Source organism: Streptomyces sp. NPDC005408 (genome assembly GCF_040606445.1).
Taxonomy (GTDB): Bacteria; Actinomycetota; Actinomycetes; order Streptomycetales; family Streptomycetaceae; genus Streptomyces.
Window position 1 is genome coordinate 1 of record NZ_JBEXEX010000059.1, and the last position, 42,744, is coordinate 42,744.

Consider the following 42,744-nt stretch of genomic DNA (forward strand, 5'->3'; position numbering starts at 1 on the left):
TTCACTCGGGCGCGGCCGCCGCGGGCCCCGCGCCCCCCCCCCCCCCCCCGGCCCTGTCCCCTACTGATCCAGACCGGCGAATTCGGCGGCCTGCCGGAAGACGTCGACGAGCATGGGCAGGGTCAGCCGCCCCGTGAAGGTGTTCTGCTGGCTCGGGTGGTAGCAGCCGAACATGTGCAGCTCTCGTACGGTGCCGCCGCCGGGCAGCGTCACATGGGTGCCGTGCCCGAACACCGGGCGGGGCCGCGGCAGTTGCCACCCCGCTTGGCCCAGCACCGGCAGCACCGCCTGCCAGCCGAAGGCTCCCAGGACGACGAGGGCGCGCAGGGAAGGGCTCAGCAGCTCCAGTTCTCTCGCCAGCCACGGCCGGCAGGTGTCCCGCTCAAGCGGAGTTGGCTTGTTCTGCGGCGGAGCGCAGTGGACGGGTGCCGCGAGCCGCACTCCGTGCAGTTCCAGGCCGTCGCCGCGATGGGTGGAGGTCGGCTGGGAAGCGAGGCCGACGGCATGGAGCGCCTGCATGAGGATGTCGCCGGAGGCGTCCCCGGTGAATATCCGGCCGGTACGGTTGCCGCCGTGCGCCGCGGGCGCGAGTCCGACCACCGCCAGGGCCGCGTCCGGCGGCCCGAAGCCCGGGACGGGCCTGCCCCAGTACTCCCAGTCCTTGAATGCCCGGCGCTTCGTGGCGGCGACCTCCTCCCGCCAGGCCACCAGCCTCGGACACGCACGGCACTGGCTCACGAGAGCATCCAGCTCGGCGAGTCCGCCGCAGTCCGGCGCACGGCGCGCGGGAAAGTCCCCGTCACCGGGAAGAGGCGGCGGACCCGCCGTTTCGTGCTTTTCCATACGGTCACGCTAGTGCGGGTGCGATCGGGCCGCCGCCCGGTTGTGCCTGGCCACCGCGTGGAACGACCGCTTGGGCTCCCAGTGATAGGGCGACGCCGGGTCGGCGTGGACCGATTCCCCGTGGCTCATACACCGTGTCCCCTTGACCGACGATCCCAGTGCTGGCGGTTGCAGCTCCAGGTTCGGCCACGGGGCGGTTCATCAGCCCTGAGTCCATCGGTGAGCGACTTAAGTCGCCTCAGGCCGAAGGACGTGCAGACTCTCGGCGGTCAACCTTCGGACGGGCCGTCGACGGACTTGCCTTCGGGCCCGGCGTCCTGCACCGGCGCCTCCGCGGCGGCCGGGTCCAGGATGCGCATCAGGAAGTTCCTGGTCCGCTCGTGCTGCGGATCGCCCACGACCTGCTCGGCGGGCCCCTGTTCGACGATCACGCCGCCGTCCATGAACACCACCCGGTCGGCGACCTCCCGGGCGAAGCTCATCTCGTGCGTGACGACCATCATCGTCATGCCCTCCGCGGCCAGGAGCCGCATCACCGAGAGCACATCGCCGACCAGTTCGGGGTCGAGCGCGGAGGTCGGCTCGTCGAAGAGCATCACCTCGGGCCCCATCGACAGGGCCCGCGCGATCGCCACGCGCTGCTGCTGTCCGCCGGACAGCTGCGCCGGAAAGGCATCGGCCTTCTCGGAGAGCCCCACCCGCTCCAGGTTCTCCCTGGCCACGGCCGCGGCCTGCGCCTTGTCCCGGCCCAGCACGCGCCGCTGCGGCAGCGTGAGGTTCTCGGTCACGTTCACGTGCGGGAACAGGTTGAACTGCTGGAAGACCATGCCGATACGGCGGCGTACCGCATCGATGTCCACGTCGAGGTCGGTGACTTCCGTGCCGCCGACGAAGACCTGGCCCGATGAGGGCTCCTCCAGCAGGTTCACACAGCGCAGCAGTGTCGACTTGCCCGAGCCCGATGGGCCGATGACACACACCACCTCGCCCCGGGCGATCTCCAGATCGATGCCGCGAAGGACCTCGTTGTCCCCGAACGACTTGTGCAGGCCCCGGATCTCGATCTCCGCGCGGCCTTCGCCCATGCTGTCCACCGTCTCCGTCTTCTGTGACATCTCGTCCTCACCTGGCCTTCTCGGCGCGGGTCTCCAGGCGGCGCACCACGAAGCTCAGCGGCACGGTCACGAGGAGGTAGCAGAGCCCGGCGACCAGGATCGGGGTGGAGTTGGCGGTCTGGCTGGCCAGGTCCCTGCCGAACTTGGTCAGCTCCCGCTCCTCCAGTGTGACGCCGAGGAACAGCACCAGCGAGGAGTCCTTGAACAGCAGGACCAGCTCGTTGGTCAGCGGCGGGATGACGATGCGGAACGCCTGCGGAATGATCACCGACACCATGGCCCGGGCGTGCGAGAACCCGAGCGAGCGTGCCGCTTCCATCTGCCCCTTGGGTACCGCCTGGATGCCAGCCCGGATCGTTTCTGCCATATAGGCGGCGGCGACCAGTCCGAGACCGAGCGCGACCTTGCCGTAGGTACCGCCGGGAATCTGCGTCCCGGGGAACGCCAGCGGCACCGCCACGCCCACGAAGATGAAGATCAGCAGCGCGGGCAGACCGCGGAAGAGCTCGATGTAGACGGTGGCGACCCACCGGTAGGGGGCCACGGACGACAGCCGCATCAGGGCGATGATCAGACCGAGCACCAGGCCGAGACCGAACCCGGAGAGCGTATAGATCACCGTGTTCTTCAACGCGGTGGTGATGATGTCCGGGAAGAGCTCGCTGGCCAGATCCTTCTGCGCGAACTGGTTCTGCAGCCGGTCCCAGTCGGCCAGGAAGCCGATCGCGACTATCGCCGCGACGAACACGGCGTACTGAATGCCCTGCGATACACGGCGCCGCTGGCGCCTGGTCAGCCGAGAGGTCACGACGTGCCCTGCGGCAGCGGGCCGATCCACTGCTCGTACAGCTTCTTGTACGTGCCGTCGGCGCGGGCGTCCGTGATCGCCTTGTTGATGGCGTCGAGGAGCTTCTTGTTGCCCTTCTTCACCGAGATGCCGTACTGCTCGCCGGTGTTGATGTTGTCGCCGAGGACGAATTCGGCGGCGTTCGTCTTGTCCTTGAGCCAGCCCTGGACGACCGGGTAGTCGATGACGACGGCGTCGACCTGGCCGGTGCGCAGCCCGTTGAGCACCGCGTCCGAGCTTTCGAACGCGACCGGGTTGAAGCCCTGGCCCGTGGCGTAGCTCTCGCCGGTGGTCTCCGCCTGGGCACCGAGCTTCTTGTTCTTGGCCTTGATGTCCGCGAGCGACTTCACGCCGCTCTTCTTGGTCGCGAGCAGCGCCTGGGTGGCGTCGAAGTACGGGACGGAGAAGTCCACGTTCTTCTTGCGCTCGGCGGTGATGGTCATGCCCGCGGCGGCCAGGTCGCACTCGCCGGAGTTGAGGAAGGCTCCGGTCTTGAAGTTCTCGAACGGTGTGTCCAGGATCTTCTGCTCGACCTTGAGGTTCTTGGCCACAAGATCGATCAGGGCGACGTCGAAGCCGACGACCTTGCCGTTCTGTTCGAACTGGAACGGCGGGTACGGCAGGTGGGTGCAGGTCGTCAGCTTGCCCTTGGCCACCACGGGGACACCGCCCGCCGCCGTGCCGGCTCCGTCGCCACCGGACGAACAGCCCACGGCGAGGAACATTCCCGCCGCCACGGCTCCGACGGTGGCGCGGGCACGGATGCTGGTGCGGTGACTACGGGGTCCGCTGGCCGTCCAGAACACGGTTGACCTCCATGGGTGTGCGTGGTGGGTGGCCGCCATGACGCGACTGCCCGTCGGAGATCGTAAGGCACCGAGGGCGTGGGGTGAGGGAGCTGTCCACGATGCGTCCCAGCTGGTGGGACGCTCGCGCTAGGCGACCGGAATGATCAGTTCAGGGCGGTCCCACATCACGGCGGGGGGATTCGCGGGCACGGTGCCGATGCGCTGCGCGCCCACGCTGAGGTAGAAGCCCTCGGCGGGCGGGTGCGAGACGATGCGTACGGCGGTGATCCCTGCCTCGCGCGCCTCGCCGATCATGTGCGCGATGAGCAGGCGGCCGATGCCGAGCCCCTGGGCGGCGTCGGCGACGAACATCAGGTCCAGCTCCGCCGGAGCGAGGATCAGGGCATAGAAGCCGAGCAGCCTGTCGTCCTCGCCGAGGGCCACGAAGACCTCGTGGGTCTCGATGTAGTCGGGCCCCACCCGGTATCCGGCGATCAGCGGGGCGTACGGGCCCTCGTAGGCGCGGGAGTTGCGTACGAGCCTGGTCAGCCGCTTCGCGTCGCGGGCGGTGGCTCGTCTGATCCGCAGGGCCTGTCCCCGGGCCCCGCCGCCCGTCCCTGTTATGCGCGAAGTCATGGAGAGAGTATTACCCCCGCGGCAACCCGGCCGGGCTTCCCCTTGCCCAATGAGTGCATGCATGCATATATTGCAGGCATGCAAGCATCACGCCAACGCGAACACCTGGAGGATCCGATGGACACCACCGCCGACGAGCACGCGATCACCGCCGTCATCTCCGCGCTCGTCGAGGCCTGGCGTCAGCACGACGCCGACGCGTACGGCGAGCTGTTCACCGCCGACGCGACCTACACCACGTTCCTCGGCACCCACTACCAGGGCCGCGCCGACATCGTCGAAAGCCATCGCATCCTCTTCTCCACCTTCCTCAAGGGCACTCAGCTCGCCGACGAGATCGTCGGCATCCGCTTCTACGGGCCCGGCACCGCCGTCGTCACCGGCCGCGGTGACACGTACAAGGGCAAGCGGCCGAGGAAGCTCGCCAAGGCACAGACGTACACGCTGGTCCGCGAGGCGGACGGGCAGTGGCGCATCGCCGCCTTCCACAACACCAAGAGCAGGCCGCTGATGGAGGGGATCTCCTTCAAGGTCGCCCCCGGACTGGTCCCCGCCGCCCGCAGGTGACCCCCTCTGGAGGGGGGCAAGTCTGGGTGCTTGTCCTCCGTGAGCGGTAGCGGGAGTTGGCCCTGTGGAGTGACGCCGTGCCCTCGAGCGATTCCTAGGCTCCCTTCATGAGGCCGTCGCCCGACGCGCGGCCAACAGGAGAAGGGGATCCCCGGGATGACCCGAGTCCGTCACGCCGCCATCGCCGCCGCGCTTGTGCTCTCGCTCGCCGGCGCCGGTACGGCGTTAGCCGCTCCGCAGCAGGGAGCCGCCGCACCCGCACCCGCGTCTACCGACGCCAAGGGGATACAGCTCACGCTGCCGCGTCCGTCCGGGCCGTACGCGGTCGGACGCGAAACCCTGCACCTCCTCGACACCTACCGTCGTGACCACTGGGTACCCGAGGCGGGCGCCCGTGAGCTGATGGTGTCGATGTACTACCCGGCGCGGCCCCGGACCGGCACGCCCGCCCCGTACATGAGCACCAAGTCGGCCCGGCTGCTGCTGGAGTACCAGGACCTGGACAAGCTGGTCCCCGCCGAGGTCCTCAGCGGCACCCGCACCCACTCGGCCACCGGCGCGCGGCCCGCGCACGGCCGCTTCCCGCTGGTGGTCCTCTCCCCCGGCTTCACCGCGCCGCGTTCGACGATCAGCGCGCTCGCCGAGGAACTGACCAGCCGCGGCTATGTCGTGGCGACGGTCGACCACGCCTACGAAGCGGTGGGGGTGGCGTTCCCCGGAGGCCGGACCCTGCCCTGCACGGCCTGTGATCTCGCCCAGGGCGACGGCGGGCACGAGAAGATCGCCGACGGACGGGCGAAGGATCTCTCCTTCGTACTGGACAAGCTGACGGAGCGCCATCCGGCCTGGCGGTACGCGCGCATGATCGACCCGAAGCGGATCGGGATGGGCGGTCACTCCATCGGGGGCGCGAGCACCGCCTCGACCATGGCCCTCGATCCGCGGATTCGCGCCGGGGTGAACATGGACGGCGGCTTCGCCACTGCGCCCACCGCGGCGGGCATGGGTGGACGGCCCTTCATGCTGCTCGGCACGGAGGCGGGTCACAGCCCCGGCGGAAGCAGCGACCCCACCTGGGACCGCGCCTGGCGCAATCTCGACGGCTGGAAGCGCTGGGTGACCGTCTCCGGTTCCGGTCATTTCTCGTTCACCGATCTGCCGGTGCTCGGAGCGCAGTTGGGGCTGAGCGATCCGGAGGAGCCGCTGCCCGGACGGCGCGCGGGCGAGATCACCCTCGGCTATGTGGGGGCCTTCTACGACCTGCATCTGCGGGGCATCGCACAACCGCTGCTCGACGGTCCTTCGCCGCAGAACCCGGAAGTGAGGCTGCACAACCCCTCCTAGCTCCGGCGGCCCTGGCGGCACCGTTGCAGCCCGGCTCCACGTGTGGCGTACGTGGCGGGAGTTGCGCTCTGGCGCGGGGCGGCGCGTACGCGATGCAATGTGCGCGCGCTCCCGCGTGACCGTCACTTCCCGGGCTCTGGAGGCACGATGGCGAGACTCGCTGCATTACGTACGGCACGGAGGCTGGGCGTCGCCGCCCTCGCCGCCCTCGCCGCCTCGCTGATGGCGGCGCTGCCCGCCCCGGCAGCGCAGGCGGCGGGCGACCCGGCGCTGAAGATCTCCGGCAATGAGACCCAGCCCGTCTTCTCCCGCGCGGATGCCGTGTCCGAGCAGGTGGACATCGAGACGGAGACGGACAGCGACGGCGACGGGCGGCGCGACACCGTACGGATGCGGATCCTGCGGCCGAAGGAGACCGACTCCGGGCTGAAGGTCGCCACGATCATCGAGGCGAGTCCGTACTGGGCGGGTGGCAATGACGTACCCAACCACGGCGTCGATCTCGACGAGGACGGGCTGCCCGCCGCCGGGGCACGGCTGTTGCACAAGGACCGGCCGGGGCTGACCGGGCCCTCGGTCCCCTGGGGCGGGTACTACGACAACTACTTCCTGCCGCGCGGCTATGCGGTCGCGCAGGTCGACAGCCTCGGTACGGGCGGCTCGACGGGCTGTCCGACCTCCGGCGGGCGCAATGAGACGCTGGGTGCCAAAGCGGCCGTCGACTGGCTGAACGGCCGCGCGAAGGGCTGGGACCCGACGGGGAAGCCGGTGGGTGCGGCCTGGTCGACGGGCAACGCGGCGATGATCGGGATCTCGTACAACGGAACGCTGCCGACTGCCGTGGCCACGACGGGAGTTGAGGGCCTCAAGGCGATCGTGCCCATCTCCGGGATCTCCTCCTGGTACGACTACTACCGGGCGAACGGCGGGGTCGTGGCACCCGGCACGTTTCAGGGCGAGGACACCGACGTGCTCGCCAAGTTCGTGTACAGCCGCGCCGACCGGGAGATCTGCAAGCCGGTGCTGGACCGGCTGACGGCGGAACAGGACCGGGTGACCGGTGACTGGAGCCGGTTCTGGCGTGAGCGGGACTATCTCCAGGACGTGGGGAAGATCAAGGCCGGGGTCTTCGTCGTGCACGGCCTCAACGACTGGAACGTGAAGACCAAGCACGCCGGTCAGTTGTGGGAAGCACTGAAGAAGTACGACGTGCCGCGCAAGATGTGGCTGCACCAGGCGGGCCACACCAATCCCATGCCGCTGCGCATGGAGGAGTGGCTGAGCCAACTTCATCAGTGGTTCGACTACTGGCTGTACGACCTGGACAACGGCGCCCTGGACGCACCACGCGTCGATGTCGAGCAGTCCGACTTCAGCTGGCGTCAGCAGTCGGACTGGCCTGCGCGCGGCACGCGTGATGTCACGCTGCGGCTGAACGCGGGCGGCCTTTCGCCGGTGCCCGGTCTGCCGGTGAAGCAGTCCCTGTCGGACGCCGGACGCACACTCGGGGCCGAACAGCTGGTGACCGACCCCGGGACGCCGAACCCGAACCGCCTTGCGTACACGACCGGTCCGCTGGCCAGGGATGTACGGGTCAACGGTGTACCCGAGGTGTCGGTGCTGGCCTCCCTGGACGGGACGTCGCCGTATGTGACGGCTCTGCTGGTCGACTACGGGACGGACACGCGCGCGACGGCGGGCACGGTGGCGGACACCTCGAAACTGATCTGCTACGGGGAGGGCATCCCCGAGGACACCGGCTGTACGTACCGCACGGTGCACCGCACCGAGACGGCGGACTTCAAGATTGTGTCGCGGGGCTGGCTCGACGCCCGCAACCGCCATCCGATCGCGCGTCAGGACAAGGTCGTGGAGGGCAGGGAGTACCGGCTCGCTTGGGGCATGCAGCCTCAGGACTATGTCTTCAGGAAGGGGCACCGGCTGGGAGTTGTGCTGATCTCGACGGACTACGACTACACGCTGCGCTATCCGGCGGGGACGCGTATGACGGTGCGGGCCGGGGTCAGCAGCGTCACTCTGCCGGTCGGGCGCTAGGGGGAGGGCGGGACGACGGGGCGTCAGGGGTGGATCGGGTACAGCGCCTGGAAGGTGAGGTTGCGAGCCGGGGCCGGTGAGTTCGTCCGCGTACAGTACTCAGCCGGGCAATGCGGGCTCAGGTCGCGCGCCAGTAACCCAGGGCGTTGACGCGGTCCTTGGCCAGGCCCAGTTCCTTGCGCAGGTAGGTGGTCAGCGCCCGGGTCGTCGTGGTGTCGCAGGCGATCCAGACGTAGGCGCCGGCCGCGTCGTCGAGCAGACCGGGCAGCGCGGCCTTCACCTCGTCGACGAGGTGGGCGCCCGCGTCGCGCCGCGGGATCAGGCGTATGTCGTGGTGAGCGGGGTCGAGGCGCAACGGCAGGTCCTTGTCCGAGTCGTGCGTCGTCTCGAACCAGATCGTCGCCGGAACCTGCGGCAGCGCATCGAGCAGGGAGTTGATCGCCGGGAGCGAGGCCGGGTCGCAGATGGCGAAGAGCCGGGGCGGCAGCGGGTCGGGGGCAGTGAAGCCGGTGCCCTGGAGGGTGGCCTCGATCGTGTCGCCGGGCCGAGCCGTGCGCGCCCAGTCGCTGGCGCAGCCTTCGTGGAGCGCGAACTCCAGGCTGAACGTCCCGACGGCGGGGTTCGCGTCCGCCAGGGTGTAGGCACGCTGATGCGGCTTGCCGCCGTTGTCGAACCAGATACGGACCCACATGGTGGGGTGTACGCCCGTCAGCGCGAGCATGCCGCCGTCGGTGAAGTGCACGCGCCGGAAGTGGTCGGTGACATCCTCGGCTCCGGTCACGGTGAACTCGAAGTCCTTGCCGCGCATCATTTTGAGGACGACGCCCTCCCAGCCATGCCCCACCGCGGTCTCCTCCCCTGGGCCCGGGATTGTTTCCCGGACAACCGTCATCTAAGTTAGGACAGCCTAACCTAAAAAGTCGGGGAACAGAGTGAGCACAACGATCTACCGGGACGCCTGGGGAATCCCGCATCTGCGGGCGGACAGCGCGAACGAACTCGCCTTCGCCCAGGGGCGCAACGCCGCGCTGGACCGGGCCTGGCAGATCGAGGTCGAGCGGCACAGGTCACAGGGATCCACGGCCGCCTTCCTGGGCCACGAGGCCGTCGGCTGGGACCGCTTCGCCCGCCGGTCCCGGCTGGACGACACCGCCCGGCGCTGCTTCGGCAGCCTCGACGGCGACACCGCCTCGTGGATCACGCGGTACGTCGACGGGGTCAACGCCGGTCTCGACGAGGGGGCCCGCCGGGCTCCGCAGTTCGCGGCCACAGGACTGACCTCCGGTCGCTGGCAGCCATGGACGCCGCTGGGGATCTGGCTCGCCGCACACATTCTCTTCGCGGGCTTCCCCACGAAGCTGTGGCGCGAGGAGGTCGCCCGCACGCTGGGCGACGAGGCGATTGACCTGTTCGCCACTGACGGGAACGGCACGTCGGGCAGCAACGGCTGGCTCGTCACCGGCGAGCGCACGGTAACTGGGGCGCCGCTCATCGCGGGCGACCCGCACCGGTTCATCGAAGACCCGGGGATCTATCAGCAGATCCATCTGGCCTGCCCGGAGTTCGATGTGGTGGGTCTCGCTGTGCCCGGCATCCCCGGAATCGCGCATTTCGGGCACACCGGGAGCGTGGCCTGGGCAATCACCAATGCCATGGCCGACTACCAGGACCTCTACCGGGAGCAGCTCCGAAGACGCGGCGCGGATGTGGAGGCGCTCGGCCCGGACGGCTGGCGTCCTGCCTCCGTGCACCGGGAGACCATCGACGTCGCGGGCAGTGACCCGGTCGGGATCGAGGTGATCGAGACCGAGCGCGGGCCCGTCGTCATCGGCGGCCCCGACGAGGAACTGGCGATCACCCTGCGCCTTCCCTCCCGGGTGGGCGGGGACCTGGGCTTCGGCGCGCTGCCCGCACTGCTGCGGGCGCGCACGGTCGCCGATGTGGACCGGGCCTTCGACCGGTGGTCGGAGCCCGTCAATGTCGTACAGGCGGCGGACACCGAGGGTGGACTGCTGCACCGTGTCGCGGGCGAGGTGCCCCTGCGGCACCGGGACAACCGGCTGCGTGTCGTGCCCGCCTGGGAGGCGGCGTACGCATGGCGCGGCCGGCACGAACCGCTGCCCCGCGAGGCGGTGGACGGCATCGCGGTGATGGCGAACCAGCGAGGTCTGGCCGCCCCGCTCGGAGTCGAGTTCGCGCCCCCGCACCGGGCCGAGCGCATACGAACCCTGCTCGACGAGTCGGAGAGCTGGTCCGCCAAGAGCATCGCCACGGTCCATATGGACACTCACCTCGCCTCCGCCAAACGCCTGTTGGAGCTGATCGCCACCTTCGACGGACTGAGCGCGGATGCCTCGGTGCTACGGGACCAACTGCTGGGCTGGGACCGCAGGATGGACGCGGACAGCACGGACGCGTCGGCGTACGCCGACGTGCGGTCCGCGGTGGTGCGGCGGATCGCGGAGCATCCGGCGCTGGAAGAACTGGCCGCGCGGGTCGAAGCCGCGCCGTATCCGCAGCTGTTCCGGCCGTGGCTGGCGCTCGTGCCCCGGGTCGCCTTCGCGCTGGAGGGGCTGCTGACGACCGCGGCCCTGCCCGCCCTGGACCGCGCGGAGGTTGTACGGGCGGCACTGGAGGAGGTGGCCGCGACGGTCCGTACCCCCACGCCCTGGGGTGAACGCCACCGGCTCGCACCATGGCAGGCGCTGCCAGGCTCGGAGCCCGGCGCAGAGCCCGAGGAGTGGCCCGGCCTGTCCGGCGACCACGACTGCGTGCTGTCCACGTCCAGCGTGCCGGGCCTCACCGACCACAGCATGCGGGGACCTGCGGCGCGCTATGTGTGGGACCTGGCACGGCGCGACGACAGCCTCTGGGTGGTCCCCTTCGGCGCATCCGGGGTGCCTGGCGACGCCCATCACCGCGACCAACTGCCGCTGTGGCTGCGTGGCGAACTCGCCCCCGTCGTCACCGACTGGAACCGACTCACCGAGGAGAGCCATGACGCCTGAATCCACCGCGCAGTCTCCGGCCCGCACGCGCGAGGCGGTGTTCGAGCAGGTGGTCGACGGCTTCGGGACCGTACGCATCGTCCCGGTGGATCCCGCCGCCGATGCCGATCTGATCCACGGCTGGGTCACCGAGGAACGCGCCCGCTTCTGGGGGATGACCGGCCACAGCCGCGAACAGGTCCTGGAGATATACGAGTATCTGGACTCGCTCACCACCCACCATGCCTTTCTCGCCGAGCGGGACGGCGCGCCGGTCGCGCTCTTCCAGGCGTACGAACCGGAGGCCGACCCGGTCGGCGAGTGCTACGACGTTCAGCCCGGCGACTTCGGCGTCCATCTCCTGATCGGCCCCGCGAAGGGCGGCGCGGAGCGTGGCTTCACCGGCAAGCTGCTCGGTGTGTTCATCACCTATGTGCTGGCAGACCCGGCGCACCTCCGGATCATCGTCGAACCGGACGCCCGCAACACGAAGGCCATCGAGCGCATGGTCCGCGCCGGTTTCGTGCTCGGCCCCGAGATCGACAAGCCCGAGAAGCGCGCCCGGCTGGCCTTTCTCAGCCGCGACGCGATGGCGCGCCGAGGCTGAGTGAACCGTACGAGTGAGTGAACCGTACGAGCAGCGGTCAGCCGATCTCGTCGAGGAAGTCGGCGACCAGCTCGGCGAACTCGTCCGGGCCCACGATCCGGGTGCCCAGCTGCTCGGCCTTCTCCCGCTTGGATCCCGCGTTCTCCCCGGCGACGAGCAGCGACGTGCGCTTGGAGACGCTGGAGGAGGACTTGCCGCCGGCCCGCTCGACGAGTTCGTTCATCTGGTTCCGGGAGAGCTTCTCCAGTGCTCCCGTCATCGCGCCCGTGACCACCACGGTCATCCCGTCCAGCGGGCCCGCGTCCCCGGCGGCCGCCTCGTCCCCGTCCTCCTCCGTCTCGACCGGCGGGGTCGCGCCGGGCTCGGTCATCGTGACGCCCGCCGCGGTGAGGCGGTCGATGAGCGGTCCCAGTTCGGCGAGTTCGGCCACGACCGTGGTGGCCTTCTCCACGCCGATGCCGTCGACCCGCTGCAGGGCCTCGGCATCGGCTGCGCGTATGTGCTCCATCGTCGCGAAGTGGCGTGCGATGCGACGTGACATCGAGCGGCCGGTGCCGCGTACACCGAGGGCGCAGAAGACCCGGGACAGCGGCTTCGCCTTCGCCGCCTCGATGGCCGCCAGCAGGTTGTCGGTGCTGGTCTCGCCCATCCTCTCCAGGGCGAGCAGCTGGTCCCTGGTGAGCGTGAAGAGATCGGCGAAGTCGCTGACCAGGCCCGCCTCGACGAGCTGAACGACCCGCATGCTGCCCAGGCCCTCGATGTCGAGCTGGTCGCGCCCGGCGGCGTACGACACGGAGGCGACGAGACGGCAGTCGCGTCCTCGCACACACCGCCAGCGCTGCTCGGAGGTGTCAATCTCGGAGCCGCACTGCGGGCACGCCTCGGGGAATCCGATCGGCTGCTCCTCCCCCGTACGCAGATGGGCGACCGGCGCCTCGATACGGGGGATGATGTCGCCCGCCTTGTAGACCATCACACGGTCGCCGATGCGCAGGTCGCGGCGTGTGATGTCGGCAGGGTTGTGGAGCGTGGCATAGGTGACGGTCGATCCGTCGATCTCCACCGGCTCCAGGACGGCACGCGGCGCGATGATGCCGGTGCGGCCGACATTCCACTCCACACCGAGCAGGGTGGTGACCTTCTCCACTGCGGGCAGCTTGTACGCGATCGCCCAGCGCGGAGCCCGCGAGCCGGATCCGGCCGCCGATTGGTCGGCGGCGAGGTCCGCCTTGATGACAATGCCGTCGATACCGAACGGCAACTCCGCGCGCAGCGCCCCTATCTCACCGATGCGTGCCTGGATCTCCTCGACGGTGGTCAGGATGCGAGGCGCGACGGCGGTGGTCCCGGCGGTGTGCACGCCGAGTCCCGCGACGTACGTCATGAGCCTGCTGTGCGGCCAGTCCCCCAGCTGCTCTGCCAGAGCCGGGTCGGAGTCGGGCAGCGCCAGCGCGCCGTAGCCGAAGAACGTCATCTCCACGCGGTACTCACGGTCCTTGGCGCGGAGCGTGCCCGCAGCGCCGTTGCGCGGATTGGCGAAGGGGGCACCGCCGTGCTCGGTGCGCACCGTGTTCGCCTGCTCGAACTGCTCGTTGGTCATGAGCACTTCGCCGCGCACCTCCAGCGTGACCGGCTCGGCCAGCCGGTCCGGCAGGCCGATGACGGTGCCGATCGCATGGGAGACGTCCTCGCCCGCGCTGCCGTCACCCCGGGTGATGAGCCGGGCCAGCCGCCCCTGCTCGTAGCGAGCGGCTATCGCCAGGCCGTCCAGCTTCGGCTCGACGCTCCACTGCCCGACCGGCCGGCCGATCCGGCGCTCCAGCGAGGCGGCCCACGACTGCAGCTGCTCGGCGGAGAAGACATTGTCCAGAGACAGCATCGGCACCGTGTGCGGCACATCTCCGACAACTGCTCCTCCGGCGACCTTCCCGGTCGGCGACTCGGCCACCGTCTCGTCGGGATGCTCCTGCTCATACGCGGCGATGCCGCGCACCAGGCGGTCGTACGCATCGTCGTCGAGGGTGCTCTCGCCCGTCGCGTAATACGCGGCGGCGGCCTTCGTCGCGGTCTCGACCGCCTCGGCGTAGGCAGCGGAGTCGGCGAGAGACGCGGCAGCGGCATGAGCGGCAGTTGAAGTCGTCATGGCTCTCATACTGCCGCCCACCACTGACAATGGCCCCGGCCCGCGCTCCGGCACCCGGCACCCAGCACCCAGCACCCAGCACCCAGCACCCAGCAGGATCGGCCGCACAGGGCCTACTCCGAGGGGATCGGCGTCCCCTGGTGGAAGTAGAGCCGCCAGCCTTCGGGCGTCCTGCGCCACAGCGAGCTGCGGCGTGCCCGCCGGCCGCTCTCGTCGGACACGTACGTCACCTGAACGAGCCCGGGAGCCAGCAGCTTCCCGTGCAGGTCGCTGACGGCGACGGCGTTCACCGGCTCGCCGGGGACAGGTGTGGTCGTACTCAGAATCGTCGTACGGTCCCAGCGCCTGCCCGACGACCCGAATTCGAAGAACTCCGGATCCAGCAGCTCGAGCACCTCGTCCGGCGAGGCACGCACCACCGGATCGAGCAGGTGCAATTCCCCCTCGACTGCGGCATCCACCGACTGCTCCGCCTCGTCATACATGGCGCGAACCTTGTCCGGCCCACCGGTGTCCGTCAAGCAGAAACGGGGGGCGGGCGGGCGGTGTCGCCTCGAAGGCGTACACGAATCGGCTCTGTCAGTACGGAAGCCGGGGGGACAGCACTCGTCCGTCGGGCAGCAGCTCACCCAGGTCCTCGAAGCGGATCGCACCGTTGCACAGCCGGCTCCAGCCCTGCTCGGGGTGCGAAACGACGATGCGAGCGGCGCCATGGTCGACGCTCTCGGCGGACGGGCAAGGGGGCAGATGCGAACACATGGCGGACCTCCAACTCCTGGGGCCTGCGGCGGATTTGCCGTAAGCTCTCGCCGCCTGTTATGACCGGTGGCGTGCCCGGAACTCATCGCCGTCAGCGCCGCCGTCGACCCGACCCCGGGCGGCCATTGACATATGACAAGGGCACCACCGGATCGAGTGTTGCCAAATCCCTTACGGGCCATCGCTCCCTGTGCAACAGTCGTAACCGGTCCCTTGTTAAGACTTGGCCGTGGCCGCGCCTGTATCGGAGTACGACATGCCGTCCCATGTGTTCGCGGACCGTCCCGCCCCGCAGCCGCCCGAGCGCGGCACCGTCGACGCGCTGATCACTCGGACGCGCCGGCTGCGTGGCGACGTGGACGCCGTCCGCCGGGACGCCGTGACCGACGAGGACGACCCGCAGGGTCGTTGGCAGCGCGCACTGTGTGACCTGGCCGTTCACCATCTCGACGATCTCGGCGCCCACCTGGGACAGCTCAAGGAAGGCCTGCCGCAGGAGCCGCTCGACGCCTTCGACGACGAGCTCGCCGAGCACGAGGCGGACCACGCGCAGCAGACCGGATCGCTCCTGAGCCGGGTCGGCAGCGCCGAGTGGAATCTCCTCACCGACGAGGTGAGCTGGTCCGAGGAGCTCTTCCAGATCCTCGGACGCTCCCCGCAGAGCGGCCCCATGTCCCTGGACGAACTGCCCTCCATTGTGTTCGCGGAGGACCAGGCGCTGCTCACCGCACTGGTGACGGACTGTCTGGTGGACGGCCGCCCCATCGACGGCGAGTTCCGCATGGTCCGCGCCGACGGCCGGGTCCGCACCGTCCACATGATGGGCGAGCCCGTACTCGACTCCGGCGGGTCCACCGCCTCGATGTGGGCGGTGGTGCGGGACGTCAGCGAGCTGCGCCGCAGCCAGCGCACGGTACGTGAGACCCGTGATTCGCTCCAGCGTCGGCAGCACTTCGCACAGACGGAGCACCGGCTCGCGGTCGAGCTCCAGGAGGCGGTACTGCCGCCCTGGCGGGGCTCGCTGCAGTTCCCGCTGGACGGCGACGGGCCCACGGCACTGGATGTCTCGGCTCACTATCTGCCGTCCGCCAACAGCGCGCTGATCGGCGGCGACTGGTACGACGCGCTCCAACTGCCCAGCGGTGAATCGCTGTTGAGCGTCGGTGACCTCACCGGCCATGGGGTGACCGCGACTTCGGCGATGGCGATGCTGCTCGGCGCCCTGCGCGGAATGGCCGTGGCGGGGATCAGGCCGGGGCCGCTGATGGCACATCTCAATCAGTTGCTGGATTCCTCGGTACAGCCCGCCCTGGGCAGTGCGGTGTGCTGCCGCTACGACCCGGCGAGCCGGACCCTGTCCTGGGCGCAGGCGGGGCACCCCGCCCCGCTGCTGTTCCGCAACGGGACGGGGCGCGCCCTGACGCCGCCCGACGGGGTGCTGCTCGGTGCGACGTCCGGAGCCGATTACGAGCAGGCCGAGGTGCAGCTGCTCCCCGACGACCTGCTCGTCCTGCACACCGACGGCCTGACGCGCAGGAACGCCGCCGAGGAGGGCGACACCGGCCGGCTGCTCGCGCTGGCTCCGCGCTTCGCCGGCGCCCGCGATGCACAGGAGTGCGTACGGACGGTCGTCGAGGAGTTCGGCGAGGTCGGCCGCGAGGACGACGCCTGCGTGATGGTCGCGAGGATCGGCTCGTAGAAGCCCGCCGAGAAGCCCGCCTCGCAGAACCCGCAGTGGCGCCTGCCACCTGCTACTGGTTAGATTTCCGCGCTCCTCGACCTCTTCGAGGGGCTGTTGGGCAGGGCCAGCTGGATCTCCTCGCGCAGATCCTGGATCTTCGGATAGCCCGAGTAGTGTCCTGTGAGCCGGTACATCTCCCGCAGCCTGTCCCACGTCCGGTGCGAGGAGGTCTCCCCCATCGAGACGAGTGCCAGCCTGGCGTAGCGGTCGGCCTGTTCGGGGTCGTCGGCGATGAAGCACGCCGAGGCCAGTGAGATGTAGTCGAAGATCTTCGAGCGCTGACGGCCGCCTTCGCGCAGCTCCAGCGCCTGTTTGGCGTGGTTCTGCGCGGTGGCTGCCGCGGCCGGGTCGTGTTCGGCGAGGGTGCGGTACGCCAGTGCCTGCATGCCGTGCAGATCCGCCTCGTCGAACATCTGCATCCAGCTCGGCGGTGGCACATCACCCTTGTCGGAGACGAACAGGTCCTCGGCCTCGCCGAGGGTGCGCCGCATGGCCTGACCGCGGCCCATGGACGCCTGTGCCCAGGCCTCGATGGTGTGCAGCATCGCCTGGGTGCGCGGCAGGGTCTGTTCACCCGAGCCGGCCTTGGCGAGCTTCATCAGGTCCAGGGCATCGTCGGGACGGCCCAGATGGACCATCTGCCGGGCAGCCCTGGAGAGCGCTTCGCCGGCGCGCGGGCGGTCGCCGCCCTCGCGTGCCGCGTGGGCGGCGATGACGAAGTACTTCTGGGCGGTGGGTTCGAGGCCGACGTCGTGGGACATCCAGCCCGCGAGTACGGCGAGGTTGGCGGCGACGCCCCAAAGGCGCCGCTGGAGATGGTCGGGGTGGCGGTAGGCGAGCATGCCGCCCACTTCGTTGAGCTGCCCCACAACGGCCTTGCGCTGGAGCCCGCCGCCGCGGGCGGCGTCCCAGGCGCGGAACACTTCGACGGAACGCTCCAGTGCCTCGATCTCCTGCGACCCGATGGGGGCGGCCTCATAGCGGTCGAACCCAGCGGGGTCGGCGTGCAGGGGATGGTCGATACGGGGGGCGTCCTTGACGAGTGCGGGGTCGGTGTGCAGCCAGTCGTGCATGGCGCTGCTGAGTGCTGAGCCTGCGGCGAGCGCGGCGCCCGCACCCACCAAGCCGCGTCGGTTGAGCATGAGGTCCATTCCCGTGAATTCGGTGAGGACCGCTGCCGTGCGTTCAGGCGCCCACGGAAGGCCGTCAGGGTTTTTGTCCGTTCCCTGGACGTCCCGCCGTCTACCCGCGCGCCCGATTCGTACGAACCCGAGGTCCTCGATGGTCACGACACGACCGAGTCGCTCGGTGAACAGAGCTGCCAGCACTCGTGGTACGGGATCGCGCGGGGTCTCCCCCATGTCGATCCAACGCCGCACCCGCGAGGTGTCGGTCGCCAGCTGGGGGTGGCCCATGGCCGCCGCCTGCCGGTTCACGAGTCTCGCGAGTTCCCCCTTGGACCAGCCGGCCAGGCCGAACAGGTCGCAGAGGCGGGTGTTGGGTTCTCCGGTCACGTCAAGCCCCCAGGTTCTCGGCTGAGTTGACAGTAACCCCCTGTCATAGGGCTGGCGACTATTCGCCAGGGTTCGCCAGGGTGCGCCAGATGGTGTGCCACCCGTGACGGGGTGTGACGTAGGAACGCGCCACCTCGGCCCGGCAGCCGGAGGCATTCCCCAGGGTGCTGCCCGGCTGCCGGGGCGGGGCCGCGTACGCAACTTGTCGGCACACGAAGGGATCTGTCACCCCATGTACACAGCATCGTCCTCCGTGTCCGCCCCGCACCGGCCGCAGCGGACCGCTGTCCCGGCCGGCACCGGGCCGTATCTCGACCCCACTCACGCCGGTCGTGTTCGTCGGCCGGCGGGGACGGTCGGCCAACCCCTCAGCGGGAGAATCGACTTGTCCGGCCCTCAGGGCGCGCAGCTGCGCATGGCTGTCGCGTCGGTGCACCGGATCTGCCCGGAGTTCAATCCGGTGCAGGTGCTGCGCCGCAGCGGACGTTCCGTACTGATCGTCGGCACCACAGGACGCACGACGGCGGTCGCCAAGTGCTTACTGGATCACTCGCCCGTCTGGGCCGAGCATCTCCGCCACGAAATAGCTGCATATCGCGCCTTCGTCCGGCACCGCCCACCAGTGCGGGTTCCGCGGCTCATCGCCGCGGACCCCGACAACTGCACACTGGTGATCGAGCGGATGCCGGGCCGGGCGGCGGCCCTTGCACGGCACCCGGCCGAGGCTCCGCCCCGTGCCGATGTCCGGGCCGCCCTCGGCGCGATCGCGCGACTCAACTCCTGGCGCCCGCCGGCCGGGATGTTCGACGCCCCGCTCGACTACGCGTCGCGCATCTCGCGCTACCACGAGCTGGGACTGTTCACCGACCGCGACCTCGGGGACCTGCAGAAGCTCCTGCACGGTCTGGCGCATGCGGGCGGGCGGCAGGGCATGGGCCAGTTCTGTCACGGCGACGCTCTGCTCTCCAACATCCTGCTGTCGCCCACGGGCCCGGTGCTGGTCGACTGGGAGCACACCGGCTGGTATCTCCCCGGCTACGACCTGGCGACGCTGTGGTCGGTGCTGGGAGACGCACCGGCGGCACGCCGTCACATCAGTCAGCTGGCGCAGCAGGCGGGACCGGCCGCGCGGGACGCGTTCCTGGTCAATCTGATGCTGGTGCTGACCCGGGAGATCCGTACCTACGAGACGGCCGTGCAGCGGACGATGCGGGAGGCGCCGCCCGCGGGCGGCGGTCAGGCTCCGTCCGGCGGACTGTCGGCCGGTGAGGAGCAGCGGCTGCTGCTGCGGCGGCTGCACGACGACTGCGCACTGGCCCGGCGGGCCGTGCGTGCGGCGGTCGGCACTCGCTGACCGGCCGCCACTGAGGGGGAAGCGCGCTGCGCGCCCAGTGCCGACACACTGGGCGCGCAGCGCACTGTGGTGCTCCGGTCGGTTACGGCGTGTGGAACTCCACCGCGTCCACGTCGAAGGAATTGTTCTGAGGTGACGTGAAGACGAGATAGAGCCTGTGGGTTCCGGCGAGCGCCTCGACCGGGACGGTCGGGGTGGACTGGTAGGTGTCCCAGCCGCCGGTGTTGGGGACGGGTGTGGTGCCCAGCAGCTTGCCGTCGGGTGCGTCGGCACGCAGTTCGATCGCGCCGACTCCGTACGGGGACGACAGCTTGTAGCTGACCGTGCCCACGCCTTCGACGCTCATCGGGTCGAAGGCCACCCAGTCGCCGTTGCTGACGTCGCCGATGCGCTTGCCGTTCTCGGCGCCTTCCTGGGCGACGACGCGGGTGCCGGACTGGGCGTCGTAGTACTCGGCCTGCTTGTGCGCGGGCTGCAGCACGGAGCGCCCGTAGCCGGTGAGGGCCGAGGTGCCTTCGGCGCCCTTGTCGGTGTACTTGGCGTTGAGTACGTAGGTGAGGTCGGCGCCCTCCGGATGGCCGCCCAAGTCGCCGGTGTCGACGGTGCCTTCGCAGCCGGGGATGTCGGTCGTCGGGTGCTCGTGGTCGTCGTGGCCGAGGGCCGGGTTGAGCGTGACCTTGGTGCAGTCGACGGGGCCGTCCTCCGGGTCGGTGACCGAGATCTTGTAGGGGATCTTGTCGCCGAAGGTGATGAGCTTGCCGTTGACGGGGAATTCGATGGTCACCTTGGGTGCGGTGTTTCCGGCCGTGATGGGGATGTTGGCGTAGCCGGACTTCCCGGTGGTGTCGGTGACCTTCAGCTGGGCGGTGAAGTCACCCTTGGCGGTGTACGTATGCGTCGGGTTGGCCTCGGTGGAGTCGTAGGTGCCGTCGCCGTCGAAGTCCCAGGCGTAGCTGAGCAGATCGCCGTCCGGGTCACTGCTGCCGGCGCTGGAGAAGTCGACCTTGAGCGGCGTTGGCCCGTTGGTGGCGGAAGCGGCGGCCTTGGCGACGGGGATGCGCTTCCCCTGTGCGTAGTCGATCCGGTAGAGGCCGGAGTCGTTGTTGCCGCCGCCGAAGGAACTGCCCCATTCGAGGACGTACAGCGATCCGTCGGGCCCGAAGGTCATGTCCATCGGCTTGTTGAATTTCTGCGTCGACAGGAAGTCATTGATCTTCAGCAGCTTCTTGTCCTTGTCGAAGCGCATTTCCTTGACGTAGTTGCGTGACCACTCGTAGAAGAAGCTCGCGCCCTCGAAGTAGGCGGGGAACTTGGTCGCGGAGGGGTTTTTGGCGTCGAAGTGGTAGACCGGGCCGCTCATCGGGGCGGCGCCGCCCGTGCGCATCTCCGGGAATTCCTTGGACGCGCCGTAGCCGTACCAGACGTCGGGCTGCTGGAGCGGCGGGAGGTCCTTCAGTCCTGTGTTGTTGGGTGAGGGGTTGACGGGCTTGGCGCAGTCGAACTTGGGGCCGACGACCTTGGTGTCGGGGTCGTAGGGCGCGTAGGCCTGGTTGTTGCCGTGGCAGAACGGCCAGCCGAAGTTGCCGGGCTTCTTGATGACGTTGTACTCCACCAGGCCCTCGGGCCCGCGGTCGGTGGTCGGCAGTCCCCGGTCCGGTCCGTAGTCGGCGACATGGACGTAGCCGGTCTTCTGGTCGACGGTGAAGCGGAACGGGTTGCGGAAGCCCATCGCGTAGATCTCGGGCCGGGTCTTCATGGTGCCGGGGCGGAAGAGATTGCCCTGCGGGATCGTGTAGCCGCCGCGGTCGGACGGCTTGATGCGCAGGATCTTGCCGCGCAGGTCGTTGGTGTTGCCCGCGGTGCGCGCTGCGTCCAGCATCTGCTTGCCGGGCCGCCAGTCCAGCGGCGCGTAGCCCTGCCAGTTGGGGTCGAGATTGGGCGGGGTGTCGTCGCCGACGCCGAGGTAGAGGGTGCGGCCGGGGCCGAACTCGACGGCGCCGCCGGTGTGTCCGGGCTCGGGGAAGGTGCGGTCGCGGTAGGCGGGTACGTCGATGAGCTTCTTCTCGCTCGCCATGTCGAGGGTGTTGCCAGTGACGGTGAAGCGGGAGAGCCGGTTGATGTCGTCCTTGGCCGCGGCGGGCGCGTAGTACAGATAGATCCAGTGGTTGGTCTTGAAGGCCGGGTCGAGTTCCATGCCGACCAGGCCGTCCTCGCCGCCGGTGTAGACGTCGAGCTTTCCGGCGCTGACGGTGGAGTGCGACGCGGGGTCGTAGATCTTCACTTCGCCGTTGCGCTGGGCGTAGAAGACGCGGCCGTCGGCGGCGACGTCGAGCTCCATCGGGTCGGCGGTGTTGTCGTCGAGGGTGACCTTCTCGTAGCCGCTCCAGACGGTGCCTCCGCAGTCGCCCGGCTCCTTGCCCGCCGCCCACTTCACGCCGCCGATGACATGGTCGCGGAAGGCGGCTTCGCTGTACGAGGGGATGTCGTGGCCCATGGCGGTGGCCCAGACGCGGCCGCCCTCGGTGGTGCGGCACCAGGAGATGGGGTGGTCGGCGCCCATGGCGGAGCCGCCGGGGTTGTATGTCGTCTCGTCGGCGGTGACCAGGACATGGACGTCGCCGCGGGGGTTCTTGTCGAAGTTGTACCACTCCTCGGGGCGCTCCCAGCGTTCGGGAAGTGTCCTGGTGGAGGGGTGGACGCGGTCGGCGACCTTGGCGGTGCCCTGGAGGACTCCGGGTGAGTGCGCGGGCATATGGGCGCCGCCGTTGATCGCGTCGTCCCACCAGGGGAACTGCTCCTCGACGCCCATGTCGAGGGTGTTGTGGATGGCGACGACGCCTCCTCCGCCGCGTACGTACTTCTGCATCGCCTCGCGCTGGGCGTCGGTGTCCCAGACCATGCCGGAGTTCTGCAGCATGACGATGACGTCGAAGTCCTTGAGCTTCGCGTCGTCGAAGACGGTGGGGTCGGCGCTCTGGACGACCTCGAAGTTGTTCTCGGCGGCCTCCTCCGTGAACATCTGGATTCCGGCCGGGATGGAGGCGTGGACATACCCGACGGCGCGGGTGAAGAGCAGGGCGCGGAAGGCGGGGGCCTTCTCGACGGCGGTGGCGGGCAGGGCGGTCATCGCGAGCAGCAGTGCCGCCAGCACGGCGACGACCGCTCTGGGGATGTCACGAGCATGACAGCTCATGAGTCGGTCCTCTCTGGTGAGGGAGTGAGCAGGGAACGCAGGAAGGCGAGGCCGTCCGTCGCGATGGCGTCCTGGGTCGCCGCGAGAGGTCGCCAGACGGAGGCAGCGACAGCGATTGCATCGTTGTGGGCGGTGAACGACTCGATGCAGAGCGGGCCTTGGTAGCCGTGCTCGGTGAGAGCTGCGAGGAAGCCGGGCCAGTCGAGATGGTCGGCGCCGGGGGTGCCGCGGTCGTTCGCGCACACCTGGACATGGACGATGCGGCCCGCGGCCTGCTGTACGGCGCCGGGCAGGGTGCGTTCCTCGATGTTCTGGTGGTACGTGTCGAGGGCGAGGCCGATGGTCCCCGCGTCCAGGCCGTCGAGGGCTTCGAGGCACTGGGTGACGGTGTTGAGCAGACTGGTCTCGTAGCGGTTCAGGGGCTCGACCCCGATGCGTACGCCGGCGGCTCGCGCGTGGTCGACGACGGGGGCGAGGTTCTCTCTCAACTCCTCGTAGGCCGCGGCCCGTTCGCACGCGTCCATCCGCCAGGTGCGGCCGACCGCGGTGTAGACAGGACCGGCGACCACGGGCGCGGAGAGTGTGCTCGCCGTGTCGAGGCAGTGCAGCAGATAGTCCTGGGTGGCTCGGACGGTTGCCGGGTCGGTGCGTACGAGATCGCGGTCCGGTGGCATGACGGCGATCACGGCGGCCGGTGCCAGGCCGGTCGCGTCAAGGAGCTTTCGTACCGCTGCCGGATCCCAGTCCCGGGTCTGTTCCAGGGGGAGTTCGACGCAGTCGAAGCCCCAGGAGGCCAGCCTGGGCAGGGCGTCGGCAAGGGCCTCGTAGGAGACGGGTGAGTGCCAGATCCAGGGGTTCGCGCCGATCGCGCGGGGCATCACTTCTTGCCGCCCCAGGCCTCGGGGAATCCGGGCAGCTTCTCGCAGCCGCACATCGCGTAGTGCAGCGGCGGCATGCCCGGCTTGAGGTACTGCTCCAGGGTGTCCTGGGTGACGGTGGGCTGCGGGAGCTTCCACTCCTTGGGGACCTGCTGCCCGGCCAGGATCCTCAGCGCCGCGATCACGGGCGTGCGCCACTGGAAGGTCGGATAGGTGGGGGCGATCGCGGTGAGCTTCTTCTCCTTCCATGCCTGGAGGAAGTCCTGCTGGTCCTCGCCGGTGATGGGCGGGACGTCCTTGCCCGCGTCCTCGAAGGCCTCGACGGCGGCCACGGCGGTCGCGCCGGAGTCCATCCATACGCCGTCGATGTCGCCGTGGCGGGTGAGTGCGTCGGTGACGATCGACTTGGTCTTGGCGGGGTCGCCGTCGGTGAACTTCACGTCCACGACGTCCAGTTCACTCTTGTCGAAGGCGACCTTCGCGGCGGACCAGCGCGTCTCCAGGACGTCGACACCGGGCGAGATGCGCAGGGCGAGGATCTTGCCCTTGGGCTTGACCTTCTCGACCAGGAAGCCGGCGGCGACCGCTCCGTATCCGTAGCCGCCGATGGGGTTGATGAAGGTGACCGCGCAGTCGGTCTCCACGCCCCGGTCGAAGACGATCACGGGCAGCTTGGCGCAGGCCTGTTTGACGGCGGGGGTGAGGGTGGCGGTGGTGTTCGGGGAGACGATCAGGGCGTCGCAGTCCCGTCCGGCGAGCTCCTGGATGTCGGAGATCTGCTTGTCGTCCTTGCCCTGCGCGTCGAGCACGGTGAACTTGGTGATCTCCTTGTGCAGGCCGACTTCGGCCCTCATGTTCTTCAGCCCGACCTGACGCCAGGGGTTGAAGACACCGGCGTTGGAGAAGCAGAGATGAATGCCCTGTCCCTGCTTCTTGTACTGCGTCGTGCCGGTCAGCCGGGGGCTGAGCATCTGCTCCCACGGCTTGTCCGCCGGACCCTGGGGGGTCTGCTTGGCGAGCGCCAACTGGCGTTCGTACTCGGCCTGCTGGAAGAACTTCGACTGCGCGCCGGTGCCTGCGGAGTCGCTCGCACCGGCCCCGGCCGCTCCCGCCGGTTTGGCCGGTGGTGCGTCGCTGGTGCAGGAGGCGATCAGCGCGGTACCGAGCAGGGCGGCGGCCGATGCGAGGGCGCGCCGGCGGATCGCGTGGATGGCGGTCATGAGGGTTCCCCTCCTGAGGGGTGCGTACGGCGGCGGCGCAGCCGGGACCAGTCGGCGGCCCCGAGGCCCACGGCGGCGATGACGATGAGCCCTTGGACGGTGGATTCGAGGGCGCCGGACACGCCCTGGAGGTTGAGCAGGGTGAACAGGGCCTGGAGAGAGAAGGCCCCGGCCATGGCGGCGACGACGGAGCCGCGGCCGCCGCCCAGTACCACCCCGCCGAGCACGACGGCGGTGATGGCCTCGAATTCGTAGCCGCGTCCGGCCTGTGCGGAGACGCCGGAGAAGCCTCCGACGAGGACGGCGGCGAGTGCTGCCGCGGTGCCGGACAGGATGAACGCGATGGTGCGGGCGCGCGCCACTCGTACTCCGGCGAGGGCGGCCGCGCGTTCGCTGTCGCCGGTGGCGACGAGGGTGCGGCCGAAGTCGGAGCGCATCAGGAACACGGCGGCGGCTCCGGCGGCGAGGCAGGCGAGCACGGCCCAGGGCAGCCAGCCGAACGCGGTACCGCGGCCGAGCTGCCGGAAGGCGGTGGGCAGCGCGCCGTGCGGGGAACCGCCGGTCCAGAAGAAGACGGCCCCTTCGAGGATGAGCATCATCCCGAGCGTGGTGATGAAGGAGGGGACTTTGAGGACGGTGGTGATCAGCCCGTTGAGAAGGCCGGTGAACGCTCCCGCGATCAGCAGCACCGCGGTGACCAGCAGCCAGGGCGCGGAGGGGAAGGACCCGTAGAGCTCGGCGGCCACCACGACGCCCGCGGTGACGATCGAGCCCACGGAGAGGTCGAACTCCCCGCAGACGATGACGAGATACTGGCCCGCGGCGAGGATCACCAGCGGCGCGGCGCGTTTGACGAAGGCGAGGAAGCGGTCGGGTTCGTAGAAGCCGGGGTCGGTGAGGGCGAGCGCCGCGAGAAGCACGGCGAGCAGGACGTACACGGGCGCGCCGGTGCCCAGCGCGCGTGCGACTCGCCTGCTCCGGGGGGCTGTCGCCGTCGTCATGCGGTCCTCCTTGTGGACCGCCGCGCGTACAGCGCCACGGCGGCGATGATCACAACGCCGCGTACGACGTTCTTGAAGAAGGGGTCGACCGAGAGCTGGTTGAAGACGCTGTCGAGTACGGCGAGTACGAGGACGCCGCCGAGGGTGCCGGCCACTCCACCGCGGCCGCCCGCCAGCGCGGTGCCGCCGAGGACGACGGCGGCGATCGACTCGAGGTCGTAGCGCGCCTCGGTGCCCGCCCAGGGCGCTCCGGCGCCGAGCCGGGCGGCGAGGAAGAGGGCGGCAGCGCCGACGCACAGCGAGCAGAGGATGTGCGCGACGACGACGGTGCGGCGGGTGCGTACGCCGGAGAGGCGGGCGGCGTGTTCGTCGCCCCCGCTGGCGTACATGTGATGCCCCAGACGCGTACGGCGGGTGATCAGCCACATGGCGACGGCCACGGCGGCGAGCAGGAACACGGACACCGGGACGGGACCGATGCGGTCGTAGCCGAGGTGCTGGAAGGAGGCGGGGACCTTGCCGGCGGGTCCGGTGTAGTTGTCCTCGATCCAGCCGCGCAGGATGAAGGCGGTGCCGAGGGTGGCGATGAAGGCGTTGACCTTCAGGCCGGTGACGATGAGGCCGTTGGCGAGTCCGACGCCGGCGCTGAGCGCGAGGACGGCGAGGACGGCGGTGACGACGCCGCCACTCTGCATCGTCTCGGCGGCGACGAGGGTGCCGAGGCTGATGAGATAGGCGACGGACAGGTCCAGGGAACCGGTGAGGATGACCGCGGACTGGCCGACGGCGACGAGGCCGAGGGCGACGCAGTTCTGCAGGATCGCGACGATGTTGGTGAGGGTGAGGAAGTCCCCGCCGCGGGCGGCGACGACGATCCAGCCGAGGAGAGTAACGCCGAGCGCGGCGAGCCAGACTCCGACGACCGGGTCGGAGAGCCGCAACCGGGCGGGTGCGCCGGATGCCTGCTTCGGCCGGGGGCGGACAGCCGTGCCGAGGGCGTTCACGGGGTCTCCCCGGCGGTATGGGGTCGGCCTGGTGACGAGTCGCCGATCGCGTCACCCGACGGGCCCGCCGGACCTCCTGCACCGGACGGCGGCCCGCCTGTCGCGAGGCGCATGATCTCCTCCTCACCCGCGCCTGCCGGGAGTTCACCCGCGAGGCTCCCCTCGGCCATGACGAGCACCCGGTCGCTCATGCCGATCAGCTCCGGCAGTTCGGAGGAGATGATCAGTACGGCGAGGCCTTCGCGGGCCAGTTCGCGTACGAGCGTGTGGATGGCGGCCTTCGCTCCGACGTCGACGCCCCGCGTCGGCTCGTCGAAGAGCAGCACCTTGGGGCGGACCGCCAGCCATTTGGCGATGACGACCTTCTGCTGGTTGCCGCCGGAGAGGTACAGCGCCTGCTGGTCCTCGCCGCGGGCCTGCAGGCGTACGCGTTGAAGGAGTTCGGTGACCTCGCGTCCGGCCGGGGGCCTGCCGCGGGCGGGGACCGCACGGGTGACGAGCAGTGCGTTGTCGCGTACGGACTGGCGCAGTGCGAGCCCTTCGGTCTTGCGGTCCTCGGTGACCAGGGCGATGCCCGCGCGGATCGCGTCCCGCGGGCGGGCCGGTCGCAGCCGTCTGCCGCCGACGGTCATCGCGCCCGCCGTGAAGGGCGCCGCCCCGAACAGCGCGCGGGCCAGGGATGTGCGCCCCGAGCCCTGGAGGCCTGCGACGCCGACGACCTCGCCCGCCCGCAGGGTCAGATCAATGCCCTTGACGCGGTCGTTGGAGCCGCCGGTGACGGTGAGCCGTTCGGGGCCGATCTCCCCGGGGCGGGCGCGGGGCGGGTAGTACGCGGTCAACTCCCGGCCGACCATGGCGCGTACGACCTGGTCGGTGTCGGTGTCCTTCGTAGGGAGTGTGGTGACCCGGCGGCCGTCCTTGAGGACGGTGATGCGCTGCGAGAGGTCGAAGACTTCGCGCAGGCGGTGCGAGATGTAGAGGATGCCGAGGCCCCGGCGGGTGAGTCTGCGGACGAGGGCGGAGAGCAGGTCGACCTCGTGGTCGGCGAGCGGCGCTGTTGGCTCGTCCATGACAAGCACACGTACGTCGGACGCCAGGGCCTTGACGATCTCGACGGTCTGCCGGCGCGCGACGGAAAGGTCGCGGACCAGGGTGCGCGGGGTGATGCCGGTCTCGTCGAGCTCGGCGAGGAGTTCGGCGGTGCGTCGCTCCATGGCCTTGCGGTCGACGAGCCCGCGCCGGGTGGGCTCGCGGCCGAGAAAGACGTTCTCGGCGACCGTGCGGTGCGCGAGGAGCGCGAACTCCTGGTGGATGATGCCGATTCCGGCGGCCTGCGCCTGCGAGGGGTGGGTGAAGGCGTGCTCGGCGCCGTCGATGGCGATGGTCCCCGAGTCGGGTAAGTGCTCGCCCGCGAGGATCTTCATCAGGGTGGATTTCCCGGCTCCGTTCTCGCCCACGAGGGCGTGCACTTCACCGGCTTCGAGGTCGAGCCCCACATCGTGGAGCACGCGCACCCCGAGAAAGCTCTTGGACACGCCGTGCATCGTCAGCATCGCCTGGCTCCTTGGGCAGGGCAGCGTTCTGCAGAGCAATGTCCTGACACAGCTTTCGCCTGTCAAGAGTCTAAGCAGCGTTCATCACAACCGAATTGACGGAGACTTATGCCGATGAACGAACAGCATCCGCCTTGTTAGCAGCGGAAGTCGTCCCTATGGTTGCTGTCATGTCTTCGCCGTCGGCTCCCAGCGCCTTCGCCGCCACCCACTCCCCCGGCGATGTGCTCGCGCTGATCAGTTCGGGGGCCGCGGCGACCCGCGCGGACGTCGCGCGGATCACCGGGCTCGCCCGCTCCACCGCGTCCCAGCGGGTGGACGCCCTCATCACGCACGGCTTCGTCGACGAGACGGCGGCCGACGCGGGAGCCTCGACCGGCGGCCGTCCGCCGCGCCGACTCCAACTGCGCACCCGCGAGCATGCCGTGGCCGGTGTGGACCTGGGCGCCTCGCACTGCCGCGTGGCCCTCATGGACATCGGCGCCGCCACGCTGGCGACGAAGGAGGACCCGCTGTCGATCGCGGACGGTCCCGACTCCGTACTGCGCCACGTGGAGCGCACCCTGCACGCACTGCTCAAGGAGACAGGCCGGGATCCGGGGACGCTGCGCTCGATCGGCGTTGGCGTGCCGGGTCCGGTGGAGTTCTCCACCGGACGCCCGGTCGATCCGCCGATCATGCCGGGCTGGCACCAGTACCCGATCCCCGAGTTCTTCGCCTCGCGCTTCGGCGTGCGCGCGCTCGTCGACAACGACGTGAATGTGATGGCCCTGGCCGAGCAGCGCCGCGCCTTTCCCGACACCCGCTATCTGCTCTACATCAAGGTCGGCACCGGCATCGGCTGCGGCATCGTCGCCGACGGCCGGCTGCACCGCGGCGCCCAGGGCTGCGCGGGCGACATCGGCCATATCCGGGTCGGGGACCAGGAAGAGCCGTGCCGCTGCGGCAACTCCGGCTGTCTGGAGGCGGTCGCGGGCGGCGCGGCGCTCGCGGCGCGCCTGGCGGCGCTCGGTCTGGAAGCGGCATCGGGCAGCGATGTCGTACGCCTGGTGAAGTCGGGCAATCGGGACGCGGTGCGCATGGTGCGCGAGGCGGGGCGCGCGGTCGGCGAGGTGCTGGCAAGTCTGGTGAACTTCTTCAACCCGGACACGGTGGTGCTCGGCGGCGCGCTGGCTGCTGTGCACGACCAACTGCTCGCGGGCGTACGGGAAGCGGTCTACCGGCGCTCGCATCCGCTGGCCACCCATGTGCTGCGGATCGAGCCGAGCCGCACCGGTGAGGACGCGGCGGCTCTCGGCGCCGGGATCCTGGCGATCGAGCACGCTCTGTCACCCGCCCAGGTGGACCGGCAGCTGGCGCGTGCCGCCGCCTCCTGACCGCAGTGCGGGACACCGTGACTCGCCGTCCGTATACGGACATTGGTCCACTCCACTGACGCGCCGCAGGCCCGCGCCCCCTCATGCCGAAACTCCACGACACGCGTGTTGACGTGCGAAATCCTTACAGCGGGACAAGATTGACGGATCGTCCGGAAGCCGATACCCCTGTAGTCGAGCCCGACCCCGCAGGCCCGTCGCGCACCACCCGTCCCTGGAGGCCGCCTTGCAAGGATCCGCCCCCGTACGAGAGAGAAGCGCCCGTCGGCGCCTGCTGAGGGCAGGGGGTGCGGTGGCGTCCGCCGCCCTGCTCCTGCCACTGGTCTCTGCCGGTCCGTCGGCCACCGCCGACCAGCACGGCACCACCGGCGCACTGCAGAGCGACTTCGCCGCGGCCGCGGCCCGGTACCGGGTGCCGCAGAGCGTGCTGCTCGGCGTCTCGTATCTCCAGTCCCGCTGGGACACGCACGGCGGCGCGGCGAGCGTCACGGGCGGCTACGGGCCGATGCATCTGACCGATGCCAGGACCGCGCTGGCCGAGGCACCGCACCATTCGCACGGCAGCGAGGACGCGCGCGGCGACGACGCCCGACCGGCCGTGAAGACGGACGAGGCCGAGCTGCCCGAGGCGTCCGAACTCCCGGCCCGGCTGCGGACCCTGGACCGTGCGGCCGAACTCTCGGGGTACTCGGCCGAGCAGCTGCGTGACAATCCGGCCGCCAATGTGGGCGGCGGCGCAGCCCTTCTCGCCGACGCGCAGAAGAAGCTGGGCCGCCCGCTGAGCGAGGACCCGGCGGACTGGTACGGCGCGGTGGCACGCTTCTCCGGCGCGGACGACATCGCGACCGCGACGACGTACGCCAATGATGTCTTCGACGTGATCCGCACCGGCGAGTCGCGGATCACGGACAGCGGTCAGCGGGTCGCGCTCGCGGCCGACCCGGCCGCGGCGACCGATCCCGCACAGGCGGCAGGCCTCGGGCTGCGGACGGCCGACGCGAGGAAGACGGAGTGCCCGCGGACGGTGGCCTGCGAGTGGATCCCGGCGCCGTACGAGGAGTTCGGCGACAACGACTACGGCAACCACGACCTGGCCGACCGGCCCGCGTCGCAGTCGGTGAAGTACATCGTCATCCATGACACCGAAGGCTCCTGGGACACCACACTCAAGCTGGTCCAGGACCCGACGTATGTCTCCTGGCAGTACACCCTGCGCTCCTCGGACGGGCACATCGCCCAGCACGTGCCCCTCAAGGACGTGGCCTGGCACGCCGGCAACTGGTACGTGAACGCCAAGTCGGTGGGCCTGGAGCACGAGGGCTTCCTGGTCTCGCCGGACGCCTGGTACACAGAGGCGATGTACCGCACCTCCGCCCGGCTGGTGAGGTATCTGGCCAAGCGGTACGGCATCCCGCTGGACCGCCAGCACATCCTCGGGCACGACAATGTGCCGGGCACGACCCCCGCGACGATCCGCGGAATGCACACCGACCCGGGCCCGTACTGGGACTGGGCTCACTACTTCCGGCTGCTGGGCCGCCCGTTCACGCCGACCGCGGGACCCCGCAGCGATGTGGTGACGATCCGCCCGGACTACGCGGAGAACCAGCCGGTGTACACGGGCTGCGTGAAGCCCGCCGACGCCTGCGTGCCGCACGGCTCCGGGGCGGTACGGCTGCACACCGCGCCCGCCGAGGACGCCCCGCTGGTCAAGGACATCGGTCTGCGCCCCGGCGGCGAGGACTCCACCACCGGCGTCAATGACACGGGCGCGCGGGCCTCGACCGGCCAGCAGTATGCGGTCGCCGGCCGTGAGGGCGACTGGACGGCGATCTGGTACCTGGGGCAGAAGGCGTGGTTCCACAACCCGCGCACCCAGCCGACGGCGGTGGGGGCCCGGGGCTGGACGCTCACTCCCAAGGAAGGCGCTGCGGAGATCCCGGTCTATGGACGCGCCTACCCGGAGGCGGCTGCGTACCCGGCCGGTGTCCCGGTCCAGGCGATTGCGCCGCTGCCGTACAAACTCCTCGCCGGTCAGCGGTATGTGGTGGGCGACCGTGTGCCGGGCGAGTATCTGTACGCGACGACGTTCGACACCGCGGGACACACGGTCGTGCGGGGCCAAGAGCCGTACTACGAGATCCAGTTCGGGCACCGGGTCGCCTTTGTGAAGGCAGCCGACGTGACCCTGGTGCGGTAGCCAAGAGCCGCGGTGCGCCACCGTACGTGGGGTCTGGTGGCGCACCGCCCACCTCTTTATGGGCTTGTGTGACTAATTGCCGTGATGCGTGGGCCGTACGGGGGACGGGTAGGGCTGGCCCGCCCATCACCGGTCCGCGCCCCCGTGCGCGGATGCTCACCGAAAGGCCCTGGCGCACATGGCTCAGCCCTTCGTACTGCCGGACTTCTACGTCCCGTATCCCGCGCGGCTCAATACGCATGTCGAGGAAGCTCGGCGGCACACCAAGGAATGGGCGCGCGGGATGGGGATGCTGGAGGGGTCCGGCATCTGGGAGGAGAGCGATCTCGACGCGCACGACTACGCCCTGCTGTGCGCGTACACCCACCCCGACTGCGACGCCAAGGCCCTCTCCCTCGTCACCGACTGGTATGTGTGGGTCTTCTTCTTCGACGACCACTTCCTGGAGACCTACAAGCGGACGCTGGACCGCGAGGGCGGGAAGCGGTATCTGGACCGCCTGCCTGCCTTCATGCCGATGAACCTCGCGGACGGTACGCCCGAACCGGAGAATCCGGTCGAGGCAGGTCTGGCCGATCTGTGGGCCCGGACCGTGCCGAGCATGTCGGACGCCTGGCGGGTGCGGTTCGCCGAGGCGACCGAGCATCTGCTGAACGAGTCCCTGTGGGAGCTGTCCAACATGGACGAGGGGCGGATCGCCAACCCCGTCGAGTACATCGAGATGCGCAGGAAGGTCGGCGGGGCGCCCTGGTCGGCGGGTCTTGTGGAGTTCGCCGCGAACGCCGAGGTCCCGGCGTCGGTGGCCGGCTCACGGCCGCTGTGCGTGCTGCGCGACACGTTCTCGGACGCGGTGCATTTGCGCAACGACCTGTTCTCGTACCAGCGCGAGGTCGAGGACGAGCGCGAGAACAGCAACGGCGTCCTCGTTCTGGAGACCTTTTTGGGCTGTAGTACGCAGGAGGCGGCCGAGGCCGTCAATGATCTGCTGACTTCTCGGTTGCAGCAGTTCGAGAACACCGCGCTCACCGAGGTCGGACCCCTGTGCGCGGAGAAGGGACTCACCCCTGCCGAGACCGCTTCCGTCCTTGCGTACGCCAAGGGCCTGCAGGACTGGCAGTCGGGCGGGCACGAGTGGCACATGCGCTCCAGCCGCTATATGAACGGGGGCGGGAAAGCGGCAGAGCCCGCGCAGATTGCCTGGAGCATGGCCGCCTCGTCGATCCGCTTCACCCCGCGCGCCGAGGCGGCCCGCTGGCGAAGGCACGCCCACCAGCCGTACCAGCACGTGGGCCCGTCGCTGCTCCCGAAGTTCGAGCTGCCCTACGACGTCACCCTCAGCCCGCATCTGGCGGGGGCGCGGGAGCGCAACATCGAGTGGGCGCGGCGCATGGGGATCCTTGAGCCGCAGCCGGGGCGGCCCGGATCGCACGTGTGGGACGAGCGCCGGGCACGCAATATCGATCTGCCGCTCTGCTCGGCGGGCCTCCATCCGGACGCGACCCCGGAGGAGCTGGATCTCTCGTCGAACTGGCTGACCTGGGGCACCTACGGCGACGACCTGTACCCGGTGATCTACGGCCGGACCCGCGATCTGGCCGGGGCCTGGGCCGCCAATGAGCGACTGCTGCTCTTCATGCCGCTGGACGGTGAGCCGGCGCCCGAGCCGGCCGACGCGATGGAGCGGGGACTCGCCGATCTGTGGCAGCGCACGGCGGGTCCGATGGACGAGGCCTCCCGGCGCACGTTCCGCAGGACGGTCGAGGACATGCTCGCGAGCTGGCTGTGGGAGCTGGCCAATCAGGCGCAGCACCGTATTCCGGATCCGGTGGACTACATCGAGATGCGGCGCTTCACCTTCGGCGCGGACATGACCATGCGGCTGTGCCGGCTCTCGCACGGGGACCGGGTGCCTGCCGAGATCTACCGCAGCGGCCCCGTCCGCTCGCTGGAGAACGCCGCGGTCGACTACGCGATGCTGATCAATGACCTCTTCTCGTACCAGAAGGAGATCGAGTACGAGGGCGAGGTGCACAACGCCGTCCTGGTCGTGCAGAACTTCTTCGGGGTCGACTATCCGACGGCCGTGGACATGGTGCACGAGCTGATGAAGGGGCGGATGCAGCAGTTCCAGCATGTCATCAAGGTCGAACTGCCGGTTCTCTACGACGACTTCGAGCTGGACGTGGAGGCCCGTCAGATCCTCGACGGCTATGTGCACGAGCTCCAGGACTGGATGGCCGGGATCCTCAACTGGCACCGGGACTGCGTGCGCTACCACGACGAGGACCTACGGGCGGGCACCGGCGGCGCCCCCTGGCATCTCAGCGGGCCCACAGGGCTGGGTACTTCGGCCTCGGATGTGCTCACGCTGTTCGTCCGGCCCACGGCGGATCCGGTCGGGGCATAGCGCCAAGTGAGACCTTCGGCCCGCCGTGAGCACGATGCGGCGGGCCGGGCGCGCGGACGCGCGAAGGGTCAGCCCTGCTGGAAGAGTTCCGCGGGCAGCGGCTTGAGCAGTGCGTACAGATCGTCGGTGATCGGCCGGTCCCAGCTGGCGATCGTGACGAGGACATTGTCGCTGCGGTCGAACTGCACGCAGGAGATACGGCTTTCGGAGAGCTTGAGACGGCGCACGATCAGCAGGTTGTCGCCCTGCATCACCGGCATGTCCTCGACGTCCACGACATCGACGGGCTCGTCGTTCTCCAGCGCCAGCAGCAGCTGGGCCACCTCGAAGGGGATCTGTCCCTCGTCGACCTCGCGGGCGGGCGAGCCCTCCGGCAGATTGCCGATGATCATCGCGGGGCCGCGGCCGCCGAACAGGTCGTACCGCAGGAAGACGCCCTGGCAGGTGCCGTCGGGGGCGGGCAGCAGACCGGCGCCGAGATTGCCGGGCCAGTCGCCCGGATCCATGGCCAGGACATCGAAGTCCGGGCCCGCGGGTGTGGCGGCGCTGCGGCGGCGGAGGAAGGACATACCGCCATGGTACGTGTCCGGGCGGGCCCGGCCGAGCCGGGGCCCGAGGCCTCTTGGACGCCGCCGGTCACCGTCCACGGCCGCCGTCCAGCCCCTCGGAACGGCCGTCGCCGATGGCGTCCGCCAGGCCCGCCTCGTCGGTGCCCGCCTTGCGGTAGACGGCCGAGAGCAGCCTGGTCACGGCGTGCTCGTCGACATGGAGGACGGCCGCGACGGAGGCCCTGCCGCGGCCCTGGACGGTGAGGACGGCGGCGGTCCGCTCGCGGGTGGTCAGCGCGTCGGTCTCGATGGCACGCAGGCTGCGCGGGCGCAGCCCGGCCGCCGCGAGCTCGTCGCGGGCGGCGTCGGCGAGCCCGTCGGCGCCGCACTGTCCGGCCGCCTCCAGGCCGCGGTAGAGGCACTCGGCGGCCTCCTTCGAGCGGCCGGTGCGACGCAGCTGGATGCCGAGGTCGACGAGGGCGCGGGCGAGTTCGTACGCGGCGGGCGAGCGCTCCAGATGGGCGACGGCCTCTTCGAGGAAAGCGGTCCTTTCGGTGCCGCCGGAGACTTCGGCAGCCACGCGCAGGGCCTGGCCGATGGCGGACGCGGTCGCGAAGCGGCGGGCGCGCTGCACGGCGTCCAGCGCGATCGCGCGGGCCCGCTCCGGCGCGTCGTGCGCCTCGGCGAGGGCGAGATGGAGCTGCCAGGGGCACCAGGCCGGGTTGCGCATTCCGCGCGGGTCGAGCCGCCTGCCCGCGGCGGCGAGTTCGACTGCCGCCTCCTTGGGGCGGCCACGGGCGAGCAGCAGCTCGCCGTACACGGTCTGGGAGTCGGGGAAGGTCACGGCCGCCGGGAAAGGTTCGCCGAAGTCGTGGTCCTCGGCGACCTGCACCGCTTCGTCCGTACGCCCCCTGGCCAGCAGGACCTCGACGAGCGTGCCCAGCGCGTACCACTCGACGGGGGTGCGCGGCCCGACGCGTTCGGCGAGCCGCAGCCCTGCGCGTACGAAGTCCTCCGCCTCGGCCAGACGCCCGCGCCGGAAGCGTATGTACGCGAGAAGGGTGTACGCGAAGGAGAGATGGGCGCCGCGCCATCCCCGGCGCTCGAACTCGGCGGTGCCGGTGGCGAAGAGCTCCTCGGCCCGGCCCGGCCGGTCGCCGTACAGGAAGGTGAGCGCGACCAGCACGGGGACCTCGAAGCCGCGGTCCTCGACGGCCCAGCTCAGTCCACCCTGCAGGGCCCGTTCGGCGTGGCCCAGGGCGACGGCCGCGGGTTCGGCGCGCAGCATGGCGTCCCAGGCGCGCAGCCCGATGATGTACCGCTCGGTGAGGTCGCACCCGGTGAGATGGTCGGCGAGCCGGGCCAGGCGGCGGGACCGTGCGGGCGAGTCGGGCTCGTCGGCGCGGAACGCGTCCCACATGAACTTCTCGGACTGCATGCGCAGCCGGGTCCGCGGATCGCTGGTGAAGCGGGCCTCGCGGGCGAGTGTGTCGGAGGCTTCGCCGAGGCGGTCGGAGTGGGCCAGTACCTGGGAGAGCCGGTAGACGATGGCCTGGCGCAGGGCCGGGTCGGCGACGGGTTCTTCGAGGGCGGCGCGCAGATGGTTGACGGTGGTGGCGGGCTCGGTGAGCAGGGACGCGCAGCCCAGTTCGTACAGGACGGCGGCCCGGTCCTCGTACGCCGGGGGTTCGCGCAGGGCGCGGGCGAGCTGACGGCGGGCGGCGTCGGGAGCCCCGGCACGCTGGGTCTCGCGTGCGGCCTGGCGCAGATGGTGGACGACCCACGGGTCGCCCTCGGGGTGGGTCTCCATGAGGTGGCGGGCGGCGGCCGTGGAGCCGAGCCCGGCGTCGACGACGGACCAGGCGGCCTGGCCGTGCAGGGCGACGCGTACGGCGTCGGGGATGGCCCGGTAGACGGCGGTGGCGATCAGCGGGTGGACGAATTCGAGCGTGCCCTCGTCCGTCGCGGGGCCGGTGAGGATACGGGCGTCACGCAGCCGGTCGGCGGCGTCGGCGGCCTCTTCGCTGCCGAGGCCCGCGACGCTCGCGGCGAGCGCGGGCTGGATCTCGGTGCCGAGGACGGCGCCGGCCCAGGCGAGGCGGACGGTGGAGGCGCCGAGGCGTTCGAGGCGGGCGATGAGTCCGCTGCCCCTGACGGCGGCGGCGAGGTCGCGCAGGAGGTGGGCGCCGGACTCGTTGGGTTCGAGTCCGCGGTCGCTGACCTTGGCGGTGAGTTCGACGGCCTCGAACGGGTTGCCCGCGGTGACGGCCCAGCATTCGCGGCAGAACGCGTCGTCGGCGTGGGCGCCGAGCCGTTCGCGTACAAGTCGCCCTACGGCGGGGGCGGTGAGCGGTTCGAGGTCGATCGGGCGCTGTCCCGCCCGGCCGGACAGTCCGCGGAACTGCCGTGCGTGGTCGGGGAGTTCCTCCGGACGGTAGGCGACGACGAGCAGCATCGGGAGCTCTTCGGCCCGCGGAGCGAAGGCGGCGAGCCAGCTCAGCGACTCCGGGTCCGCCCAGTGGGCGTCGTCGAGTACGAGCACGAGCGGGGCACGCTGGACGGCGAGATGGGTGAGGACCCAGTCGAGGCCGTCACGCAGGCCCTGCGGGTCGGGCGGGGCGCCCGCCTCGGCGGTGCACAGGCCGAGCGCGGGGCCCACGATCGCGTACCAACTCCCCAGCTGCAGCCGCAGGGCGGCGTCGGACGAACCGGCGAGCTGGGGCTGGATCAGCTGGCGTGCGACATGGAAGGCGACCTGCTGCTCCTGGTCGCCGCCGCGCGCGGAGAGGACGGTGCAGCCCTTCGCCGCGGCACGGCGGCGCACTTCGGCGAGCAGGGTCGTCTTGCCGAGGCCGGCGTGGCCCGCGAAGGCGAGGAGGGCGCCGCGCGGGCGCTCGGGAGGTTCCGCATTGTCCACGCCGAGGCCCGCCAGCTCGCTCAACGCCTCGTCCACGGCAGCCAGTTCGGCTTCGCGCTCGAAGAGAAGGCGCCTGGTTCTGCCGGCACGTCGCGTCATGGTGCACCCCCCACGGCCGGGGCGTACGCCCGGCGCGGTGAAGGGGCTGCCGGACGGACGTCCTCGAGGCACCTCAGGGTACGCCCGAGAGGCCGTTCGGGTACCGGACTTGCGGGACGCGGTTTGTACGGAATGCTCCGCAGGCGCGTCAGGCCGATGTCTGAGTGTGGCCGATCCCGGGCGCGGCCGTGCCGTTGATCTTCTCGATCGCCTGGCGGGCGTGCTCGCCGGGTGTGCGGCCGGTCAGCGAGGACACGGAGGACGGCACGGAGGACTGCACACCGACCTGGCTCCGGTCCGCGGGCCTGGCATGGCCCGCCGACCGGGTACGCAGCCGATGACTTGCGGCCTCGTCGAGGCTGACAGGGCGTTGCATCTGGGCGGCCAGCCGGCTCGCCTCCTGTCCGAGCGCCGCGAGGTCTTCCCACTGCAGACGGACCACCAGGCGGAGTTCGGCCTCCCCGTCGGGGAGGGCTTGGAGAGGAGGATTGACGGAGTCGTTCATGGGCTGTCCTCACGGTCTCGGAACGGAATCCTCGCGGGAACGCTGCGCACCCTGTGGTGCGGGGTGCGCAGAGTGATACGGGAAACTCGCCCGGCGTGTTCAGTCGCCCGGCCTGTTCAGTCGTCCGCTCGCCGCCCCGCAGCGGCACTCAGCCTCAGGCGGCCCGGTGCCGCTCGTGGTGGCGGGCGACCCTGGCCCGGTTGCCGCAGGACGGCTTGCACCACTCCTGGCGCGGATGGTCCTTGAGGAAGTACCGCACACAGCGCGGGGCATGGCAGGCCCGCAGCCTCGCCCGGTCGGGGCCCGCCAGAAACGCGACGGCCGCGCGGGCGAGCGCCGCGACCAGCACGGCGCGCTCCCCCGCCGCGCCGGAAGGCCGGGACAAGGCTGCGGGCTCCCCGTCCGGCGGCCATTCGAGGCGCGGCACGACGGGCACGGCGGCCGCTGCGGTGTTGAGCCGGTCCAGCGCCAGGTCCGCGGGCAACAGCCGCTGAGCGTCGGCGGGGCTCGGCAGTCCGGGTTGTACGGCCCGTGCGAACAGCGAGCGGACGGCCGCGCGCAGCTCCCGTACGGCTGCGAGGGTGTCCGGGTCCGCGCTGAATGTGCGGACACCCGGCGCCGCGTCCAGCTCGTCGGCCCGCTCCCGGACCCAGCCGGTCAGCCCCTCGGTGTCCTGAAGATCGTCGGCGACGCCCCCGTGTCCGTCGTGGCGGATGGTGAGGGCGAGATCCAGTACGAGCGTATGAGCGGGCGCGGCCATGCCCATAACGGTAACGGGCCGTCCAGGCATTACCGACCGCGGCGGCTCACGCGCTCACGCTCTTACGTGAGGTCGAACTCCCCCCCGCGGGCGTTCAGGACGAAGGCGCGCCACTCGGCCGGAGTGAAAATGAGCGACGGGCTCTCCGGCCGGCCGCCGTTGCGCATCGCGATGAAGCCCTCGACGAAAGCGATCTGGACGTCTCCCGTTCCCTGACTGCCGGACTGCCAGTCGGCGTTGCTGAGATCGAGTTCCGGCTTGTCCCAGCCCGAAAACCTCTGCGTGGTAGTCGTGCTCTCGGCCACGTCCGTGCTCCTCCCGCGTCGTCTCCGCGCCTCAGACTAGCGATCGTCTCCCGCCCGGGACAGGCCACGGAAGCAGGACCGCGGCCTGTCCTCGGTGACACGCCCTGCTCACGGCGGTCAGGCGGTGGGCGGTTCGGCGCCGACCAGCCACATCGAGAAGAACTGCGCCCCGCCGCCATAGGCATGGCCCAGTGCCCTGCGGGCCCCCTCGACCTGGTGCTCGCCCGCCTGGCCCCGCACCTGGAGGGCCGCCTCGGCGAAGCGGATCATGCCGGAGGCCCCGATGGGGTTGGTGGACAGCACCCCGCCCGACGGGTTCACCGGCAGATCGCCGTCGAGTTCGGTGACCCCGGACTCGGTGAGCTTCCAGCCCTCGCCCTCGGCCGCGAAGCCCAGGTTCTCGAGCCACATCGGCTCGTACCAGGAGAAGGGTACGTACATCTCCACCGCGTCGATCTCGCGGCGCGGATCGGCGATGCCCGCCTGCCGGTAGACATCGGCGGCGCAGTCCTTGCCCGCCTGCGGGGACACGAAGTCCTTGCCCGCGAACATGGTGGGCTCACTGCGCATCGCACCGCCGTGCATCCACGCCGGAGGCCGCGGCGAACGGGCCGCGCCCGCACGATCGGTGAGGATCATCGCGCACGCGCCGTCGGAGGACGGGCAGGTCTCGGAGTAGCGGATCGGGTCCCACAGCATCGGGGACGCCTGGACCTTCTCCAGGGTGATCCCGTGCTCATGGAGATGGGCGTACGGGTTCTTCAGCGCGTTGCGGCGGTCCTTGTAGGCGACGAGGGAGCCGACCGTGTCAGGGGCGCCGGTGCGGCGCATGTACGCCCGCACGTGCGGGGCGAAGAAACCGCCCGCCCCCGCCAGCAGGGGCTGCTGGAACGGGATCGGCAGGGAGAGTCCCCACATGGCGTTGGACTCGGACTGTTTCTCGAATGCGAGCGTCAGGACGGTGCCGTGCACGCGCGATGCCACCAGCTTCGATGCCACCAGGGCGGTGGAGCCGCCGACCGAGCCCGCAGTGTGGACGCGCAGCATCGGCTTGCCGACCGCGCCGAGTGCGTCCGCGAGATAGAGCTCCGGCATCATCAGGCCCTCGAAGAAGTCGGGGGCCTTGCCGATGACGACGGCGTCGATGTCCGCCCAGGTCAGCTCGGCGTCCTCCAGAGCCCGCCCGGCCGCTTCGCGGACGAGACCGGCTATGGAGACGTCGCGGCGGGCGGCGACATGCTTGGTCTGACCGATGCCGACGACGGCCACGGGCTCCTTAGGCATCGGGGGCCTCTCCTTCGAGTACGGCGACGAGGTTCTGCTGGAGGCACGGGCCGGAGGTGGCGTGGGCGAGGGCCCGGTCGGACTCGCCGCGGTGGATACGGGCGGCGGCCTCGCCGAGCCTGATGAGGCCCGCGGCCATGACCGGGTTGGCGGCGAGCGCTCCGCCGGACGGGTTGACTCTCACCCTGTCGTCGAGGTTGAGGGCTCGGCGCAGGACGACTTCCTGCGAGCTGAAGGGGGCATGGAGTTCGGCGGTGTCGACGGGCCGCTCGAAGGCTCCGGCGCGTTCGGCGGCGAGCCGGGTGGAGGGCGAGTCGGTGAGGTCGCGGACTCCCACGCTGTGCGCCTCGATGCGGTGGTCGATGCCGCGGATCCAGGCGGGGCGCTCGCACAGCTCGCGGGCCCGGTCACCGGCGGCGAGGATCACGGCGGCCGCGCCGTCGCCGACCGGCGGGCAGTCCCCGGTGCGCAGCGGCTGGACGACGTACTCTCCGGGCGGAACCTCTCCCTTCAGTTGAGCGTGCGGGTTGTCCGACGCGGAGGTTCGGCTGCGGGCGGCGATCCCCGCCAGGGCAGGCTCGTCCGTCTCTCCGGCATCGATCAGCGCCTGCGCCTGGAGAGCAGCGAGTGCCACCGAGTCGGGCCACAGCGGGGCCAGGTAGTACGGGTCGAGCTGGCGGGTGAGCACATCGCGCAGCTCGCCGGGCGACGACTTGCCGTACGAGTAGACGAGCGCCGTGTCGGCCTCGCCGGTGAGCAGCTTCACCCAGGCCTCGTAGAGCGCCCAGGCGCCGTCCATCTCCACATGGGACTCCGAGATCGGCGGCCACGCACCGACACCGTCGAGGGTCATGGTGAAGGAGAAGGCGCGCCCGGCCAGATAGTCGCTGGAGCCCGAGCAGGTGAAGCCGATGTCGCTCGTCTGCAGACCGGTTTGGCGCAGCACCTCGTGCAGGACCGGCATCACCATCTCGACCTCGGAAAGCTCGTCGCTGCGGCGCAGATGGTCGCTCTGCGCGAAGGCGACGATGGCCACATCCCTGGCGTACCGCATCAGAGCAGCTCCTTGTAGGCGTCGTAGTCGGCGTCCGGCTCGCCGGTGGGCCGGTAGTGATCGGGATGGCGGCTGCCGTCGGTCCACACGGGTTCGACGCGCAGACCCATGCGCACCTGGTCGTACGGGATACCGCCGATGCGGCCGTGCAGGGCGAGGTCGGCGCCGTCGAGGGCGATGTGCGCGTAGACGTACGGCACTTCGATGTCGAGGTTCTTCGCTTTGATGTTGACGATGCAGTACGTGGTGACGGTGCCGCGCGGTCCGACCTCGACCTGTTCGACGGTGGCGACTCCGCAGGTGGGGCAGGCGCCGCGGGGCGGGACATACACCTTGCGGCAGCGCGGGCAGCGCTCGCCGACGGTCTTGCGCCCGGCGAGGGCGTTGATGTACGCGGTCTGGGCGCGGCCGGGCGAGTAGGTGTAGTCGAGCCGGGCGGGGGCGACGATGCCGGTCACCGCGTCAGCGAACTCGCCGCTGTGCGGGGCAGCTTGAGCGGCTCGCTCGCTCTCGTACGGCTCGAAGCACGCGATGTCGGTGATCGCTCCGGTGCGCTCCTCGGCCCAGCGGATGCGGACGCGCATGCCGCTGCGTACGGCGTCGGGGCCGGGTGCGTCCAGGACATGGAGCAGCGAGGTGTCGGCCCCGTCGAGCCTGACGAGCACCCAGGCGAAGGGCGCGTCCAGCGGCTGATCGCGGCGCGGGGCGGGGTTCCAGGCCCAGGTGGTGACGGTCCCTGTGTCGGCGACCTCGACCAGGTCGCGTATCTCATCTGCGGTGACGGGGTCGTACTCGACGGGCGGCACGAGCACGGTGCCGTCGCTGGTCTTCACCCCGAGGACGGTGCGCTCGCGCAGCCCGGTGAGAAAGGCGGACTGGACGGGCCCGAGGGAACGGGTGAAGGGGAACTCGACGACGAGCGGTGCGCGCAGCACGTCTGGGGAGTGGGTGACTGACATGGGGGCTCCTTGTTGTGGGGTTCGGTGCGGGTGCGGGTGCCGCTGCGCGGGGGCTCTCCCTACCCCGCCCCTTCCCGAACTGAGGGCGTCGATCCCGTGCACGCGGCGGACGAACTCCGCCCACCACACGTCCGACCTGCGGATACGGGACCAGTACGTCCTCGTCACCCAGCGCATCGAG

34 protein-coding genes are annotated in these 42,744 nt (G+C 70.3%); 10 read left to right on the top strand and 24 right to left on the bottom strand.

Annotated elements, in window-relative coordinates; genetic code table 11:
• Window positions 1-60 precede the first annotated feature (60 nt).
• The 5 genes from ABZS64_RS33635 to ABZS64_RS33655 form a co-directional block, all read right to left on the bottom strand.
• Window positions 61-843: a uracil-DNA glycosylase gene (locus ABZS64_RS33635; RefSeq protein WP_355837895.1), complete on the bottom strand. Its 783-nt coding sequence runs from the start codon at window positions 841-843 to the stop codon at window positions 61-63.
• 269 nt (window positions 844-1,112) lie between these two features.
• A complete protein-coding gene (locus ABZS64_RS33640; RefSeq protein ID WP_355837897.1) occupies window positions 1,113-1,958 on the bottom strand; it encodes an amino acid ABC transporter ATP-binding protein in 846 nt (281 codons plus the stop codon).
• A gap of 7 nt (window positions 1,959-1,965) precedes the next feature.
• The gene (locus ABZS64_RS33645) at window positions 1,966-2,796 is read right to left on the bottom strand and encodes an amino acid ABC transporter permease (RefSeq protein WP_355837899.1); all 831 of its coding nucleotides are present in this window, start codon (window positions 2,794-2,796) and stop codon (window positions 1,966-1,968) included.
• Entirely contained in the window at window positions 2,763-3,530 is a 768-nt protein-coding gene (locus tag ABZS64_RS33650; protein WP_355837955.1) for an ABC transporter substrate-binding protein, read from the bottom strand. Before ABZS64_RS33650 ends, ABZS64_RS33645 begins: the two co-directional genes overlap by 34 nt.
• Window positions 3,531-3,740: 210 nt before the next feature.
• Window positions 3,741-4,229, bottom strand: coding sequence for a GNAT family N-acetyltransferase (locus ABZS64_RS33655; protein WP_355837901.1), 489 nt, complete (start codon window positions 4,227-4,229; stop codon window positions 3,741-3,743).
• A gap of 78 nt (window positions 4,230-4,307) precedes the next feature.
• Here ABZS64_RS33655 and ABZS64_RS33660 point away from each other — a divergent pair, with 78 nt between their 5' ends.
• The 3 genes from ABZS64_RS33660 to ABZS64_RS33670 all read left to right on the top strand — a co-directional run bounded on the left by ABZS64_RS33660 (window position 4,308) and on the right by ABZS64_RS33670 (window position 8,195).
• Window positions 4,308-4,796 (top strand): SgcJ/EcaC family oxidoreductase, encoded by a 489-nt coding sequence (locus ABZS64_RS33660; RefSeq protein ID WP_355837903.1) that lies wholly within the window; start codon window positions 4,308-4,310, stop codon window positions 4,794-4,796.
• Between the two features lie 156 nt (window positions 4,797-4,952).
• Window positions 4,953-6,140 (top strand): alpha/beta hydrolase, encoded by a 1,188-nt coding sequence (locus ABZS64_RS33665; protein WP_355837905.1) that lies wholly within the window; start codon window positions 4,953-4,955, stop codon window positions 6,138-6,140.
• 147 nt (window positions 6,141-6,287) lie between these two features.
• Window positions 6,288-8,195: a Xaa-Pro dipeptidyl-peptidase gene (locus ABZS64_RS33670; protein ID WP_355837907.1), complete on the top strand. Its 1,908-nt coding sequence runs from the start codon at window positions 6,288-6,290 to the stop codon at window positions 8,193-8,195.
• 118 nt (window positions 8,196-8,313) lie between these two features.
• Here ABZS64_RS33670 and ABZS64_RS33675 read toward each other — a convergent pair whose 3' ends face one another.
• A complete protein-coding gene (locus tag ABZS64_RS33675; RefSeq protein WP_355837909.1) occupies window positions 8,314-9,039 on the bottom strand; it encodes a siderophore-interacting protein in 726 nt (241 codons plus the stop codon).
• Between the two features lie 88 nt (window positions 9,040-9,127).
• Between ABZS64_RS33675 and ABZS64_RS33680 the strand changes: the two genes are divergently transcribed.
• Window positions 9,128-11,203: a penicillin acylase family protein gene (locus tag ABZS64_RS33680; protein WP_355837911.1), complete on the top strand. Its 2,076-nt coding sequence runs from the start codon at window positions 9,128-9,130 to the stop codon at window positions 11,201-11,203.
• Window positions 11,193-11,789: a GNAT family N-acetyltransferase gene (locus ABZS64_RS33685; protein ID WP_355837913.1), complete on the top strand. Its 597-nt coding sequence runs from the start codon at window positions 11,193-11,195 to the stop codon at window positions 11,787-11,789. Before ABZS64_RS33680 ends, ABZS64_RS33685 begins: the two co-directional genes overlap by 11 nt.
• A gap of 37 nt (window positions 11,790-11,826) precedes the next feature.
• On the opposite strand, the gene ligA is transcribed toward ABZS64_RS33685, so the two are convergent.
• The 3 genes from ligA to ABZS64_RS33700 all read right to left on the bottom strand — a co-directional run bounded on the left by ligA (window position 11,827) and on the right by ABZS64_RS33700 (window position 14,691).
• Window positions 11,827-13,932 carry an NAD-dependent DNA ligase LigA gene (gene ligA / locus ABZS64_RS33690; protein ID WP_355837915.1) on the bottom strand — a complete coding sequence of 702 codons (2,106 nt, stop codon included), beginning with the start codon at window positions 13,930-13,932 and terminating at the stop codon, window positions 11,827-11,829.
• Window positions 13,933-14,045: 113 nt separating this feature from the next.
• The gene (locus tag ABZS64_RS33695; protein WP_355837917.1) at window positions 14,046-14,417 is read right to left on the bottom strand and encodes a DUF4440 domain-containing protein; all 372 of its coding nucleotides are present in this window, start codon (window positions 14,415-14,417) and stop codon (window positions 14,046-14,048) included.
• A 94-nt stretch (window positions 14,418-14,511) separates the two neighbouring features.
• Window positions 14,512-14,691, bottom strand: coding sequence for a DUF5999 family protein (locus ABZS64_RS33700; RefSeq protein ID WP_355837919.1), 180 nt, complete (start codon window positions 14,689-14,691; stop codon window positions 14,512-14,514).
• Between the two features lie 256 nt (window positions 14,692-14,947).
• On the opposite strand from ABZS64_RS33700, the gene ABZS64_RS33705 reads away from it, so the two are divergent.
• Complete coding sequence (locus tag ABZS64_RS33705; protein ID WP_355837957.1) at window positions 14,948-16,390, top strand: SpoIIE family protein phosphatase; 1,443 nt, start codon at window positions 14,948-14,950, stop codon at window positions 16,388-16,390.
• Between the two features lie 59 nt (window positions 16,391-16,449).
• Here the strand turns inward: ABZS64_RS33705 and ABZS64_RS33710 are convergent, their stop codons facing one another.
• The gene (locus ABZS64_RS33710; protein WP_355837921.1) at window positions 16,450-17,946 is read right to left on the bottom strand and encodes a hypothetical protein; all 1,497 of its coding nucleotides are present in this window, start codon (window positions 17,944-17,946) and stop codon (window positions 16,450-16,452) included.
• A 232-nt stretch (window positions 17,947-18,178) separates the two neighbouring features.
• Between ABZS64_RS33710 and ABZS64_RS33715 the strand changes: the two genes are divergently transcribed.
• Window positions 18,179-19,300 carry an aminoglycoside phosphotransferase family protein gene (locus tag ABZS64_RS33715; protein ID WP_355837923.1) on the top strand — a complete coding sequence of 374 codons (1,122 nt, stop codon included), beginning with the start codon at window positions 18,179-18,181 and terminating at the stop codon, window positions 19,298-19,300.
• An 82-nt stretch (window positions 19,301-19,382) separates the two neighbouring features.
• On the opposite strand, the gene ABZS64_RS33720 is transcribed toward ABZS64_RS33715, so the two are convergent.
• The 6 genes from ABZS64_RS33720 to ABZS64_RS33745 are packed head-to-tail and all read right to left on the bottom strand — an operon-like array spanning window position 19,383 to window position 28,149.
• A complete protein-coding gene (locus ABZS64_RS33720; RefSeq protein WP_355837925.1) occupies window positions 19,383-22,493 on the bottom strand; it encodes a ThuA domain-containing protein in 3,111 nt (1,036 codons plus the stop codon).
• The gene (locus ABZS64_RS33725) at window positions 22,490-23,371 is read right to left on the bottom strand and encodes a sugar phosphate isomerase/epimerase family protein (protein ID WP_355837927.1); all 882 of its coding nucleotides are present in this window, start codon (window positions 23,369-23,371) and stop codon (window positions 22,490-22,492) included. Before ABZS64_RS33725 ends, ABZS64_RS33720 begins: the two co-directional genes overlap by 4 nt.
• Window positions 23,371-24,573: an ABC transporter substrate-binding protein gene (locus ABZS64_RS33730; RefSeq protein ID WP_355837959.1), complete on the bottom strand. Its 1,203-nt coding sequence runs from the start codon at window positions 24,571-24,573 to the stop codon at window positions 23,371-23,373. The genes ABZS64_RS33725 and ABZS64_RS33730 overlap by 1 nt, the downstream gene beginning before the upstream one ends.
• Window positions 24,574-24,587: 14 nt before the next feature.
• Window positions 24,588-25,592 carry an ABC transporter permease gene (locus ABZS64_RS33735; protein ID WP_355837929.1) on the bottom strand — a complete coding sequence of 335 codons (1,005 nt, stop codon included), beginning with the start codon at window positions 25,590-25,592 and terminating at the stop codon, window positions 24,588-24,590.
• Complete coding sequence (locus ABZS64_RS33740; protein ID WP_355837931.1) at window positions 25,589-26,596, bottom strand: ABC transporter permease; 1,008 nt, start codon at window positions 26,594-26,596, stop codon at window positions 25,589-25,591. Before ABZS64_RS33740 ends, ABZS64_RS33735 begins: the two co-directional genes overlap by 4 nt.
• The gene (locus ABZS64_RS33745; RefSeq protein WP_355837933.1) at window positions 26,593-28,149 is read right to left on the bottom strand and encodes a sugar ABC transporter ATP-binding protein; all 1,557 of its coding nucleotides are present in this window, start codon (window positions 28,147-28,149) and stop codon (window positions 26,593-26,595) included. The genes ABZS64_RS33740 and ABZS64_RS33745 overlap by 4 nt, the downstream gene beginning before the upstream one ends.
• 170 nt (window positions 28,150-28,319) lie before the next feature.
• On the opposite strand from ABZS64_RS33745, the gene ABZS64_RS33750 reads away from it, so the two are divergent.
• The 3 genes from ABZS64_RS33750 to ABZS64_RS33760 all read left to right on the top strand — a co-directional run bounded on the left by ABZS64_RS33750 (window position 28,320) and on the right by ABZS64_RS33760 (window position 34,132).
• Complete coding sequence (locus ABZS64_RS33750; RefSeq protein ID WP_355837935.1) at window positions 28,320-29,525, top strand: ROK family transcriptional regulator; 1,206 nt, start codon at window positions 28,320-28,322, stop codon at window positions 29,523-29,525.
• Between the two features lie 274 nt (window positions 29,526-29,799).
• Window positions 29,800-31,725 (top strand): peptidoglycan recognition family protein, encoded by a 1,926-nt coding sequence (locus tag ABZS64_RS33755; protein ID WP_355837961.1) that lies wholly within the window; start codon window positions 29,800-29,802, stop codon window positions 31,723-31,725.
• A 178-nt stretch (window positions 31,726-31,903) separates the two neighbouring features.
• On the top strand, window positions 31,904-34,132 hold the full coding sequence (locus ABZS64_RS33760) for a germacradienol/geosmin synthase (protein WP_355837937.1): 2,229 nt from the start codon (window positions 31,904-31,906) through the stop codon (window positions 34,130-34,132).
• Between the two features lie 68 nt (window positions 34,133-34,200).
• On the opposite strand, the gene ABZS64_RS33765 is transcribed toward ABZS64_RS33760, so the two are convergent.
• The 8 genes from ABZS64_RS33765 to ABZS64_RS33800 all read right to left on the bottom strand — a co-directional run bounded on the left by ABZS64_RS33765 (window position 34,201) and on the right by ABZS64_RS33800 (window position 42,563).
• Complete coding sequence (locus ABZS64_RS33765) at window positions 34,201-34,701, bottom strand: hypothetical protein (RefSeq protein ID WP_355837939.1); 501 nt, start codon at window positions 34,699-34,701, stop codon at window positions 34,201-34,203.
• Window positions 34,702-34,768: 67 nt separating this feature from the next.
• Window positions 34,769-37,696, bottom strand: a complete 2,928-nt coding sequence (locus ABZS64_RS33770; protein WP_355837941.1) for an AAA family ATPase — start codon at window positions 37,694-37,696, stop codon at window positions 34,769-34,771.
• Between the two features lie 148 nt (window positions 37,697-37,844).
• Entirely contained in the window at window positions 37,845-38,201 is a 357-nt protein-coding gene (locus tag ABZS64_RS33775) for a hypothetical protein (protein WP_355837943.1), read from the bottom strand.
• A 154-nt stretch (window positions 38,202-38,355) separates the two neighbouring features.
• On the bottom strand, window positions 38,356-38,961 hold the full coding sequence (locus ABZS64_RS33780; RefSeq protein ID WP_355837945.1) for a CGNR zinc finger domain-containing protein: 606 nt from the start codon (window positions 38,959-38,961) through the stop codon (window positions 38,356-38,358).
• Between the two features lie 62 nt (window positions 38,962-39,023).
• Window positions 39,024-39,266: a DUF397 domain-containing protein gene (locus ABZS64_RS33785; protein WP_355837947.1), complete on the bottom strand. Its 243-nt coding sequence runs from the start codon at window positions 39,264-39,266 to the stop codon at window positions 39,024-39,026.
• Between the two features lie 117 nt (window positions 39,267-39,383).
• Window positions 39,384-40,550 carry a thiolase domain-containing protein gene (locus ABZS64_RS33790; protein ID WP_355837949.1) on the bottom strand — a complete coding sequence of 389 codons (1,167 nt, stop codon included), beginning with the start codon at window positions 40,548-40,550 and terminating at the stop codon, window positions 39,384-39,386.
• Window positions 40,543-41,604 carry a thiolase domain-containing protein gene (locus ABZS64_RS33795; RefSeq protein WP_355837951.1) on the bottom strand — a complete coding sequence of 354 codons (1,062 nt, stop codon included), beginning with the start codon at window positions 41,602-41,604 and terminating at the stop codon, window positions 40,543-40,545. The genes ABZS64_RS33790 and ABZS64_RS33795 overlap by 8 nt, the downstream gene beginning before the upstream one ends.
• A complete protein-coding gene (locus tag ABZS64_RS33800) occupies window positions 41,604-42,563 on the bottom strand; it encodes an OB-fold domain-containing protein (RefSeq protein WP_355837953.1) in 960 nt (319 codons plus the stop codon). The genes ABZS64_RS33795 and ABZS64_RS33800 overlap by 1 nt, the downstream gene beginning before the upstream one ends.
• Window positions 42,564-42,744: the final 181 nt, after the last annotated feature.

Coding starts and splice junctions, on each gene's coding strand:
- ABZS64_RS33635 (WP_355837895.1), bottom strand. CDS start 843: ATGGAAAAGCACGAAACGGCGGGTCCGCCGCCTCTTCCCGGTGACGGG.
- ABZS64_RS33640 (WP_355837897.1), bottom strand. CDS start 1,958: ATGTCACAGAAGACGGAGACGGTGGACAGCATGGGCGAAGGCCGCGCG.
- ABZS64_RS33650 (WP_355837955.1), bottom strand. CDS start 3,530: ATGTTCCTCGCCGTGGGCTGTTCGTCCGGTGGCGACGGAGCCGGCACG.
- ABZS64_RS33655 (WP_355837901.1), bottom strand. CDS start 4,229: ATGACTTCGCGCATAACAGGGACGGGCGGCGGGGCCCGGGGACAGGCC.
- ABZS64_RS33660 (WP_355837903.1), top strand. CDS start 4,308: ATGCAAGCATCACGCCAACGCGAACACCTGGAGGATCCGATGGACACC.
- ABZS64_RS33665 (WP_355837905.1), top strand. CDS start 4,953: ATGACCCGAGTCCGTCACGCCGCCATCGCCGCCGCGCTTGTGCTCTCG.
- ABZS64_RS33670 (WP_355837907.1), top strand. CDS start 6,288: ATGGCGAGACTCGCTGCATTACGTACGGCACGGAGGCTGGGCGTCGCC.
- ABZS64_RS33685 (WP_355837913.1), top strand. CDS start 11,193: ATGACGCCTGAATCCACCGCGCAGTCTCCGGCCCGCACGCGCGAGGCG.
- ligA (WP_355837915.1), bottom strand. CDS start 13,932: ATGACGACTTCAACTGCCGCTCATGCCGCTGCCGCGTCTCTCGCCGAC.
- ABZS64_RS33695 (WP_355837917.1), bottom strand. CDS start 14,417: ATGTATGACGAGGCGGAGCAGTCGGTGGATGCCGCAGTCGAGGGGGAA.
- ABZS64_RS33700 (WP_355837919.1), bottom strand. CDS start 14,691: ATGTGTTCGCATCTGCCCCCTTGCCCGTCCGCCGAGAGCGTCGACCAT.
- ABZS64_RS33705 (WP_355837957.1), top strand. CDS start 14,948: ATGCCGTCCCATGTGTTCGCGGACCGTCCCGCCCCGCAGCCGCCCGAG.
- ABZS64_RS33715 (WP_355837923.1), top strand. CDS start 18,179: ATGTACACAGCATCGTCCTCCGTGTCCGCCCCGCACCGGCCGCAGCGG.
- ABZS64_RS33720 (WP_355837925.1), bottom strand. CDS start 22,493: ATGAGCTGTCATGCTCGTGACATCCCCAGAGCGGTCGTCGCCGTGCTG.
- ABZS64_RS33725 (WP_355837927.1), bottom strand. CDS start 23,371: ATGCCCCGCGCGATCGGCGCGAACCCCTGGATCTGGCACTCACCCGTC.
- ABZS64_RS33735 (WP_355837929.1), bottom strand. CDS start 25,592: ATGACGACGGCGACAGCCCCCCGGAGCAGGCGAGTCGCACGCGCGCTG.
- ABZS64_RS33745 (WP_355837933.1), bottom strand. CDS start 28,149: ATGCTGACGATGCACGGCGTGTCCAAGAGCTTTCTCGGGGTGCGCGTG.
- ABZS64_RS33750 (WP_355837935.1), top strand. CDS start 28,320: ATGTCTTCGCCGTCGGCTCCCAGCGCCTTCGCCGCCACCCACTCCCCC.
- ABZS64_RS33760 (WP_355837937.1), top strand. CDS start 31,904: ATGGCTCAGCCCTTCGTACTGCCGGACTTCTACGTCCCGTATCCCGCG.
- ABZS64_RS33765 (WP_355837939.1), bottom strand. CDS start 34,701: ATGTCCTTCCTCCGCCGCCGCAGCGCCGCCACACCCGCGGGCCCGGAC.
- ABZS64_RS33770 (WP_355837941.1), bottom strand. CDS start 37,696: ATGACGCGACGTGCCGGCAGAACCAGGCGCCTTCTCTTCGAGCGCGAA.
- ABZS64_RS33775 (WP_355837943.1), bottom strand. CDS start 38,201: ATGAACGACTCCGTCAATCCTCCTCTCCAAGCCCTCCCCGACGGGGAG.
- ABZS64_RS33780 (WP_355837945.1), bottom strand. CDS start 38,961: ATGGCCGCGCCCGCTCATACGCTCGTACTGGATCTCGCCCTCACCATC.
- ABZS64_RS33790 (WP_355837949.1), bottom strand. CDS start 40,550: ATGCCTAAGGAGCCCGTGGCCGTCGTCGGCATCGGTCAGACCAAGCAT.
- ABZS64_RS33795 (WP_355837951.1), bottom strand. CDS start 41,604: ATGCGGTACGCCAGGGATGTGGCCATCGTCGCCTTCGCGCAGAGCGAC.
- ABZS64_RS33800 (WP_355837953.1), bottom strand. CDS start 42,563: ATGTCAGTCACCCACTCCCCAGACGTGCTGCGCGCACCGCTCGTCGTC.